The following is a 53,769-nucleotide window of genomic DNA, read 5'->3' as shown; positions in this document are numbered from 1 at the left end:
CGGTTTGTACTGGACGGACGCAGGAAATCTCTAAGAATTTTTGGACGGTCGAGAATCCGCAGCGAATTGGAGACTTGCTGCGGCGAGTCTTCCGCCAAAAAGTCCTCCAGATCCAGCCATCCCTCGCCAATACTTATAATAACGGCGCCAAAGTTATTCAGGAGAGGTGCAAAACCTCGCAAAATGTGGGAAAATAGGGGTAGTTGTCGCTGGAGCCCATGTCACGATGGACGCCAGCGACTGCAAGACCAGGAAATGTCATCGGCTACTTGCATCAGCCGGAAGACATGCATCATCTATCATTAGGCAATGCTGATGATGTGAAGGACCAGGGCCGCGATCGCGAATGCGATACTGATTACGGTAAACCAAGCTTCGATGTCCATAGTAGTGGATATCCCTTTCTCGTTCATGGATCTGCGACAGCGACGCCCCGGGATTAGGCCCCCGGATGTAGCTTTTGCAGATCCTTTTGCCTGGCGAATTTGGGTTGCCAGACCTCACCACTCGGTTTCGCTCTTCCTTTCTCCCGCTTATAGAATAGTCATTGTTGATTTCGAGCGGAAGCGCACAGGTTTGCCAGGATCAATCATCCTAGATCTCCCGATACTTTATGTTAAGAAGATTCAGCTAAGGCGCACTAAAGCGGAGGAGCATCCATGCGGGATAATTCTTTTGTTTGTGCAATATACATGATCGTGTCAGGCGGATGAACAACTATGCAAACAAGCCTTGCCGGCGATCGCCGGCAAGGCTTGTTTGTTTGGGCGCAACTTAAAACTCAATCGTCACCAGCACGCGCCACGGCCCGCAGCGCCGCCTCCGCAAAGGCGTCCTCGTGCTCCGACATTTCCAAGGTCGGCTTGTTCCAGGAAAGGATCTTCGCTTCGCCAAATTCCACGACCACCAGCGCTGTCGCAGTCATATCCGTGGCGCGGCGACGCGGGGCGTTTTCGTCCTCCACTGCCGGCTTGAAGCCCACGGTGAAGACCCGCATCTCGTCATCCGCCTTCGCTTTCTTCAATAGATCGATGAACTTCTGCGGAATCTGACCATTCACCGCGTCCACTGGAGCCGCCGTGATGGTGTACTTTTCCGCGATCTCGTTTGCGTCCATAACTCCTCCCGCCGTGTCCGTAACTCCTGCCTTCTCCGTAGCCTCTAAGGTTGCACTGCTCATTTGATGTTCCTTTCTATTAATCGATCAATATATTCTCATCGGTGGAGACGCGCCCCATATTTTCATACAATCAAGCTGGCCCAGCTGAGCCCAGGGGGAGAACGGTCCCAAAAATTCCATACAAGCACATAGTCTTCCGTTCGCTTCTGCCATACAAGCACTCAGTTTTCATTTGCTCCAGCCATACAAGCATTAACTAAGCACGGGCGCCGTCGGCCGCGCGGGATATCCCTGCGCGACGTTTTGCGCCAACCTCGGAACACGGAAGGGCGCGGCGCGCTGCACGATCAGCGTGACGCCTTTCCCGTTGCGCTGCACCTTTGCCTCCACCATGACGGACTGCGACAATAAGAACACGCTCGTGTATTTGTCGATCGCCTGCCCAAACGTGATCAATTGCAGGATCTCTGTCTCGTCCTCCAGGGAAGAGAACAGGACCGGCTTGCCCGAGCGCGTCGGCGGCCGGTGGGGACGGATGTTGATCCCAGCGACGCGCACGATCGATCCGTCCAGCGCCTGCTGCGCCTCCATCGCCGTGATGAAGCCGCGTGCGCGAAGCTGATCCCGGAAATGGCTCATCACATGGCACTCCGCCGTCACGCCCGTCAGTCGCCATGTCCACAGAAATCGCTCCCAGGCGCTGAAGTCATCAATGTTGCTGCACGGGGTGGAGAGAGCCGCCGCCTCGCCGAGCGCCAGCTCCCGCTGAACGCCGCCGGTCGACCGGTAGGACATCGCCGTACAGATTGTCTGATCGAGCGCCCAGAGCAGTCCGCGCCGCTCTGGGTGGAGCGAATCGAATGCGCCGGCAAGAATGAGGTTTTCCAGCGCGTCGCGGCGCAGCGGCAGGCGCGCGCAGAAATCGAGAAGGGACGCGAACGGCCTGGAGGCGCGCACCTCGAGTACGGCGGCGATATCCTCGGCGCGAAGATCCGCGAGGAGGCGAAATCCCAGGCGAAGGGCATCGTCCGTCTGTGCATGGCATTTGTCGCCGCTCTCGTTGATATCCAGCGGCAGGATCTGGACACCGCGACGCCGCGCCTCCGCCGCCAGGCTGTTGGCGCTGTAGAAGCCCATCGGCTGCTCGGACATCAGGCCGGCGTAGAACGGGGCAGGATGGTGGACCGAGAGATAGGCGGTCCGGTATCCCGTCAAGGCGAAGCTGGCGGCGTGTCCCTCGATAAACCCATATCCGGCCCAGCCGGCGATTTGCTGCCAGATCATAAAGGCCGTCTTAGGGCGAAGATCCGGCCAGCGGCGCCGTGCGCGCTCAATGAACTCCATTCCCGCCTGGTCCAGCGTGCCTTCTTTGGTGTGCCTCGTAAGCGCCTTGCGCATGGCGTCCGCTTCGCCTTCGCTGCACCCGGTCATGGCTTGGAACACGTCGTTGACTTGCTCCTGAAAAACAACGCACCCGTAGGTTTTGGCGAGGGAGATCTCCAGCGCCGGGTGGAGGACGTCGACACGCGCGTAGCCGTTTCTTGCCGCCACGAATCGATTGACCACGTTGCCGCGCACCGGCCCCGGTCGGATCAGCGCCACCGACGCCACCAGGTCCTCAAAATGCGTCGGCTGAAGCGTTACCGCCAGGCTCATCTGCGCCGCCGATTCAAACTGGAATGCGCCGATCGCCTTGCCCGACTGGATCATATTGTAGGTCGCGTCATCGTCCATTGGGATCCGGTCGTAGGCAAAGTCTGGATGCGACCTGGCGAGTTCGTCTTCGGCGTCCGCGACGGCGGAGAGCATGCGCAGGGCGAGGATGTCGAACTTGATCGCGCCGACGGTCTCCGCGTCGTCTTTATCCAGCGTCCAGATCTGCGTGATCCCGCGCGCCGACGGCGAGAGCGGCGCGATGGTGGCCAGCGGCACGCGGCTGATGACGACGCCTGAAGAATGGCTGCCCATGTGCCTGGGAAAGCCGGCGATCTGCGCGCACAAGTAGAACAGCGCCTGGAACTGATCACGCAGCGCCTTGTGCGGCCGCAGCTCCGCATAACCGTCGAATGCGGCGCCGATTTCGCCGGCGTGGACGAAGTGGCTGATATGCCTAGCCAGGAACGTCAGGGCGTCCGCCGGCAGCGCCAGGGCCTTGCCGATATCCCGGATGGCCGACCTTGCCCAGTAGGTGTGGAATGTGCAGACGACGGCGACATTCGGCTCGCCGTACGTGCGCACCACATGCTCGAAGACTTCGTCGCGGCGTGAGCTGGGAAAATCCATATCGATATCTGGTGTCTTCCCAGGCACGAGGAAACGGGCAAATGGGAGATTGCGCGCGATCACATCGACGTCGGTCAGATCCAGGCAATAAGCGACGCAGCAGTCCGCGGCGGATCCGCGCCCCGTCGCCCGGATTCCCTGCGCCCGGGCCCAGCGCACGACGTCGCGCACCATCAGGAAATAGTCGGCGTATCCCAGCGTCGTGATGACCGAAAGCTCATGCTCCAGCCGTCCGCGAAGCCCCGCCGGCGCGCTCCGGTACCGACGCCGCGCGCCGTCGTACGCCAGGCGCCGAAGCTCCAGGGCCGCGTCGCCGCCCGCGAACTTCGGCGTGATATCCTCGCCCGCCGGCAGAACGTCTTCGCAGCGATCGCTGATCCGTACGGTATTCGCCAAAGCATCGGGACGCCAACCGAAGAGCTGCTGCATTTCGAAGGCGCTTTTGAGATAGCGCTGATTGTTGAACGGCCGATCCGGATGCACCTCACGAACCGTGACGCCGGCGCGCACGCAGCGCAGTAGATCGTGGGCGACGAAACCGTAGGGCGCGGCGTAATGGACGTTGTTGGTGGCCACCGCCGGCGCGCCAATCGAATCCGCCAGCATGGCGAGCTCGCGCGCGACGCGCTCCGAACCGGGCGTCAGATCGTCCTGCAGCTCGATATAAAACGCGCCGGGGAACCAGACGGCGAGCCGCTCGGCCATCACTTTGGCGGCGGAGTACTCGTGGCGCAGCACATGCCAGGCGATGCGCCCTCGAATGCATCCGGAGAGGCAGATCAGGCCTGCGGCAAGCGGCGACAGATGCGACCAGCGCAGGCGCGGCGTCAGGCGGCCGCCGTCGGCATAGGAGAGCGTCAGCAGGCGGCAGAGGTTCGCGTAGCCGGCGCGCGTCTCAGCGAGGAGCGTCAAGTGCGTGCCGTCTTCCATGGTCACCTCGGCGCCCAGGATCGGCTTCACGCTGTACTGGCGGCAGCAGTGGGTGAACTTGACGGCGGCCGAGACGTGGTCATGATCGGTCATCGCGATCGCGGGCATGCCCATCGCGGCCGCCGCGCGGACCAGATCCTCAATACGGCTCGCGCCATCCAGGAAGCTGTATTCGGTGTGTACGTGCAGATGTGAGAACATATCGTGTGAGTTACAGTAAAATCCATCGTGAAATTCGACCGTCTATGAAAAGCCGTTCATCTGTATCAATCGGCCATGCTGTCGATTAGTCGGCCATGGCCTGAAGCGTCCAGTCTCCGTCCGCCTCGTGCAGTTCGGCAAGCGCGCCGGCGGCGGTCAGCACCCGCCAGACCTCGCGCTCCGACGTCGCCGCGCCCGCCGCCTGCGTCTCCCGCCAGTGGTTCTGGACGCACGCGACCACATGTCGCGTCTTTTTGCCAGCGAACGCCGCCGGCGTTCCGTCCTGGAGGCGCACCTGGACAGCCTCGCGGGTTTTGTGCCCCAGCGGATAGGCGCGCAGCGCGCGCTGCGTCGCCTCGTACATCGCCTCGGCGGTCGTCACCGAGCCGCCGCCCCATCGCTCCCGAATATAGATCAGCGCCGCCGCCGTCTTGCGCTCACGCTCCGCCGGCATTGCGCCGCCGTTCTCATCCAGCAGAGAAAGCTGAAGACCAGATCCGGAGCCGAGTTCACCTGCGACGAGCCGAAGTCCCAGGACGCCACGCTCTGGCCGGGTGCGCTCTAGGAGCCTGAGCGCGCCGCGGTGAATCGCCGCCGCGTCCGACGCCGGCAGGACCAGGCGCTCCCAGTGGCTGGCCACGCCGCGCGCGTGCGCCACCTGGAGCGAAAGCGTGCGGCAATATTCGTGCCGCGACTGGATGCGCACGGCGATCTTTTCCGAAAGGCGCAGGAGCGCCGCGTCGATCAGCGGAAGATACTGCGTCTCGTCCTCGAACGCCGTCTGCGCCTCCTCCGTACGCTCCGGCCAAGCGGCGCGGACGCGGTCCCCGTCTCGTCCGTGCGCGAGAGCGGCCAGGCGGCCGCCGGCGAGGCGAAGATCCTTCGGCAGCCGCCCCGCGTGCCCCGCCGCCTGGCCGAGCGTGCGGATCCCGAGCTTCTCCAGGCGCGCACGCGCTTTCGCATCCACGCCAGGAACATTGGCGACCGGGACGGAGCCCAGAAACTCCAGTTCGCCGCCGGGGGGAACGGTCATTACTTCCCCAGGACGCGCGCGAAGGGCGGCGCGGCGGGCGGTGAACTTGGACGCGCCGATCCCAGCGAGGACGGGCGCGCCTATGGCATCCGACATGGCGGACGCGAATGAGGGGACGCTGTTAAGAACAAATGTTCTGTCGGCAAGCAAAAAAAAGATCTCGGGCGAAATCGGCTCGACGGTGGAGGATTCGGCGGCGGCGATGTCCCAGAGAACGCGGGCGCGCCCCTGGTAGGCGGTAAGGTCGTAGGGAAGGATTAAGAGGGCCGGGCAGAAAGCGCGGGCGGCGGAAAGAGTCTGTCCAGGGCGAACGCCATGCGCGGCGGCGAGTTCTGAAGGCGCAAAGACGGCGCCGTCATCCGTGACGAGGGCGAAGGGAACGCCGGCGAGATCTGGGCGGCGCGCCTGCTCACAAGCGACGCTCAGCGCGGGAATGGAAAAGCAAACAACCATAGCAGATCCTCCGTGGCTATGTATCAGTTGTCTACATTATAGCCGGATGTCTACCAGGAGTCAAACATAAGTTTGCCCCCTGCCGAAATATTTATTTGCTCTGTCGCCGCGCTTACAATACGCCGAATCTCAAAATCAATGGCCGATGCGGACCGATCAAACATGTTGGGCGCCATGTGCCAGCCGCCGGAGAAACGGCTGCGCATCCCTTCGTCCAGGCCGTAATCCTGGGATGAAAAACTATCCGAAATCGGCATGCGGATCCGCTCAGGGCGGCTTTTAACTAGTATTCCCCGTGGCTTGCCACGGACCTGCCAGGCTCTAACTTTGCGTTCGTGTTCGGCTTACTCGAAAGTTCTGCCATACTTGACGCATGGTTGTCAAGAAGGGCTCGCATTGCGCGTACGAGATCCACTATCACATCGTGTTTCCTGTGAAATACCGGAAGGCGTTGATCCGTCCTGAAATCGAAGTCGCGCTCGTTGAGATCGCGTCAGACATTCAGGAACGCTACTTTATTGAGTTCGAGCAGATGGGCGCGGACCTGGACCACATTCATCTTCTCTGCTCCGCTCATCCGAAAATGAGTATTGGCAGTATCGTTGGTAAGTTCAAAAGTCTCACGGCGCGGCAGCTATTTAAGCGGTTCCCCAAACTGAAGGAAGAGCTCTGGGGTGGTGAGTTCTGGTCCGATGGTTATTATGTGGCGACGGTTGGTGAGCGCAATAATTGGGAAACCGTCGCCAAGTATGTCAAGAACCAAGGGAACGAGTCCGCGAAAAGCCTTCGCCGTTTTGTCCAGCCTACGCTGCCAGGCCTTTAACTGGCCTTGCGATGATGATACCGAGAAGTGGGCCTGAGACTAGCGTTCCGATTCGTGCTGCTCAGACCAAGAGGCAGTTGCCTCGGGTGACAGTCCTTATCTTTAGATACCCCGTCGGCTTGCCACGGGAAGTTTCATTTCCTGGGCGTTTCCTGAGTATTTAGGGCGCGGCTTCGAACTTGATTTTACTGCATAAACGCCTGTGCGAGCATTCTGGCGCGACTGGAATTAATCCCTGGTATTTCGCACCATTTTTCGGGGTTTAATTCGGGGGAATCAATTCTCGAACACGTGTTCGCGCTTACACCCTGAGAAATACTTTCACGATTACTACAGAGAACGTAGGTTCTCGGTAGTAATAATAATATTCCATGATATAATAGAAAAAGAATTCATTGTCGTCTCCATTTTCGGGGGCCATTCTCAATTGAATGATTGTTCCCTTCTAGCCTGCCCTTATAGATCCCAAGCAGCCAAACACCATGAACCCAGAGCAGCCAATCATCATTTTGCAAAACGACGTCGCGCAGCCGCCGTCCCGGGTCCTGCGCGACGCGCACATCGAGAGCCTCGCCGACGCGCGCGCGCAGGCGGCGGATGACGAGCCGCCTGGCGAAGAGGCGCTGATCCGCCTGGCGCAGTCCGCCGGCGAGCTCGCCCGGCCGGGTCCGCCGCCGCCGCTGTCCGAGCATCCCGCCGCGGTGTACCTGGCGAGCCTGGCGCCCGGATCGCGGCCGACGATGCGCCAGGCGCTGGCGACGATCGCCGAGATCCTCAGCAATGGCCAGTGCGATATCATGACGCTTGACTGGGCGGCGCTTCGCTACAAACATACGGCGGCGCTGCGCGCGGTCCTCATGGAAAAGTATTCGCCGGCGACGGTGAAGAAAATGCTCGCGGCGCTGAAGCGCGTTCTGCATGAGTGCTGGCGGCTGGGGCAAATCTCCGAAGAGGCCCGGGCGCGCGCCAGCGATGTGCGCGTCAAGGTTCCGGACACGGCGCCGCGCGGCCGCGAGATTTATGAGGGCGAGATCCGGGCGATGTTTGGATCCTGCAAAAAGGATGTGACCATCCGGGGGCGCCGCGACGCGGCGCTGCTGGCAGTGCTGGATGGCTGCGGCATCCGCCGCGAGGAAGCGGCGGATTTGTGCGTGCGCGACTATGACCCGGAAACCGGCCAGATCACTGTTCGCGCGGGAAAAGGAAACAAGTACCGCATCGTCTACTCGCCGGACGGGACGGTGGCCGCAATGGACGCCTGGCTGCCGAAGCTCGCCGCCGCCGGCGCGGCGCATTCGGATCCGCTGGCGCCGCTCTTCCCGGCGATCAACAAAGGCGGACGGGTTCGGCTGAAGAACATGACGGCCGGCGCCATCTACCTCATCATCCAGGCCCGGGCGCAAAAGGCCAACGTCAAGGAAATCACCACGCACGATTTCCGGCGCCACTTCGTGGGCGAATCCCTGGACGCCGGCGAGGATATCGCCACCGTCCAAAGAGCCTGCGGCCACACGGATCCGAAGACTACGGCGAAGTACGATCGCCGCGGGAACCGAACGCTGCGTCGCCTGGCCGGGAAGCTCCACGTGCCGTACGAGGGGTAGCCTTTATTCTTTCGGCTCTTCCAATTCAGCTTCCGAAAATGCGATACCGATGGACAAGAAGAAAGCGGATGCCACCGCGAAGAGGAACATCTGGGCGTTGATGATCAGTGTCGACGCCGGCTCCAATAAGATCATCATCGAGAGTACGATGATGCTGGGTATGAATGCGGTAATCAAGACGATTGCGGCCATGAGCGACATTCGTTCAGGGACAGTGACCTTCCGTCGTCCGAGGATCGCAACAAACTTAGTGATCACAATCCCGGACATGATGACCGAGCAGACGGACCATTCGGGAAGTGCGATGATCTCATGCCACGATCGACCTTTAAGATAATAGATCAGCATAAACATCAGCGCCGCAACAACGATGAACATGTACTCGATCACGACTGTTGTGCGGGCTCGTTCGAGAACTGTGGCTTCTTCTGTGACTTTTGGCGGCGTGGACATCTCGGGCGCCACGTTTTCCGTAGAAACCTTTTGTTCGGTTGCTGCAAGAACGTTCCGGTCGATCTGATCCGTCATCATTCGTTCTCCGAGGCCTTACTTCTCTTAGCAATGACTTTGACAACAAAATCGCCGATCGGCTCATCCTTATAAATCATCTCAGGCATCTCGATCTTAAAGCCACGGCCAATGCGGTGCGCGACCTGCACGAGAGCAAGAGCGCCGGCGCAGCCGTGGTAGCCATAGTTTTCCCGGTCACGCGTATGAAGCTGCTCATAGCATTTGCGAACCAGCGCTCCCATCTCGGCGTCGGAGAGTTCATCATACAGTTTAACGACTGCCATTGGTTTCAGGCTCCTCCTGAGGATCACATCTGTCATGATCAGCGCTCCATCCGCACGATCGATGGATTGACTTCCATGTTCCATGCGGCGGCTTTGCGCTCTTCCGCTTCCTGCACTGGCGCCGCCAGTGCATTGACCTGGATCCGTGCGCCGGGGACAGGGCTTATGCCAAGAACGCCACACACTTCGCATCGGAAGTGGCGCGAATGAACGCTTTTCCAGATCCCATATTCCGAAGATGGCCGATGCTTGGACGGTTCTTTGTAAAGATAAACCCAGGTGTGCTCGTGGTTCTCCGTCAGGAGGCGGAACTGTTCGGCGCGGTCCGTTAGGAGATCCGCCCACTCTCCATCCGTCAAATCGTATGTGGCCTGGATATTAGCGATGGCCTGGAAGAGCGCATCGCCGGCGACATCAAGTTTATTGCTGCGTGTTCTTTGTGACATTCTAGGATCTCCTCATCAGCTACGATGATAGCTGACCACCGTCTTGTGTATTGTCTCCTGCTTCGAATCCGAAACTGTCCTGGATGAGACCCTTCACCTCGGAACGCTCCTCGGCGCTGCCTGCCGGAACCATCACGCCGCGATCACGAAGAATTGCGCCGACCGTCGTATTGAAGTAGGCCCCAGGCTTCGGAACGGATAGGGAGTTGTTCTTCAACTTCGCCTTCAACTGGGCGGCGGCAGCGTTCCAGCAGTCGAGTTCGCCAGCCGCATCCGCAATTTGGTACAGCTGATCAAATCGTTTCGTGCTCTTCGCGTCTCCTGTCAGATCCACGATCGAGCGGACCGCTTCCGCTCTTTCCAGGGAAGGAGAATACTTCAAACCATCCTTCTTCCCAACGTTTAACGTTGAAGTTTTTCTCTTTAGATTCTTCTCTTGACTCTGAATCTGATTCTTATTAGATGCAATTGCCGAATCGTCAACTCCCGAATCCCCATTCGGGGAAGTCCCGGGCGCCGCTTTGGTCGATTCCCGAATTCCCCTTTGGTCAATTCGGGAATTACCCTCTGACGCCCTCTTCGTCACCTTGGTCGGCGACTGCTGCTCCGCCAGCTGGGCGAGCGCTGGGAGGAACACTTCCCAGTTCACGCGGACGTGTTTGACGGTTTCTCCTTCAAAACGATAGACGCGCGTGACGATCAAGCCTTTATCCTCGCCTTCCGATTCCACGGTTAAAAACTCTGCCTCCAAGGCGGCGCTTGCCCGGTCGAACTGTTTCGGCGTGATCCGGCACTCTTTCCACCATTCGCTACGCTTCTTTGCCAGCCACTCAAACCCGTCTCTCTGTACGTTAAGACGAGAGTTGCCGTCCGAATACGGGATGTGATAAAAGACGATCTGACTGAGGAGCACGCCGGCGACGAGATCGCCGGCTAGATCCACGTAACAACGCTTCACGTCGATGGTGTCGCGGGACGCAGCCTCCCATGCTAAGAACTCTCGGCGATCCATCAAAAGCCCTCCAGTTTCAAGTGCTCTTCGATCAGCACCAGCGCGATCTGCCGAATGCTTCCCCCACCGTGTTCCAGAAGATATCGCTTCAGCCGCATGGACAGATCCGGAGACATCTCAATCGTACTCTTCACCCCGCCGATCAGCGTCTCGCGGCTGGCCATGCCCGCGCGCACCCGCTCTCGGTAAGCATCGAGCTCAGAGACGGCGCCGGACGGCGTACGCGCCGGCGCTGGCTGCGGGGACGGAGCAGTTACCGGTAGGTCGGGCGCCGACTGAACTGTCGAAGGAATAGGCTCGGGCGCAGCTGCTGCTTCCTGACCAGGCGAACCATCCTCGTCATTCCGGAATTGACCTTTAGGTAATTCACTACGGGAGTCAGTACGTGCGGACTCCCTTGCTTCCTGCCGTGCTTGCGTCTTTACGGCCTTCCTTCCTCCCTTGCCTGCGTACTTCCGTCCTTGCTGAACTACGGGCTTGTTTACGTCAGTAGTTACGGGCTTGCTGCCTTCCTTAGCTCCTTCCGTGCTTGCGTCCTCCCGTACGTCCGTAAGTGCTTCCGTAGATACGGGATTCCGTAAATCCGTATCTACGGAGGGTGACTGATGTTCATGCGGGAGTCCGGCTGTTCGGCGCGTGCTGTTCTTTTGAATGACGCGAGAGAGCAGATCGTCCTCCGGAGGCGCGGCGGGAGGTAGGATGGAGCCCTGGGGGATGAGCGACTTACGCTGCGACATCGTCGAGGACCTCCTGGGCCAGCGCAACATAATCTTTGGCGGCCGGGTCTTTCGGGCGGTGCAGGGTAATGGGCGAGCTGGCCGCCTGCGCCTCGCCGACGCGGACTGAGCGCCGAATAACGGTTTTGAACAGATCGTTCTGGAAGGCGCTCTTCAGCTCCGCCTGGACATCCACGGACAGGTTCGTGTTGTCGCTGCGGTTGGCCAGCGCCCGGACGCGCCCGAGGGACGGGTTGACCGTGCGCACCTCCTCGATCGTATCCATCAGGCGCCCGACGCCGCGCAGGCTAAAGACGCCCATTTCAACAGGGACGATGATCTCGGTTGCGGCCGTAAGCGCGTTCAGCGTCAGAAGTCCAAGCGCCGGCGGACAGTCGATCAAAACGAAGTCATACTGGGGCAGCATGGGCTCCAGGACCTGGCGCAGTCGCATTTCGCGGGCGACGACGCCGGCGAGCTGGTGATCGGCCGCCGCGAGGTCCAAACTGCTCCCGATCAGCGAGAGCGTGGGATACCCCAGGATGGGCGTCAGGATCGCCTGTGTGATCGGAACGCGCTCGATCAGGACATTGTAGAGGGTCACCGCCAAGGTATCGGGGTCAGAGCCGAGCGCCTGGGTCAAATTCCCCTGGGCGTCGCAGTCGACCGCCAGAACGCGAAGGCCCTGCGCAGCGAGCGCGGAGGCAAGGTTCGCGGCCGTCGTCGTCTTGCCGACCCCGCCTTTTTGATTGGTCAGCGCGATCACGCGGCAGGGGCCAACCGGAGGCGTATTCGCCTTGGCGCCCTCCGGAGCGAAGGCCCGTTCGAGATCAGAAATACGGACGAGCTTTTTCACTCCCTTGGTGACGAAGGGAAGGCTTCCGTTGTCAATGCGTCTGCGGACGGTCCGCTCAGCGACCTTCGCGTGCTGAGCGGCCTCCATTATCGTAAGTAGCGCCATTTATACCCCCGTGTCAGACTTGCCGGACAAACTGGACAGATTTGACACTAGTATAACTGCTGAGTCGAATTGAGTCAATGGGAAGAGAGTTTTTTCTGAGGGTGAGAAAAATAGACAAATAAAAACGCCCTCTGGAACGTTCCAGAAGGCGTTTTTATTTGTCCATTGGCGCACGAGGCACACGCCGAAATATGGGCGGATTGATGAACGGGTTTAACAGGTGAATGCGTCGTTGCGTCTCTTCCACTTCCAGGTCAGACAGATCTCCTGAGAGTATCATTTGCCTGAGGATATTAATTTCTTCTGAAATATCCCACTGTCTGCGTCGGTGGAAGCGCAATTCTGGCCGGTTCAGTCGAATCTTCCATATCGTGTACCGCGCTGCCGCAGTCAGTGCGTTCAGCGCTCCAGACTTCGCCATATAGTCCATATGCTTGTCGAAATCTTCCACGCATGGATCAATAAAGCGGAAGCCTTTCGCGCTCTGCCACGGCTTTGGCCAATGGTGCCACTTTTTGTTGTTGCATTCATGGCATGTCCAGTAACAGTTGTTGTACTCGGTCTTTTTGGTCGGGTCGATTGCCTGGGGGCAAAAATGGTCGATTTCGCCGTTCGCGTGGCCACCAAACTGGTCTTCAAGCCTCAAGCAGTAAGCACATCGATATTTGAAGTCTTTCCGAAGAGGTTCTTTATATTTGTTGTAGTCGGTTTCCGGCGCGACGTTGCTGCGCGTGAAAATCATCTTCTGAAACGCTCTCCCGTCGCTTAGCGATTCGCTCTTTTTCGCTCGGCGACAGAGCGTTCCAGCTGTATTCGATAGGAGTGAATGTCCTGATAAAGCTGGTCGACAGAAGCGCGAGAGGCAGTGACGGCAGGGGAGGAGGCGTCGTGGGCATCCATGGCGTGTTCAACTTCGGCCAGCCGACGCTCTTCGCGTCGACTGATCGTTCCACCTAGAAGTTTGTCGGTGAGAACATCGTATTCAATACGCATCTCGTCCGGATAGGAAGTGGTAGCCACGGAATTCCCTTCAGGGGTGAGAAATTCAGACGTAACTTCGTTACTGTCCATGACAGTATATCGGCTTAATGTTGATTTGTCATTAGGTGTGGAAGAATAGTTTTCTTCGAATGAGGCCAGCGGACAATTGGAAACACTACCGTTTGATGTTCTGTGGTCCCCTTGCTGAGCTGAAACAGTTCCCGCAACACCGGACAGAATAGCACCTGTTATCATGGCGTATGCAACTGATGTGCTGACAATTCGACTGAGACGCCCCCGGATTTTAACGGATTGAGCGTCACCAGTTGTTGCCTTTCGTTCACTTGCTTCCGATTGAGGCTTGTCCACCTTTTTCAAGCTGGTTGCCTTGGTGTCGGTCGCCACCGGAAGCTTCTTCGCTTCATCATTGTAGCCAGTCTTGTTTGATCGTGATGCGCCCGTAAGTTTATAATTAGTAGAATAAGAGTTGGAGCCTGCGCCGGTCACGCCGCTTCCTTCCATGCCGTATGGGTGCTCTGGGCCGCCTCTAGTCGACGACGCTTGTGTCGGTATTGATCTCGGCTCCGCCAAACTCTTGAAATCTCGTGCGTTCGGTCTTGATCGCCGGATTGTCTGAGGACATCGTTTTGTAGGGGGACGTCTGCCCAGGCAAGATGGGGTTGAAGTCGATCAACGCGCTGTCGGTCTTTACAACGTTATTGTTTTTATCATAGTATGTCGTGACCGCCTCAACGCTTTTGAGACTCTCGCCAGACGTGTTTTTGACCTCGCCGCTGACAATACAATACGTATACTCCTTGGTGAAGTTCTCGGAAAGCTTCTTCAGCTTGGGCGTCGTATCGACCGGCGCCGGAGCTGCCGGAGGTGAATACTGAGCTGGCTCCGAAGTTTGTCCAGCCGTTTGACTGGGACTGGCGGGATCACGCGATGAGTTCCAGCTCCCGTATGCCCACAACAAGGCGACGATCACTCCCGCGACGACCACGGCGGAACTGCCTGATTTCGGCTTCTGATCCGGCGCGGCCCAGTTCGTTTGAGGAGGAGCGATCTTCGAGGGCTTGCCAAATTTCTTGCATCGTGGGCAGTCGAGATCTGTGTCGCTCATCTTGTAGCCGCAATCTGGACAGTTCAATTCAGTCTCCTGTGCTTTTGATGTCAGGTCCGCTGCTGGCCTGAAAAGATCAGCATCAGCGTACCAATCACCGCAGCCACGCCGCTGGCGATCATTCTAGTCTGTCGGTCCGCCATCAGTCCGATGTTATTGACCCGTCCACTCTTGAACTGATCGCCAAGGGCCTCAATGCCAGGAACCGCCACGCTCGTGTCGAAGACGAACATGAAGTAGCACAGACCCGCGATACCCGCAACGAGGAGCAATCCACCCACCAGCCTCGTTCCGCTCATTGGACGATCCCAGACGCTCTGCGCCGGCGGCGTCCAGGGATCTACGGTGACGCCAAATGGCTGTGGGCGCTGCGCGGCAGCGGCCCCATCCGCGCAGTGAATACAAACAGCCTGATCTGGGCCCCGCAGTAGACCGCATTTATGACACTTCGCAACAGGTGACGCCGTCGGCGCGGCGGTCTCCACGGACGGTGCGACGGGGACTACTTTGTACTTCTCACAACGCGGGCAGTCCAGATCCGTCTCCGCCATTTTGTAGCCGCAGGTCGGGCAATTCATCCTTGATTCCTACTTGTTCCAACGCTTCCGTCTCTCACGCATCTGCTTTGCCACGTACCCAGCCACGACCATCTCCATCGCCTTCTGAAGCTTGGCGCGCTGTTCGTCGGTGTACTCGTCATCCGCTGGATCCGAGCAGACGAGCCGAAGATGATCTGTCATCGCGATCGCCGACGGTTCGAGCAGCTCCGCTCCGCCGGCGTTCTCGTTATTTCGTTTTCGGTTTAGCGGAAGCAATCACTGCATTGTCCGCAACTAGGTCGACTTCCGCAATATTGACGTTTATGCCAAATGTCCGAAGCATGGTGTCGCGAGGATCGTCAAAGGTCGGATCATCATGACGCTCATCGATCCGGGAGTTCCCATATCCCGGGAATTGCACTCCCACGAAAACTCGCGCGTCATCTATGATTGCCTTTGCCTTCTCACGATCGATCGCTGCCTTCATGGCAATTCTAGATCCGCGAGAATCGACGATACCGGAGAAGTCTCGGTCGTTCATCACATTGAAGACATATTCGTATATTTTCGTGCGCCGCACGTTTACGCTCGCGCCTTGTGAATTGGTGCCGTCGTAATTGTCGCGCTTGAATACGGTGAGCGGGCAGATGGGGATAGCTTTCGGAGGCGATTTCTCCTTGGCCATGTCGGAAAGGGCATCGCCTGCGAAGACTGTCAATATGCCGCTCTTCATATCATAGTCGTACTGATCTTTCGGTTTTGCATTCTTCAATCGGACGAGTTCGAAAAAGTAGACGTGGTCGGTGGGCAGCTCTTTGAGGATCCGCTCTTGGTGCTCTGTCTCCGTTTCAAGAGGATCCTTTTTGGCTTTGATCTTCCCGTTGAAGAACTTCTCAAAGAAGGCCTGTGGCTCCTCAACTTCAAAAGGCAAGTCTGTCACAGCCTGATTGTCTTGTACCGGGGCAGTGATTGTGGCCGGATCGATTACTGCCGGAGTATTCGCAAAAGATGGGGTCGCCAAAGCCGCGAACGCATCCTATAAATCTCCATTCATCCAGTGGCTGTCGTATTTCTCAAAACCATTCGGCCTTGATGGCCAGTCCAGCGTCCTCCGGACAACGATCGGCGGCATGTGAGCCGCCAGCGACGGCGGCTGCTCCCAAGTCTCGCCAGTATCGAACGTATCGATCGAGTCCCGGGCCGCGAGGCGATCCATGCCCAGACGCACAATTCCGGAGGCAATCATATCTTCCAGCATGTGGCTGGTCGGAGCAGGCAAGCATCGCTCAACTGAACGCTGCCCCACGATGTGCGGAAGATCGGCGTAGCCGCCGGCGAGCTGGGGATCATCCGCTAAAATCTTGTGAGCTGTGTATTCAAACAACTCGTGACATAGGAAGGCGCAGCGTCGCCATTCCGGAACGTCGCCATTGTAGACAACGATCCATTTGCCCCAGAGATCGTGATAGCGAATCTCGGCAGTGAAGCCTTCAAAGCAGTACTGACGCGGAAGGCGTCTTGCTTCTATCTCCTCGGCATCGTACAAACGCACCCAGCCCATTTCAAAACGGGGGATCTCGCTCGTATGACGCGACAGGTATTGAAGGCACCGTAAGAAAAGGTGCTCGACAGCATCGTCGAGGTCGGTCATTTCTTCGGGCCCTTCTTGTCCTCGCGTTTCTGCTTTTCTCTCACCTGCTCAGCCCACCAGCCCGCAACGACCATATCCATGCCCTTACGTAGCTTTTCAAGTTGTTCTTCTGTGTATTCTTGCTCCCCGCTAAAACCACCGACGCGGCGCAGGTAATCATTCGCGGCCACGGCAGCCGGATCTATCAAACCTGCGATGGCGTGCCCTGCTTCCAGGAATGAATCGTGCTCTGGACGAACGACATAACCTTCAGGAACGATCCTGGCGCGCGTCCACGCTTCGGAAGGATCGTCTATAATTTCGAGTTCAACGAGGCCATCAACGATCCGTTTGATGGTTATTTCTTTTCTCGGAGCGTTACGATTCAAGATATCAGAGAAATTCGGATAAGCCATCCGGATATGATGTGCGAAATCCACCAACTGCATTCCAGACCCCTCGATCTTCAACCGCAGCCACTCACCAAAATGTGGAGGTGTTCCTTCGTTTACCATATCAAAATAATTCGGTCTTTCTAACGTGAGCACTTTTACCTCCATTCTACTAAGGTTAGACATACATGTCAACGAATGGTTGCGTGTATATCTTGACATATACGTCCATTGGCGATATAATCGACCAGGGGTATGTATGGCAGACAAGTCTCTTGGCGCTATTCTTCATGAGAAACAAGACCAGCTTGGTTTGGAGACTGCGGAGGTTGCCGAGGCAGTCGATCTCACGCGTCGCCACTACCATCGTCTTCTTTCAGACGATTCCTTCAACGGGAAGCCTTATGCACATGGATTGAAGCTGTTGAACGCGAAGCGGATAGGTGTCGTTTTGTCAATGTCGCTCGACGAAATCGCTCATGCTGTAGAACACACAGAAAGCAAGAAACCATAAGGAAATATTTTTTTGTTCGCGCTGTATATGTCTTGACATATATGTCCAACTATGATACTATGTATTCAGTTGAGCACAGACACTACCGGAGCAAAAAATGTCAGCCGCACGTTCCATCCGCCGCCATATCGAGGTCAACAACGAAGTCGCCGCCTACGAGCGGCAGACGCGAGAGATCGAAGCCAGCTTCCGCGCGGCGCTGCTGATGGAACAAGCGCAGCAAATCGCCGCAGGCTACGCGATCGTTCCCGAGGACGATCATATGCTCCTGGTGAACCGCACGGAGCAGGATGATTGGGCGATGGTCTACCGGGTTCCTGGAACGACCGATGTCGATCGTGACCGGACGATGATCAGTCACCGAACGCCGTTCCTGGCGCGCGCCTTCGAAATCGTGATTGAGGCCCGCGTCGAGGCGAACCGAAAAGAGCGCGAAGCGGCGCACACGGCCCATCTGCGGAAGGCGGCGGCGTAATGGATAACGCTTTGATGGAAACGGCCTTGGGCGGAGGGGATATTCCCGGCACTCGCGGCGAGTTCGTCGCCGCCACGGAGCGTGCGCTGGGAATGCGGATGCCGGGCAACGTGGCGGAGTTCGACGAGCATCTCCTCGCCCTGGGCCTGATGGCGTTTCATGGCGGCCTGAGCGAAGACGACGCCATCGCCGAGCGGGAGGCGCTCGATCTGAAGGTCCGCGACTATCTCAGCGACCAGATGACGCCAGGCGAGGAAGAGGAAGCCCCTCATTTCCGGTTCCTCGGACGCAGCATCGCCGACATGGACAGGTCGGTTGATTTTACAGATAAGTTGGTTGATTTTGCGGAGATAGGGTGGGAGTACGCGATCGCCGCATAGTGCGGTGGTCTTGAGGTGGAGACAAAACAAAACGCCCCAGTCAAGCGCTGCTGCAAACAGCTCCCGGGGCGTTAAGGATTAACGACAATGACTATACCCCAAAATGACAATTGCAATACAGTTTCTAGTGAAAAGCGTGCTTTTGACCCCAATCGGCACTTGATTACCGTTCAGGGCGGCCGAAAGTACTTACCAGTCTCCGCCCGTGTCCTGTGGTTCCGCGCCGAGCATCCGGACTGGACGATCGAGACCAACCCTCTCACGATCGACAATGACAAGCAGTTCGCCATCTTCCAGGCGAAGATCTTCGACGCCGATGGTCGCCTCATGGCGATGGGCACGAAGAAGGAAGACATTAAGGGCTTCGGCGACTATATTGAAAAGGCTGAGACCGGCGCCGTCGGCCGCGCGCTCGCACTCTGCGGCTACGGCACACAGTTCGCGCCGGAACTGGACGAAGTCGCCGGCGGACGCCTGGCCGATGCCCCCGGCAATGGTCGCGGCCAGCGTCCCAATCAATCGGGTCAGCGCGGCGGCGGCCACCCCGCCGCGCGTCCATCATCGGAATTCCCCCGCCCCCGCGCCGAGGCTCCCGCGTCTTCCGAACCCGCCGACGAGCAGGCCCTCCCGACGACCTGCTCCAGCTGCCCGAAGCCCATCAACAAATCTCAGTGCGAGCTTTCCATTCGCAACTACGGCGCGGCGCTCTGCCCCGCCTGCCAGAAGGATGGCCGGGACCGCGCCATCACGCCGACGCAGTCGTTCCGGACCGCCGGCGCTGCCTCCGTCCGGGAAGGAGCAGGTTCATGATCACCGACAAAATGATCCGCAACGTCATCAGTAATCTAGGGGAGTGGAGGTCCAAGCGCGCCATTGCCGAGCAGATGATGCTCATCAAAAAAGGCTCTATCTCCGAATGCGTGTCCGCGTATGAGGGTGAAATGGGCGCACTCCTCACGGTCCATCATCTGACCGAAGCAAAGCGCGTCCAGGACGAGGCCGCCGAGCGCGCCGCCGAAGCCGCGAACGCCGATCAGCCCGCCATTTCCATTGAGCCCATCCATCCAACCGCCCCGGTTCAGACGCCGGACGAGGCCGATCAGTCTCTGGTCGCGTATCTCTGGCCGTGCGCCGGCGGATACCCAATTTATCATTCCCCAGGAAAGGGTGGCCGCCATGCCCAGAACTGACGCTTCCTTTGGCTTCTCCATCGACTTCCGGCGCGGCGCCGACCATCTGTCCGTTAGCCTGGAGTGCGCCTGCGTCGATGACGCGGCCGACGTGGCCGTGCGCACCGCCGACTATGCCCGGATGGTGTTCGCGCTGCCACCTGCGCCGATCGGTTCTGAGCAGCCAGTGACGACCGCTCAGGACGATGACTGGCAGGCGCCCGCCTCTGGCGACAATAACGTGCAGACGGTCACCCCTGACGACGGTAACGCGGACGCCACTATGGACAGCGATACCGAAAACTCGGACGTGCGCATTATCATCGAACCTGCCATTGCGATAGAGGAACCGGAGACGACGGAAGCGCCGCTGGAAGACGCAGCGGACGCCGCCTCTGAGATCGTGACAGTGCCTGCCTCCGCTCATCCGCAGAGCGCGCCCGCTTCATCCTTGCAGTGGCTCGGAGACACCCCGCCTCTCTGCGCCAAATGCAGACGTCCCAAGACGGCGAATAGAACCGAGACCCGGATGATCTGCATTCCGTGCCTGTCGGAGAGCGGCGTGAAAGCCCACGTGAAGAAGACGCCGACCACGCGTGAGGCTTTCACCAAGCCTGCCCGTCCGGTTGCTGCGAAGCTGGCCCCAGTGGCGACGACGAAGCCGGTCGCCGAGCCAGCACAGCCAACTGTTGCGCAACCGAAGCCAGCCGCGGATCCGCCGCGCGCCAAACCTGGAAAGATTGACGGCGCGGTGCGCACGGCGGCGCAGGATGCCCGCGATGAGGTGCGGCGCGAGCCTCTGGACAGCAAACTGGCGCTTGCGCGCCTGGAGGCGCTGATTTCCGACGACAAGTTTCTGCGTGAGGCGCGCGCCGTCGCTGAAAGCCCTTCCGCCGTGAAGTCTAAACGGATCGAGTTCGCGCTCGCCGAGCGTCGCGGTTACATTGGATTTACTCCCAGTGTCCCCGAAGGCAAGACCTGCATCGCGTTTGCCGTGGTCGACCAAGGCTACTGGCATCTGTGCGTACCGGGATGTGATGAGACACGGATTGTAGGAGCCGCCTAATTATGGTCACGAAAGCAAATAGCCTGCCGTCAGATAACCTCAGTCCTCATGCTGATGCCGTTCGATCTCACGTGGTGTTCATCTGTACCATGGATCAGCCTGGACAGAAGTCCAGGGCCGGTCAGCGACGGATTGAATTCACCAGTGGCGTGTCCCTATCCTGCTGCCTGGTGTGCGTCGGCGCGGCCGCCGCCTTCGGCATGGGCGGAGAGGGCGTTTGCTACTGGTTCTCGACGGGATTCCTTGTGCTCGGGTTTGCCTGCGCGCTGGCGCCGCTCTGCCGCCGGAGCTGCGGGATGCATCTCCAGATCTGGCGTGAGGAACAGATCTCGTTCGTGTTGTCTCCGGAGATTTCCGCCCAGGATGCACCGCCGACGCCGCCACATCAGCCGGAAGTCCCCGCAGTCAAATCGTTCCGCTGCGCCACCCGCCCGGGCCGCAGCAGCTCGACCAAGCATAACCACCCGTCGAAGGGAGATTGGCGCTAATGTTTACGGACACTGATACTCGCGTTCCGACCTTCGGACACCTGACCCTGCGCGAGGGCGATAGCGCTGAGAACGCTCCTCAAAACGATGCAGACGACTTTAAGAACGATGCTGACGAGCGGGAAGCGGGTGGCATTTCCGATAAGCTGCGCGTTCTCGCGAACGGTATGCAGGCCGCCATCGATGTGAAACTTGTGCCTCGGCTGGCCAACACGAACAAGCGCGCCCAGGAAGCGGAGCAGGCGGAAAGCGATGCACGCCGGATGCAGCGTGTGCAGTCGGTCTGCCGCTATCTGGCCGACGCCCACGACGCGGGAACGATCCCAGCGGTCGTCTCGCGGATCAAGACCAAGCTCGTCATTGAGACGATCCTCGCCCACAAGTACTTCCCTGGCGGGCGAGGCCATGAAATGGAGCAGGGGCGACTTGCCGCCTGCGGCATTACGGACGCCGGCGCATTCACCCAGGCGAAGACAATTCTGGAAGAGGCGGCGCAGGGCGCCGGGACCGAAACGGAGGACGCACTGAAGCTGCGCAAACTGATGCGCTCCCTGATCGGCAACAGGATCCCGGGCTACTTCCCGACGCCGGGCGATGTCGGGCGCATCGTGGTGGAGATGGCCAATATCAAGACAGGGATGAAAACGCTGGAGCCGGAGGCGGGAAGCGGGCATATCGCGGACATGATTCGCGAGATGCATCCGGACGCCCCGCTTTCCGTGGTCGAGATCAACCATTCTCTGCGCGAGATCCTGCTGGCGAAAGGTCATAACCTTGTCGCGGACGACTTCCTGGAGTGGGACGGGGGCGGCCATCTCTATGACCGAATCGTCATGAACCCGCCATTCGAGCGCGGTGCGGATACAGTGCATGTGCGCCACGCCTACGATCTTCTTGCGCCTGGCGGCGTTCTGGTCGCGATTGTGAGCGCCGCAGTCTTCTTTCGCAGCGATCGACAGATCGAATCCTTTCGGGGCTGGCTGCGCGATCTGGAGCACAACGTGACCGCCCTTCCGCACGGCGCGTTCAAGGAAAGCGATCGCTCCACGGCGGTCGAGACGCGAGTGATCGTGCTGGAAAAGCCCGCTGATGACGGCTTGTCCGCCACACATAAGGATGCAACGCCTGTTGATGCTGCCGACGATATCGATACCGGTGACGAGCAAGGCTCTGCGACCCACGATATTTATTCATCAATCAATGATCTCGGCCTCCCTGTGGCTACGGGGCCCGTTGCCGGCCGTATCACTCGTGATCTTCCCTTGGGCTTGATCCAGGACAATCGCTTCCAGCCGCGAGAATTGTTCAATCCGTCCGCCCTTGCCTCCCTGGCGACAAGCATGCAGGAGATCGGGCAAATCCAGCCGATCCTGGTCAGACCCGCCGCAGGCGGTAAATTCGAACTCGTCGCCGGAGATCGCCGTTTCCGCGCAGCTCATCTGGCCGGGTTAAAGACAATCCGAGCCGAAATCGACGAAACCATCACGGATGTCCAGCATGCGCACATTTCGCTCAGCGAGAATGACGAGCGCGAACCGCTCAGCCCGATCGAACGTGCGCGCGGCTACGCCTTCCTGGTCGATTTGGATCAGACCCAGGATCAGATCGCAAAGGACTATAGCATTTCGCAGACCACGGTCAGTCAGACGATCAAGCTGCTCGAACTTCCCGAACCCGTCCAGCAGATCCTGCGCGAAAACCATCTCAGCGCCACCCACGGCTTCAAGCTCCTGAAACTGCTCAAGTTCCAGGGAACGGAGGCCTCGCTGATCCGTTTCGCACAGGATGCCGTCGCCGCGCATTGGTCGGTGTCGAAGCTGGACCAGGTCCTGTCCGACCATATCGCGGATCTTCAGCGCGCGGCGGACAGCCCATACTTCAACGCTACACAACCGGAAATCCCAGTTACGTACGCGGAGCCGGGGCCGCTGCGCGCCGCCGACGCCAGCGCGCCGACTCCGGCGGTCGTCGCCACGTCCAAGCCTCTTTCTGATTTCACGCCGATTGATGCAGACAAGGAGAACACCTATGGTAATCGTGACGAGCACACTCCGGGCGCAGTGGCGGCCAGCGGCGCTTCCGCCGTGCCGACCGCTTCAAATGCAGACGCCAATCCCGACGCCGCCGAGCATGACGCGCGGCCAGATGAACTTCCGGCGAGCGCTGCATCGCTCGCCGCGCCCACGGTGCTAACGGTTCAAGACCTCAACTCACTTCCGATCGCGGCCCCCGCGATCGGTCGTTTTGATCCAATCATAGCGTCTCCCGAATGCCGCACGACGCAACACGAGTACGTGCAGGATCTCCAGCGGCAAGCGGCGCGCCCGACCCTGGAGGTTCCGATCAGCCAGGGCAGCGACGATCTGCTCTTCGAAATGGGGCTGACGCCGGACGAAGCGATCGCCGAGCTGCACGAATACCGCCTGTCGCTGGCTGCGAAGAAAGCGCTGCGCGCGCTGACCGACGCCTACAATGAAAACCATTCGGAGACGGTCACGCCGTCTGAGCGCCTGTCCTCAATTGTGGTGGTCCGCGCGAGCCATTCCGAGGAGAACAATTGATGTCTCCTGGAACGAAGCCAGCAAAGAAACCATTCATCTGCGCGGACCTCTTTTGCGGCGCCGGCGGAACGAGCACCGGGCTGCTGCGCGCGGCCGCCGCCCTTGGCTTCGCGGTGCAGCTCCTCGCCATCAATCACTGGCCAGTGGCGATCGACACGCACACGGCGAACCATCCGGACGTGACGCACATCTGCGAGACGATCGATGGGGCGGATCCGCGCGCCATCGTTCCTGGCGGCATCCTGGATCTGCTCGTCGCGTCTCCCGAATGTACTCACTTCTCTTCGGCAAGGGGCGGCAAGCCAAAAAGCGCGCAGAAGCGCGCCAGCGCCTGGCATATCCTTCGCTGGGCGGACGCGCTTTATATTCGGCACATCTTGATTGAGAACGTTCCCGAGTTCAAAACGTGGGGCCCGCTGCATCCGTGTACCTGCGGCGAAGTGGAAGGCGCTGAGCACGTGAAGGCTTGTAAGATCGGTCAGCCAATTAAGGAAGAGGCCGGCAAATACTACCGAAACTTCGTGCGCAACCTGGAAGAGCTCGGATACACCGTTGAGGACCGAGTCCTGACTTGCTACGAATACGGCGATCCCACGAGCCGTAAGCGCCTGTTCATTCAGGCTCGGCGCGGCGGCGCGCCCGCCTGGCCGGAGCCGACACATGCGCCGGCGTCGGAACTTGCGAATCGTCCGGCCCTGAAAGCGTGGCGCGTCGCCCGCGACATCATTGACTGGGATCTGAAGGGCACTTCCATTTACGACCGTCCTCGCTATGGGAAGAAGCCGCTGGTCGCCGCGACGATGGCGCGGATCCATGCCGGCGTCTACAAGTTTGCTGGTCTTCCCTTCCTTGTCCCAAACTTCGGCGAACGCGAAGGACAGGAGCCGAGAACGCATTCAATCCACCGTCCGTTGCCTGCTGTCACCAGCCACGGCGCGGGAGCGCTCTGCGAGCCGTTCTTGGTCGTCTTGCAGAACGGTCGCGACGGCTACAGCCTGGATAAGCCGTTCCCGACCGTCATGACGCGGACGCAGTTTGGCGTGGCTGTTCTGCAGCCGTTCCTGACGTCCAGCGGCGGCCCCGGCGGGCAGATCGGTCCCTTTTCCATCGATGGCCCGGTCGGGACGATTCTGACCAAGGATTTCCGCGCTCTGGTTGAGCCCTACATCGCGCCGATCACGCACCAGGGTTCGGCAAACCGCTGTCGCAGTGTGGATAGGCCGCTCGTCACCGTCACAACCGCGAAGCGCGGCGAGCTGGCGCTCCTACAGCCATACATGATCGTGAGCCGCAATAACGCAAGCGCCCATTCGCTGGATGAGCCGATCCGGGCGCTGACGACGGGAAACATCATGGGCGTCGCCGAGCCGCAGCTCGTCGCCGGTGAGCTCGATCCCTACCTCATCAAATATTACGAGGGAAGTGACGCCGTTTCTGTGGATAAGCCGCTTCCGGCGGTGACTTCAAATTACGAGCACCTGGCCCTGGTCCGCCCGTTCCTGACGAAATATCACGGCTCGCACCCTGGCCGCAATGATGGGGATGATCGCGTGCTGTCTGTCGGTGCGCCGCTGCCCACGCTCGACACGTCCAATCGTCTCGGGATCGCGGAGCCATTCCTCGTCAATTACAACGGCACCGGCGGCGCTCATTCCGTGGATCAGCCTCTGCTGTCAGCCACGGGGAGCGATCGCTTCGCCCTTGTCGCGCCTGAGTACGTCCACCTGGTCGACAAAGGCGATGTCGTTGGATACCTGGACATTCTTTACCGGATGCTTCAGCCGCACGAACTCGCCGGCGGCCAAGGTTTCCCTAAAAGCTACATCTTCACCGGAACGCGAGAGCATAAGGTGAAGCAGATCGGAAACGCCGTGCCCGTGCATACAGCGGAGGCGCTTTGCACGGGCATTTTCAAGACGATGATAGGGGTGGCGATTTGACACTCAAAGCCCCGTTCCCCTGGTTTGGTGGAAAAAGCCGTGTTGCCTCTGAGGTATGGGCGCGCTTTGGCGATGTCCCGAATTACGTCGAACCCTTCTTCGGTTCCGGCGCGGTGCTACTTGGGCGGCCGCACGAAAAGTTGCGGACAGAGACGGTGAACGATAAGGACTGCTACCTGGCCAACCTCTGGCGCGCTCTACAGGCGGATCCGGACGGCGTTGCATCATACGCCCGCAATCCCGTCAACGAAGCCGATCTGCACGCGCGGCATCTCTGGCTGGTCAATCAAGGCGCGGAGCGGATTGCTCTTACTGTCCGTGATCCTGACTTCTATGATGTGAAGGTGGCGGGCTGGTGGGTGTGGGGCATTTGCTTGTGGATCGGCGGCGACTGGTGCAGCGGCAAAGGACCACTCAAGCAAGATGTTGATGCTGCGGACGGGGTGTACTACAAGCGCCCACATCTCGCTGGAGAGCGCGGAATTTACAACCGTAAGCCCTACTTGGATACGGGCGGACGCGGTGTCACGAGGCGCAAACCATCCCTCTGGAACGGTGGACGCGGTGTCAATCGATCAAAGCCACACCTGACTGCCAAGGCTGGCGTGATCAAGCAGCGTCCACATCTCACTACGCCCGGCGGGGTTCAGCGCCGCCGTCCTTACCTCGCCGACGATATGCATGGGTTGCTGGCCAGTCGCGGTGATGACCTGGAGGCCTACCTCGGCGCTCTCTCGCAACGCCTGCGGAAAGTTCGTGTCTGCTGCGGAGATTGGTCGCGCGTCGTCACTCCGTCCGTGACAACGGAGAACGGATTAACGGGTGTGTTCCTGGATCCACCCTACGCGTTTTCGACGGGGCGCGACCCCGGCATCTACAACGAAGATAGTGAAGATCTGAGCGTCAAGGTGCGAGAGTGGGCGATCGCCCATGGGCAGAGCGCGATGCTCCGCATCGCGCTCTGCGGATACGACGGCGAACACGACATGCCGAGCGATTGGGAGTGCATGCCCTGGAAGGCGCACGGCGGATATGCTAACCGAACGGGTGCGCCGGGCCGCGAACGATCGGGCCTCGAGCGAATCTGGTTCAGTCCGCACTGCTTGAGGCCAGCTCCGCGCCACTACCAGATCGCGTTCGACCTGGAGGACCACAAATGAGCCAGCTGGACCTATTCGCGCCGCTTCCCGAGATGCCGCCCATGCCGCCGCCGGCGCCCAAGCCCGTCGGCGAGATCGTGGAAGGCTGGATCAAGAACTGGCCCGCCTACCACAAGAAGGGTGGCCCGATCGCAACCCTTGAGGTGACGCCGCGCGACGGCTTTACCTACGAGGCGACCATCTTCGAGATCAAACCGGGGTACCGCATCGCCGCCTGGCCGTCGGGGATCAAGCACGTAGAGTGCCCGGACGGGGAGGCGCTCTGCTTCTATCTAGCCGCCAAGCAGAACATCGTGCGGGTTGTGACGAGGGCGACGTCCGGAGGCGGCAAATGAGAGGTCGTCGCAAAGACATTGACGTAATGGCGTACGGCGCGCAGAACGCACAGGCCGTCCGTGACGCTCTCATCGCAAAAGTTGATGCGCGGCTTCTGGACGATCCCACGGACGCCGAGCGCCACCGAGAGGAAGATGTCCAGTCCGACACGATCGCGGATCTGACGGCGCGCGGCTATACGATCTTGCAGACTTCGGTTCGGTACAGGCTGATGGAATGCCCGGAATGCCACGAGATGATCCGCTGGACCGGCGACACGGGGCAGACGCCGGGAATTCCGGATCTGCTGGTCCGCAATCCCACCTGGCCTGTCGGCGCGTGGCTCGGACTGGAAATGAAGGGCAAGAAGACGCCGGTGAGCGATGCTCAGAAAACTTTGAACAAGGCCAGCGCTATTGTGATTGCGAAGACGTCGGGCCAAGCCCTGGCCTTCGTCCTCATGGCCGATACTACTTTCGGGGTGAGGAGTGAGGATGCGGAGGAAACGCGGTGAAGCGCCAATCGTCACCTTCCGAAGAAATCGTCAACTGGACCGAGCGCTACCTGTCTCGCACGCGCGACGAACACCTGCTGCTCTGGCCATGGATCGATTTCAAGCATCAGCCGGCCTGCACGATCGGAAAGACGCCTGGCGCGAAAGGCGCGGTCGTTTCCGGAACCGTGACGCCGGCGGCGTGGACGCGGCAGCTCCTGCGTCTCTGGGCCCGCACGGTCGACGCCTACATTCGCAGCGACTATGACCCGAAGTCGCTGGACGGAAAGATTATCGTTCTGAACTGCGTCAACGCGGAGAAGCTGCTCTGGGCGTACCGCGAACTGGCGGATCCGCAAATGAAGAAGACACCGGCGGCGAGCTAGCCGGCTAAGGAAAAGGAAATCGTTTATGGGTGAGATCACGGAAATCGGATGGACGGCGCGCCATCAGCATGATGGGACGGTTCTTAAGGGCGCGACCTTCAACCCATGGCATGGGTGTGTTGAGGTTAGTCCGGCGTGCGCCCACTGTTATGCTCGTGAGCTCGGGGCGCGTTTCGGCACGGCTTGGGGCCGGAATGAACCGCGCAAGTTCTTCCCCGACAAACACTGGAACCATCTTCAACGATGGGACAAAGCGATGCGCGCCAAGGGCTATATCAAGAACATCTTCGTGGCGTCGATGTCGGATCTGTTCGAAGACAACGACTACGCCGACCCAGAGACCGGACAGACGCTGGACTCCGAGCGTGGCCGCTTCTTCCAGATCGTGGAGCAGACACCGAACCTGATGTACCTGCTTCTGACCAAGCGGCCGGAGAACATGACGCGCATGGCTCCGGCGCACTGGGCGGACGCGTGGCCGCCGAATGTGGCGGCGATGACGACAGCGGAGAACCAGAAATATTACGATCTGCGCATGCTCCATCTTCTCGCTGTTCCCGCAGCCGTGCGCGGCGTGAGCATGGAGCCGCTGCTTGGGCCGGTCGATTTGGGGTTCGGCGACTGGATCCGCCTGCCAGTGGGTGTGCGCAGCGATATCCCATTCAACGCGGCGTACGCGCCAGCTGGAGTCTACCGCGCTCAGCGTAATCCGTATGGCGCACTCAGCGTCGTGGTCACCAACGGAAAGCTGCTGGGAGTGACACCGGACGAGTATGAGGTGGTCAGTAATGCGGATTGGTTCATCACGGGCGGCGAAAGCGGCCCAAACGCGCGCGTCAGCCACCCGCACTGGTTCGCTGGCATTCGCGACCAGTGCGAAGCCGCCGGCGCGTCCTTCTTCCATAAACAAAATGGTGAGTGGAAGCCGATCAGCGAGATGCCGGAGAGCGAGTACGAGACCTACTACAAGCCATGGCCAGCCGCGCTCCTGCGTCAGTACAGCGAGAGCTACCTCCGAGAGTTCGCGAGTAGGGAGTACAAGGTCCCCGTCGGCGTCGTGGACTATCACGGCAAATTCTATTCGATTGACGGTCCGCTCACGGGAGCGTTCGAAGTGATCGACGGTCACGTCGGGATGCAGATGTATCGCACTGGAAAGCACGAGGCGGGGAGGCTGATCGGCGGGCGCGAATGGAACGGGATGCCGGCGGCGCTCGGCGGAGACCTTCCGCAAACCGCGCTGACAACCGCCTGAAACAGCAGTGCGCATTCTGTACCATGCTGTATGAAACCCAGGAAACGGGGTGAGGCGCGCCGGGCGGGGGCGCTCCCCCTGTCGATGGGGAGCGCGGCGACGGAGGCAGTTTTTGGTGGAGCGCCGGCGTGAATGGCGTTCAGAGTCAGGAGGCTGTTATTGGCGGACGAACATAAAGACGTTGGGCGGCGCTATTTTCGGGGCAAACTCGGAAGCTCCTGGCATGTGGCGGACGAGGACGGGAAGCCGCTGTGCGCGACGAAGGCGAGCGCTGGGACATTCAAAACGGAGCTCAGTTTTGTCGACCGCGCGTCTGTCTGCCGGCGGTGTCAGCACCGGGTGAACGCCACGCCGCATGTTCCGCGCCCGTCGATCACGATGGCGGCGCCGCACGCGGTTTACCTCACAAAGCCGCGTAAGACCTCGGCGGATTTGGCGACGACGGAGCAGCAGATGTACCTGGCGCGCTATGGCTACGCGACTCCGATGATGGCGGCCGGAATGACGGTGAGCGAGGCGTCGGCGCTGATCGACAGCCGGCCGGGTGGGGGATAGGGCGCATGACGACGCAGATCTACACGATGGGCTACGAGGGGCGGAAGCCGGCAGAGCTGCTCCGCGTTGCCGAGCAGCTGGACGCGACCATCGTCGACATCCGCCTGCGGGCGACATCGGCGCATCCGCAGTGGCGGGAGGGCGCTCTGCGGGAGCTGCTCGGCGATCACTACGCGCGCTGCGCCCAGCTCGGCAACACGCGTTACCGGGAGCCGGCCGGCGCGGACGGCCCGCGCCCCATCGAGATTGCGGACTTCGACGCCGGCGCGGCGTACGTGCTTGAGAACTCCTGTCCGGTGATCCTGATGTGCAGTTGCCGGCAATTGACCACGTGTCACCGGCTGAGCGTCGTGCAGCTACTTTGGGAGCGGCATCGGGTTGAATGCCGGGAGCTAGATTGGGATGAGACGGGCGGCGCGCCGAAATCCGTCGGCATTTACTGGCTGGAGAAATGGCAGGACATGCAGAAGATGAAAGCCAGCTCTGGAGAAGAGATCTCATGAAAACCAAACGATTAGCGCGCGCTGCGGACGGCGTCCTTCAGGACAAAGACCCACAAGTCTTCCCGTGGGACGGGCGCGAGACATTCGTGTTCGAGACCATCCCGAAACTCATGGGGTTGCGGCCGGAGCGGGCGCTTGACTTCTACCAATACGCCGCATATTTTGCCGGTCTGCCGGACCAGATGCACCAGGAGTTCCTGGAGGAGGAAGCGCTCCGCTTTGTGGACGCGGTCGCCGCGCTGGCGCCGCAGATGCCGCACTTCGAGGCCGGGGACAAGATCCGCCCGGGCCTCGTCCGCGAATATCTCAGCCGATATCACACGATTGAATACCGCTGTAACCAGCAGGGCGGATTCGATTGGTATCTTGCGGAGGAGAGCCGCGGCGTGATCGGGAGCGAAAACGAACGGCAATGGTTGACGCTGGCCCTGGAGGCGGCGGAAATCCATATGCGGCGCAACGGCGATGCGCGAGGGCTAAAGCCATGATGATAGCCGCGATCAAAGAGAGAGCGCTCCCGCTCAATTATCGCAATGTCCGCTCCTTCCTGAACGGCCGGACGCAGATGCGCTTTCCGCTGGATCCGCAGCCCAAGCTTAGCCGATCGCTTCCCTCCGATGAGGGAAGCGTGATGGCTTTCACGGACCCTGAGCGGCCATGGATCCAGCAGCACCTCGGGCGCAAGAACGTGATCGAGATGTGTCCTTATGGCCAGTCCGGTGATCGCCTGTGGGTACGCGAGACGTTGTGGATCAGCGAGTGCGGCGAATACTTTGCCCGCCCTGTCCTCAACTGGTCGAGCCCGAACTACGATGTTCTGACACGAGATTGCTCGAAGGTTTGGTATGGGCTCCGCTATCAAGCAACAGGCTTTGATGATCCTAAATTGGATTTCGCAGAGTTCGAACACATGACAACGGGCTGGTCTAACAGAGGCCACAGAAGAAAGCGGACAGGTGAGTGGGTTGAGGCGTTCGACCTCAGTTTCGCCGACGTTGATACGCAGGAGAAAATCCAGCCTTTCAAGGGCAATGTTGTGCGAAAAGCTTACCAGGCAGAGTTTCGCAAAAAGTTCTCCAGTATGCCCCGCGCGGCGTCTCGCCTCCTTCTGGAGATCGTCTCGATTGACGTACAGCCGCTCCAACAGATCGAGACAAGTGTGAGCGACTGTCTCGCCGAAGGCGTCACTGCTGAAGTTCAGGATCCGAACGACCCGTTCGGCACGATCTATCGCGTTCCGTTTGATCCCAGCGGCAAAGGCCATCGCACTGCGTGGTGTCCCTTTCAGCGCTGGTGGGATATGGATCACGCGAAGCATCCCGAAGTTCTGTGGGACTGCAACCCGTGGGTGTATGCGCTGGAACTGCGGAGCGTGGAGGCGTGACCGACGAGCAGAAACAGGCGGTCCGCGTCCTCAGCGAGTGTCGCGCCTGGAATCCGTGGCATCGGACGCGCATCGACAACTGGGCGACGACGCTGATCGCCGATCCGGACGCCTGGATACCGTCGTACGAAGTCCGCGCGCTCCTCCGGATGCTGCATACCTACCGCCGACAGCATCATCTTTGCCGCTGCGAGATCTGCTTTGGCACTTTGATCGGCAAGCTGCAGGAGCCGACGCAGTTTTCACTTTTCGAGACGAATGAGCGGTGACGGCGGCCGCGTGGCCGCATCGAAAGGAATCGAGAAACATGGACCTAGCTTTTACCAAAGAACAGATCGCCGAAGGGCTTTCGTAATACCAGCAAGCGCTGGGCAACATCGCCAAAGCAAAGGCGCACAGTGAGGACTTCCTCGTGGCCAGCGACGCGGCCGACGCCGCACAGGACCGCCAATACAAGGCGATCCAGGCGCGATCCATCGCCTTCGAGATCTACCTGGAAAAGGGAAAGGAATATGTGGGGGCGTTTCTGGAGACGGAGCGGGAACTGCGCGGATCCAGCGAGGATCTGCACCTGGCGATTTTGGCGATCCGCAAGCTGACCCGTGAGGGATGTGTGAACTCGCTGGCGATCAGCGCGCAGCAGAAAGCGGAACTCGAAGCGCAGATCGCCCTCCTGAACTCCCTCGTTCCTGTTCCGGACAGCTTGGCGCCCGATCGGCGCAACCATCTGAATTGAAGGACTGGAGAAGGCCGATGATCAGCGAGACCGCGATATCAAGACTGCCTAAGGATGAGCCAATCCTGATGATCGAATGGAGCCAGGAACCCGGCGATGTGTTGATCGCGGACTACTTCCTGTGTTTGCCGATACGTGAAGGCGACGTCCGTAGCGAAGGCGAGCATTTCTCGGACGGCGTTCTACGGATCGTCATGGGCTCCACACGTTGTACAGGCCCCATCAGCAAATACGTTCACGAGGGCGAAGTTTCAGCGCCGTACCGAGACGGCCGTCACATTGAGTGGGACGCTCTGCGGCTGAACCTGCGCGCCTTCGCCGTCTTTGGTGATGACGTGACGCGGATCCTGCCGGCGGAAGACGCTTGGAGCCCACCTGCCGGCGAGGCGGAATATGCCCTGCGCCTGACGGGAACGCAGGCGCGCGTGATGGACCGCGCGCTCGAACTATACGCGGCGGTCCACCGGAGCCACCTAGGGCAACTGGAGCAGTCGCTCCAGCGAACGCTTTGGGAGGCGGAGAAGATCTGCGGGGACCTGACGCCGGAAGAGACGGCGATCTGGAACACGCGTGGCCGTGACATGAATGTGTTCCGATCTCTGCTGCAAGGGCTCCAACAGCTCATCCCGTCCAGTTATACCGTGCCTGAACTCCAGGAAGAGGCGCTACGCGCGAGCGACATGCGCCAGTCGTTTCGCCATCAATTCTGGCAAGAGCATCCGCTGCGCGTCGGGGACTGGACACAGGTCATCCCAGAAGGCGATCAGCCAGCCATCGCAGTTCAGCTCGTACGAAAGGATCAGACATGACCGCTGCTTTAGACTTCGAACCGCTCTGCGCCATGAGCGATGACTCCGTCATTATCGGCGCATTCGTCCAGGGCCATATCTGCGAGAACCATTTCCGAGAGGCGTTACGTGATGAGCTGGCCAAGCCCATCGGCGGCTTCGATTATATGGACGAGGAGGAGCGGGCGACCGTGCTGTCGGCGCCGGTGAAGCATCAATACTTTCACGAAATCAACGACGAGGCCAGCGATACAACGGTTTACTACCCGGTATCCGCAGGCGATCATTCGGCCTATCCGGTGACGGTGACGTGGTGGGAGAGCCAGGAATGAAGCGCTATGAGTGAGTATGCCGAAATAGCCGCACTTTACTCTGACGGCGGTGTGATCAGCAAGAACCCATCCCCGATCGGTGGGACATGGGCCTGGTGCCAGGTAGATGCGAGTGGCGAGCGTCTCCTTCACGCGAGCGGCGTTGTGCGTCCATTCATGAGTGATGGCCAGGGTGGTCGTCTGCCAGTCACAAACAACAATACAGAGATGATCGCGCTGACGCGCGGACTCCTCTCACTTCCAGAGGGCTGGAGCGGCACAGTCTATTGCGACAGCAAATGCGCGCTGGGCTGGACGTTCTGGGGCTACAAGCATGAGAATGTGCCGACGCCACTGATCGAGAAGGCGCGCGCCGCCGTCGCCCGGCTAGGCAAAGTCGAAACCGTGCTGCTCGACGGTCACCCGACTGCGGCGCAGATCGCCGCTGGGACGGGCAAGCGTGGTCAACCCGTCAGCATCCACAACAAGTTCTGCGACGAGGAGTGCACGAAGGCGGGCGCGCCCTACAAGGTGCCCATGGCGGCAAAGGCTAGCCCCAGCCGGGAACGAGTTCGAGAGACGGTAATGGGATGAACGAGGAGAAACAAGCAATGACAACTGGTGCGATCGCGGAGACGCCGATCTTTAACGACCCGATTCCCGGGCTTACCGAAGGCCGCGTCGTTCATTACGTGCTAGACAAGGGTCCAAGCGCAGGGCAGATCCGCCCAGCCTTCGTCGTCCGCGTCTGGAACCGGACTTCGACCGATAAGGCAAGTCGCGGCTGCGTACAGCTGCAAGTGTTCACAGACGCTCCGAACGATCAACTTGAAAACGTGGTGCACCGATCCTCCGTGCTCTACGACGACGGACCGGAGCCGGCGCTGGGAACGTGGCGCTGGCCGGCGCGCGCATAGCGGACGCCGGCACTTAAGGAGTGACGGGAAATGCCGACACAATATCGGATTACTCCGATGGACGCTTTGAAGGATGGCGATGAGTTCGTGCGAATCGCGAATTACCCCGTCCTTCTGAAAGACATTCCAGGAAAGCGCGAGGGCGACCAGTTTACGCCGGACTACTCAGGCCGGCGTATCCCCGTTCATCACATGGAGATGCAAGAGGGCGGATGGCTCAAGGAGATCGCGGCGCCATACATCTTAGATGACGAGGAGGAGCCGTGAGCCAGATGGACCTTTTCGCGGAGCCGGACCCAGCCCCGCCCGCGTCAGCGGCAGGGTTAGCCGCGCCGCTGACGATCGACGCCTGGACGAAGACGCCGCGCTCAATTCGCGGCGCGGCGCCGCTCCCGACGCTCCTGCGGATCTGCGGCGACGATCATGAGTACGCGGCGGCGCGCTTCGTCCTCGCCGCCGGCTGCGGCCTTGGAGAATGGCCGTCGCGGGACGCTTGCGTACTCGGGCCAGCTGGTGACCGAATGACATTGTACGATGCGGTGGGAGCGCGCCTCGCGACCCGGACAGGGGACTGAAATGGGATTGATTACGGAAACGGATCAGCAGATGGCGGAAGCCGAGCAAAAGATTATTGAATTGCAAGCGCAACTCGCTGACACCCGACGCACACATACGGAAAATCTCAACGATATTTGGCAAATCGTCTATCCCGATCATCCGGACCTCTGGGACTACCCATGGATGGTGATTCGTCATATTCGCGCCTACGTGGAAGAGCGCGACATGATGATCGCCGACCTGGTGGCCATGCTGCGAGAGGAGCGCGCGCTGCGCACGCCGGCACAACCCGGGGAGAGCGTAATCCGCCGCGTCGCCTGCCTTCTGCTAAGAGCGCATGGCCACACGAACAGCGAAATCCTCTTGATGCACGACGAGGACCGCGCCGGATTCGAAGCCGACGCTGAGCGGCTCCTCTACAACCATGTGGTCCTCACGCGCGCTGAGCATAACGAACTGCTGCGATATGCGCGGACGAAAGAGGGACGCGCCAGGCGAGTGGCGGAGATGGCCGACGCGATGCTGGCCATCAATGCGGGAGAGGCGCTGGAGACGGCGCTGACATCCACGCAAGCGGTGGACTGCACCGGGAAGACGAGCGGAGAGAAAAGTGATCAAGTCAGCTCCTAAGCGTGCTATGCGCAATCTGACGGAGGCGACGATTCGGTTGATCGAGATCCATCACGATACCAGCTGGCCGGCGCCGAACTGGCGGTGGGCCGTCGCCGCGAAGCCGCCGGGGCATAAACAGTTTCGCGGCGTGGCGTCTGGATTTGAGGCGACGCCGGAGACTGCCCTGAAGATTGCCCAAAACGTGAAGCGGCTCGAAGAACTGGAAGAGGAAGCAGCAAAACCGTGATCCGTAATCCTTCGAACAAACCCGGTTATATCCCGGCAATCTCGCTCTGGGAGCCCTGGGCAATCCTGATGGCGCTGGAAGAGAAGCGCAACGAAACGCGCGGCTGGGGGACCGCCTACCGAGGCCCAGTGATCATCCATGCCAGCCAGCAGTTCACGCCGGAGCAGCGCGAGATCTGCTGGGATCAACCCTTTCGCGAGGTCTTTCTCGCCACGATCTTCGCGGATGTGGATTGGTCGCTGCTGGGCGGTCTCAGCGCGCCCGCCTACGACAAGATGCTGCGCGAACGGATGATCTGCCGGGCGCTGCTCTGCGAGGTCAATATCGTCGACTGCCGGCAGACGATTTCCAAAGCGGCCGCCCGGCATCGCTACGGCGAGTACGAGACGGCGTTCGGCGACTACAATCCGGGGCGCTATGCGATCGTGACGGAGTTCGTGCGGCGGTTCGAAGAGCCAATTGAGTACAGCGGCCAACAGGGCTGGTTCAGTGTGCCGGAGGAGCTGGTGCGATGAGCGGCAATCATGGGACGACGGGAGTTCTCTTCCCGCCGTCCCGGTCGGGCTATGTACGGGCATCCAAGCACTGGTACACCGGGCGGGACGGAAATCAGGAGTGTTATGCGATCCGCAGTCGCCACTATAGCGCCGTCAAAAACCGTCGCCCACGTCAGCGTCAGTTTGTTGGGCCCGGCGCGCGCATCGTGCTGATCGCCGGCAATGGAACGGCGATCTTCATCTGGCGCAAAGAAGACTTTCGGCAGGATGGTCAGATCGGCGTCAACTGCGTCGCGTTTCGCAATGAGGGAGGAGTACTCAGTTCCTCGCTGATCACGGAGGCGGACGAAGTGGCGTGGCGACGCTGGCCAGGCGAGAGACATTTTACATTCGTGAATGCGTCGGCTGTCCGGCCCAAGGAGCATCCTGGACGGTGTTTTCTCATGGCTGGCTGGACGCAGTGCGGCGTCAGCAAAGCCGGATTATTGATTTTCGAACGATTAATGTGAATCGATTTATTCTTGTGAACGGAAGCGAATGAACACGGACGATCAGCCAGAACAAGGGCGCAAAAATCGGCGCACGGAAATCCCGAACATCGTCTACGAGATGCGGCTCGACCCGTTCGCGTTTGCCCTCTATTCCCACGTCGTGAAAACAGCTGGCGAGGACGGCGTCTGCTACAAGAGCACGGAGACGCTCGCCGAAGAAGCGGTCATGAGCGCGGGGAAAGTCAGCGCGAGCAAGAAGATCCTCTTTGCGCCTCGTGAGGAGCTGGGCGGGAAGTCGCTGCTTGTCTGCGAGAAGAAGGCTGGACGCCACGGAGGCAGCCCCAAACACCATATGCGCGTCGTCGACGTCTGGCCAGATAACAAGATCTTCTGGGACGAGATCGCGGAGCGGCGCACGGCAGGCGCGAAAGTCTCAGGTTCACAATGTGAACCTGGCAATGAAGACGACGAACATCTGAATGCGCAAACGCCCGCGCCACCCTCACAGGATGAACGTGAGAGCGTCCCACGTTCACAATATGAACCTGCAGGTTCACCACATGAACGTGCAGGTTCATATTGTGAACGTGCAGGTTCACCACATGAACGAATCAAGACTCCTGGGATTAAGACTCCGGGAATCAAAGAAGATTCAGAACGTGCGTCTTCCGGCGAGGCGCCGCGCGGGGCTGGCGCCCGGGTTTCGTCTCAGGGAGGTGCTGGGGGAGCTGAGCCGGATGACGACGATCCTGTCGTCCAGGCATGGCCTCATCTGCGATCGTCGCGGGGTGGTCCTCAGCAAGGTCCCCCGGTGCCGGCTATCCCCCCAGGCGAGCCGGGGTATTCGCCGCCGGCGCCGCTGACGAGGCGCGAGGAGTTCAAGGCGCGCTATCCGCTCACGACCTCGCCCCAGGCCGTGGACGCTGCATGGGCCGAGGCGTCTCCCACGGAAGCGGACTGGGACAAAATCGAAGCCGCCCTGGCGCCGCTGGCGGCGCGGCCTGTCCAGGCTCGTGAGCGCAGCACGCTCACGACGCCTCAGAAGTGGCTGCGGGAACGACGCTGGGAGTGGACGGCACCTTTCCAATCACTGGAAATCTATCGGCGCGACCATGATCCAAAAGCTGGCCGCGATCGGGATCCGAAGGCGAGGGATGGGCCGGGGCGAGGCGCGTATAATCAGCCGCGCGGCGTAGGATGGGGCAAGAAAGGGGGAGCAGATGGAGCAGGCAAACAGGGAGAAGCAGACTCGTCCGGCGCATGGAAGTCAGCCCACAAGCAGGCACACGAAATCTGAGCAGCACACAAAATTTGAAACCGCCGGTGGCGCGCTGCTCGATCAAATCGGGCAGTGGATCCAGGAAAGCGGCGTGAAGCCGATCCTTGGCCGAGATAATGCTGCGCGGCCGGAAGATAAACCCTTCGAGGAAACTTGCCCAGCTGGCCTTATGCGCCGATTGGAGGAAGCGCGCCAGCGTAAACCCGAAGGGCCGCCGACACCGGAAGAATTGCGGCGCCGCGCGGAGGCTCGCGAGCACGGCGTCCGCCGTGACGGACGGACGGCCGGCATTCCCGAGCGGATGCTAACGGCAAACTTCAGCACAGCGGAGACTGGGCTGCCGCTGATTCTCCGTAAACCAGATGCGGATTGCCAGTGGAACTGGCGCGCCTACCAGCTCTGTTTCCAGATCGCGGATCAGTGGCAGAGGGACTGGAACGTTCGCTTCAACGGCCTGGTGCTGGCGTCGCCGGGGAAGGGGCCGGGAAAGACCTATTTCATGTACGCTCTGGTGATGGCGCTGATCCGCGAAAAACGCGCGAAGTGCCGGGTCGTCAAGACCGTCGAACTGCTCGACAAGTACCGGGAAAGCTATCGGAACGGAGGCGGCTGCGCCCAATCATCTTTCCAGATCTTCACGGAATTTGCGACGGCGGATGTGCTGCTCCTGGATGATCTGGGCGCCGAGTCGATCCGCTCCGACGAAAACGGCGGCTGGGCCAGAGAGCAGTTTTTCAAGCTCATGGATTATCGCTATGAGCGACGACTGACGACGCTTGCGACAACCAACCTGACGAAGGATCAGCTGCGGGCGCACTACGGCGAGAGAACAGTTTCCCGCCTGCTCGGGCTCTGCGCATACGTGGTTATGGACGGCCCGGACTACCGGCAGACGGAGTTCGACGCCAACGACGAGAACGTTGATCCATTTTCAGTACAGGAGTGAGGTGAATATCTTGCTGACGGAAGAGTGCCCAGGCTGCGGATACGACGTTCCTTTGCTCGTGCAGATCGCGGGCCTCGGGCGTCGCTGCCGCAACTGCGCCTCGCTGCAAGCGCATCGATTGCTCGCCGACGGCGCTGCTGAGCGCGCCCGGGCAGGGCACATCTACCAGATGGCGATCAATCTTCAGGCAGATGGTCAGAGCCTTCAAGCGCTGGTGATGGACGAGGCTCAGTGGGAGCCACGGACGCAGAAGGGAGAATGCAACGATGGTAGCATCAAGTAACAGAGTGGCCGAGGCGGACAGGTCAATTGAACTCGGCGCCGAGTTCAGCGCGGACCGCAGATATCGCTACTCGCTCTGGCGAATGTGGGGGGCGGAGGCGCCGTTGATGTTCGTGGGTCTCAATCCATCGACCGCTGACGAAAACGAGGATGACAACACGATCCGCAAATGCCGGGGCTTCGCGCGGCGCCTGGGGTATGGCGGGTTGATAATGGTCAACCTCTTCGCATACCGAGCGACGGATCCACGCGAGATGAAGCGCGCGGCCGATCCGATCGGCGCGGAGAACGACGAGAAGCTGATCGCTGCGGCTGGCCGCGCCGGCGGCATCATTGCGGCCTGGGGCGCACACGGCGAGCACATGGAGCGGTGCTATGCTGTCCACTCGCTTCTGACGTCGAACGGCTTTCGCCTTCAGTACCTGGCTCTCACCAAAGACGGGCAGCCGCGCCACCCACTGTATTTGCCGGGGCATTTGGAGCCCAAGGAGTTCTGATGTTATCGACCGGGTTTGGACAACCACACACGCCGGAGCAAATTGAAGAGGCCGCGCGGACCGGCGAGCTGCCTGCGCCTCCGCCGCATGTCGAACGCGAAGATGTCTTTACGGCTCATTACCTGTATATCGTGTATCGACGGACGCGCGACGGGATGGCGGACGTTCGTCCGTCGCTGGGCGAGCTTCAGATGTCGGGGCTGACGCGGATCACGTGCCGGCGGTACCGGAAGCATCTCGAAGAGACGATGGGGCGTCCGACACCGGTCAACGTAGACGCGGTGTTGCCTTATCCTCTGCCGTACCGCAGCGCGGAAGACGTTTTCCGAGAACATTACATCTATCATAACAATCGGCGGACCAGCGGCCGGATGTTCGTCACCCGTCCAACCGTCGAAGAGCTGGCGGAGACGAGTAATATCCCGGAGCGTACCTGCGAGGAGTATCGCGAGCGCCTGGAAGCGGAGATGGAGACGCTGAAGGCGGCTTAAAAGCCGCCTACTATGCTCAAAATGTGGGGAGTCCACATTTTGAGCATACCAATTAAGCGTTCACTATAGACAACGGATGTTCGCTATGCGATAATTTAATCACTCCAGCATTGAGGACGGCCCTTCACCACCTGGAAGGCTCGCCGTTCCTGGAGTAATATGTGACGATTGGGGCGGTCGTACTTTTCACAGGGTCGCCGCTCCGAATTTGATCCGGTTGCAGACAGGACTGTCTCCCGCGCTTCGCTGAACCGAACAAACAACGAAGGCCGCTCCAGCGGCGAACCCTGGGGAGATCGATCCCCACGAGAGAGGCGCAACAGATTAGCGCTTGTTACGATTGATTTTTCAGAATTATTGATCGATGAATAATTGATCTTCCTGCCTTCTCACCAACGGATCGCGTGATCCCAGATCCACAGGCGGGGGCGTTCCAATCCGGAAGCCCTCGCTAAACACTCCGATATCATTCATAAGCCGTCGCTAGATCTCGACGTTAAAGATCGGATGCTGCTGGACGCACTCACGGTTACCCGCCGTAAGTGCATCTTATTTTTTGCCTGATTTTTGTCTCCGCCCTTCTTCTTCCTCAAGCGAGGCCCTCATGACTGCTACTCAATTCGTAATCTACTACCCCAATGCGACGGCGGCGGGGATGGCGCTTTTGCTCAAGATGCCCATCGATCGCGCCCGCAAGGAACTGCGGGCCGCGCGCGCCTGGAACGCAGCCCCGCTGAGCCGCCGGTTCGAAGGGACGCGTAAAATCGCGGCGCTGGAAGTAGGAATGGGATATCAGACCGTTTCCACCTCGCGCGGTATCGAAAAAGCATACCGACCGTATACTCAGGCGGAGATCGATCGCAACGCCAATCTCGTTAAGCGCGAGATCCCGATGATCAAGCTCCAGATCTCCGATCACCACGCGGTCATTGACGGCACTGAAGATGTGATTGTTGAGCCTTGTGTGCTTGGCAAGCAGCTTCCAGACCCTGACCGACTCCCCTTCAAGTGCGCTCACGACGGCATTATGGGCGAGATGATCCAGAACTCCCGCGTCGCCCAGCGATCGGCGGCGGCATGATGCCTGCTTACCTCCCATCTCTCATTTTGCTGATCTTATTTGCGGCGTCGATTGTCTGGGCGATCTGGCCCGGGGGCGGCGACCCGCCTGCCGCCGTCTGAGCGCCGGAGTCTCCCATGCCCCGAGTGACCCAGAAATTGTGGGAAGAGCTGGTGGCGCGGGAGATCTCGCCGGCCACGGCCGCTGGCCGGCTGGGATGCAGCGAAGTGTACGCGGCGTCGGAGATGGATCGTGTTCGAAAGATCGTCCGTGAGCGCGCGGCGCGCGCCGAAGCGGACCGCCAGCTGAAGACGACCTGGAACTACAGAGGATAGGGGCAGACATGCGGACACGTTCAATCAGTTCGATGCAAGCGGCGATTGTCCAGCTGGCGATCGCGGGAGCCGCCGCGCAGGCCTTCGTTCGCGACGGAGAGCGGGCATCCATTCGCGCCTCCATGCCTATTACCTATTATGTTCCCTACCGCGCGCCGGCGACGCCGATCCTGAGGCGCCGTCAGCGACGTCCATCCCGGGCAGAGCAGACAGCGCCGGCGACGTGGACGGGCATCGTCACGAACCTCGCGGCGCGAAACAAGCGGATCCGTCGGCAGGCGAGGAACCTGGCGCACCAGGCGCGAGGCGGATATGCAAATCGGTGAACCCGTCGTAATTCGCGGCGTGGTCACCGGGATGTGGCTCAGCAAACCGGACACGGTTCCGAGCTTTCGAGCAGCTAGCGCGCCGGAAACCTTGATGATCCGAGTTCGGACCCCTTCTGGAATGATCATCGATACCCCGCAAGCAAATATGACAGCCGCTCCGCTGATACCCGCTGCCGACCAGACTCCCATCACGGCGCCTCGCAAAAGACCTCGCCGGCGTCCCTACAACATTGACGCGTAGTTCAGCGGTCGTAGATCAATCATTTACCTGGCATCCGAGGCACGCGTGAGGCGGTAGCTCTCGGATCGCAAGCCGTTACCCGCTCCCGCTGAAGATACAGCGCGTACCGGGCCAGATCCGCTTCTCTCATGTAGATCGGTGTCTCTAATGCCGGCAACACAAAGACAAATCGAGCGCGCAATCCTTCAGCGGCCGATGCCGCCGGATCATCTTCAGCATAGCCGCATGCACGTCGGCTTCAAGCCAGACGACGATCTGCTCGAATGGGTGAAGCGCGCGATCCTGAGTGAAGCCGGTCCGCTCTTCAATCCCGCGCACAAGCATCTGCGAGACGCGTCGCTCGCGTTTCTGTGGACCAACGCGCCGAACTCGCGCGGTGGCCACGCCGTCGCCGGTATGACCGAGAAGCCGATCAGCCAGGGCAATAAATGGGCGAAGGCCCGCCATGACCTTCAGATGGATCAATGGTTCGGCCGCAACATCGAATACCTCATCACGCTGGACGCCGTGTACGCCGCCGAGAATCCGGACATCAATTTCTGCGCTCTGATCGACCACGAGCTATACCATATCGCCCACAAGCGGGATAAAGACGGCGGCCTCGCGTTCAACAAGGAAACGGGCAATCCGGTCCTGACGCTCGTGGGCCATGACGTTGAGGAGTTTGTTGGCGTCGTTGAGCGCTACGGCCCAGGCGCCGCCGCCGGCGCGACCGCTGAGCTCGTGCGGGTCGCGAACCTGCCGCCGCTGATCGGCGCGGCTCAGATCAAAGCGGCGTGCGGTAACTGCCTGCGTCTCGTTTAGGGGCTGAATGACTATGGCTGAACCACCCAAGCGGGGGCGTCCTCGTAAAACCGCCAGTGCCGTCGCGGTGAAAGTACCTGCTAAGTCGGCTCCGAAAAGTAAAGCGGCCGCGAATCCGGCGCCGGAAGCAATCGCCGCTCCGAAGCCGTCGCGCGCCCTGCCAAACGAGATCCTTCTTTATATCATCGAGCGCCTCGCCCAGTGGGCGGGGCCTTCCGAGATCCAGAAAGAGATCGCCGAGCTTTGGGACGGCCGTGACGTGGCCAAGTCCACCATCAACCGCTACAACCCCCACACTGCGCAAGGCGACAAAGAGCTTCCTGACGATCTGAAAGCCTTGTTCGCCGAGCGCCGGCGGCTTTTCGTCGAACGCGTCGACGATATCCCGATCGCCCATCAGGCGGTTCGCCTTCGAGAGCTTCAAAGCGTTGTGGATCAGTCCAAAGAGGCGGGCAACAAAGGCATGCTGATGCAGGCGATCGAGCAGGCGGCGAAAGAACGCGGCGGCATGTTCACCAATCGCCGGGAACTGACGGGCAAAGACGGCGGGCCGGTTTCGTTTGTCAATGAAACGCCGCCTCCCGAGCTTGCCGTTCTCAGCGATGAGGAATTAGCCGCTCTTGAAAGCATCAACGCCAAAATCTTCCACGGCGGCGACGCAGAGCCAGGCGCCGCCGAGTAAGCCGCTCGCCGTCGACCACGCCGGCAAATCCGTGACGATCTGGACGCCGGCCCAGCTTGCCGCTGAGCGACGGCGTCGCAACATTATTGCTTCCCGTGCTCACCTGCGTGATTTTGTCCAACACTCCTGGCATATCATCGAGCCGGGAATGCCGCTGATCAATAACTGGCACGTGGACTGCATCTGCGACCACCTGGAAGCAGTCACTCTCGGACATATCCGCGATCTGTTGATCAACATCCCCCCAGGCCACATGAAATCGCTGCTCGTCAGCGTCTTCTGGCCCGCATGGGAATGGCTCCAGAATCCGATGGAGCGCAGCCTCTTCTCCTCGTACGCGGTAGACCTCGCTATCCGCGACAGTGTCCGCTGCCGCGACCTCATCACCTCGGACTGGTACCGTGACTGGTTCGCGCCCGCCTGGGAGATGAAGGGCGACCAGAACGTAAAGTCCTGGTTCCAGAACAGCGAGACGGGCTTCCGCTTTTCGATGTCCGTCGGCGGCCGCGCAACGGGCTTTCGCGGAAACAAGATTGTCGTCGACGACCCCCTGAACGCCAAGGAGATGCACTCAAAAGCCGCGCGCGACGAGGCAATCTTCTGGTGGGACAAGGTGATGCCCACGCGTATCAACGATCCGCGCGGCGGCAAGCGCGTCGTGATCATGCAGCGACTCCATGAGGAAGACCTCTCCGGCCATATCCTGGCCAAAGGAGGCTTCGAGCACCTTTGCCTGCCGTCCGAGTTTGAACCGGAGAGGCGATCGCGCACATTCGTCGTGATCGACAGCGACCGCTCCGAGTTCTGGGTGGATCCGAGGCAGGAGTACGGCGAACTGCTCTTTGGCGAGATGTTCACCAAGGAGGTTCTCGCCAAGCTCAAGAAAGATTTAGGGGAGACGGACTTTGCCGGGCAGCATCAGCAAAGCCCAAGGCCCGCCGCCGGCATCATCTTCAAAAAGCACTGGTGGCGCTTCTGGGTGCCGCAGGGCATGCTCGGCAAGTATCCGCCCGTCACCACCGTACTCGAAGACGGCAAATTCTACGACTGCCCCGTCGTAGAATTGCCTGAGAAGTTCGACCAGCAAATCCAGTCGTGGGATATGTCCTTCAAGGACAGCATCGGCTCCGACTTTGTTGCGGGACAGGTATGGGCGCAGCTCTTGGCGGACGCCTTCCTTCTTGACCAGGTCCTGGAGCGACTGGACTTTACGAAGACCATCGCCGCTGTCCGCGCGATGACGGAGAAATGGCCGCTCGCGCTGACCAAGCTCGTGGAAGATAAGGCGAACGGCCCCGCAGTTATCTCCTCGCTCCAGAAGGAACTCGCTGGGATTATTGCCGTCGAGCCGGATGGCAATAAAGTTGTACGCGCTCATGCCGTGACGCCGATGATCGAGAGCGGCAACGTCTACCTGCCGCATCCGCTGATCGCTCCCTGGGTCAACGCGCTTCTCAGCAGCCTGACCGGCTTCCCCAACGCCGCGCACGATGACGATGTCGACGCGCTGACGCAAGCGCTGCGCCGATTCGCCTTCGCCGTCAGCAGCTGGGCGCAGAACAGCGACCTGCTGGAATGGCTGCGCGAGCAGAATGGGACGTGAGCCCCATCACAGAATGGATCATCATGCGTTTCCCATGGTCAAAACAAGAAACGGCGGCGACGGATGCGCCGCCGCCCATTGATGTCGAGGCCATCGCGCGATCGGCTGCGAACGCGGCCGCGCGGGAAGTGATGGCCACCGCCGCCGACACGCTGGTCCCGCAGATCGTGGAGCGGGTAACCGAGCACGCGAACTCCGAGGCGGCAAAGACGCTGTCGGAGGGCATCGAGCGCGCAATGACGAGCGCTCTTTCGCCGCTGATGGCTCCGCAGCCTGGCGTCGGCGGCGGTCCTACGGGCGTCTACGCCTACGACAACCCTATTTGGTATTCGACGCCTCAGGCGCCCCAGCGCCGTCCTGGGTCCAAAGTCACGGTCGACACGCTGCGTCAGCTCGCGGAGTCGTACGATATTCTTCGCTCCTGCATTCAGCACCTGAAGCGCGAAGTGAGATCGGTCCCCATTCAGATCGTGGCGCGGGACGCGAAGCAGGCGGAGCCGCTCGCCGCGAAGATCGCCGAAGCAGAGGAGTTCTTCAAGCGTGAAGGAGGCCTCGGCGGCTTCAACCGGAAGCGATCGCATTTCGAAGGCGCAATCCTGGAGGATTTGATCGTCGTGGGCGCCGGGGCCGTCTTCTTCCATCCGCGCCGCGATGGGATGCTGTTTCAGGCCGTGGAAGTGGACGCGGCGACCATTCGCCCCCGCATGGACGCCTATGGGTGGCCGGGCCCGAACGATCAGATCTGGGAGCAGTGGATCCAGGGCGTTCTCGTCAGCGGGTACACGGCGGCTCAAATGGAGTATGCAGGCCTCGCCGAGAACACGCGAAGTTTCAGCCCATATCCCGCCTCGCCGGTCGAATGGCTCGTGATGACGATCAACGCCGCGCTGCGCGCGGACAACTGGGACTTATCCTTCTTTACGGACGGCAGCTCACCCTCCGACGTCTTCTCCGTGCCGGAAGGCTGGACCGCCGACCAGATCAAGGTCTGGCAGTCGCACTGGGACGGCATGCTCTCGGGGGACACGGCCGCGCGGCGCAAAGCCAAATGGGTGCCGTCCGGATCCGCGAAGGTCGGTAACCCCACGCGCACCGATCAGGACTTCGACGGCTTCAAACTGTGGCTCCTACGCCGCACCTGCGCGATCATGGGAGTTCAGCCGGCTTCGATCGGTTACGCCGGCGAGCAGTACAAGGTCTCCCAGGAAGGCAGCATGGAGTCGACGTCCGCGTTCGGCGCCGGCGTCCTCCTGGAGTGGCGCAAAGAACTCTACGACGACGTTCTGGAGCGGCTAGGGTTCAAGGAACTCGAAGTCAAGAACATCAACAGTCGAGAGGAAAAGGCGCAGGAGCGCGCCGAGCGGAACAAGGTTCTGGTCGGCGTCCCGCAAAAGACGATCAATGAAGCGCGCAAAGAGGAAGGGCTCGATCCCGTCGTCGGCGGTGACGAGATCCTGGTTCCAAACACCTTTATCACGCTCTCGGCCGCCATCAAGCCACCTCCGGAGACGACCGACGCCGGCGGCGACGCCCCGCCCGGCATCGCGGATGCTCTGGCGCTGGACGCAGAATCGCAAAAGGTTACGACCGAAAAAGACACTTCCGAAGACAAAGGTACTTCAAAAGGCAATGAATAATACGTCAGACCAATAAGACGTCACAGGTTATTCATCCATCAATAATTCGATACAGCAGCCGCTCCCATTTCGGAGGCGGCTGCTTTGATTCCGGCTTCGCGCACCGCGCTCCGGACCGACCGGCGCAAAGCGCGCAGGAGACACTTTTATGACGTTCGTCAAAGGCAAGCCGACTTTTCTCTACTATCCGATCACCCGCGTTGATGAAGCGGAGCGCATCGTCGAAGGTTACGCCTTCGTCAATGAAGTTGTCGACGGCGAAGGCGGGGTGCGCCTGAAGCGCTCGGCGATGATCGATGCGACCGCCGACTACATGAACTGGGGCGCGCTGCGCGAGATGCATGGCTCCAACGCCGCCGGCACGATGGTGTCCGTCGTATGGGACGAGCGCGGCGCCTTTGTCCGCGCCAAAGTCGTCGATGATGCGGCCTGGAAAAAGGTGACCGAAGGGGTTTATAAAGGTTTCTCGGTCGGCGTCGCGCCAAAGGTCATGCGCGGACTTGATGTGGAGAAGTGTCTCTGGGGTGAAACGAGCCTGGTGGACCGTCCGAAAGACACCGATGCTAAGTTCCTGTGCTTCCGCGCGGAGACGATGACGGACGAGATCGAGATTGATCAGTTGGACGAAGCCACGGTCATCGCGATTAAAGCCGCCGAAGCGGGGGACGAGACCCAGACCAGCGAGCCCCACACTAGCGAGACTCAAATTGAGGAAGTTCCGACCGAGGAAATTCAGCCCACCGTTGGCGACGAACCTCCCGCGGCTTCCACGACGGAGGAAAACGAGGCGTCAGATCTTCAGCGCGCTGAAGATCTGGTCGTTACCGAGGTTCTAGTCGTGGAAGCTGTCGCCCCCGCGTCCTTCTCGGCCCGCATGAGCCAGGACGCCATGTGGGAGTACGGTTACGAGGCCTCCGATGCGCTCTTCAGTGCGCTACTGGATATCGCTTACACGGATTTGCCCAACAAGGAGGATCTTGCGCGGGCGTCAATCGAGCAATTCACCAATTACATCGTCCCCATGGTCGCAGGAAGCTCGCTCCCGAAAGAACGCCGGGCCGTCACTTCGGAAGTTGTCACCGGGGCAATTGATCCGGCCCTGACCCGGGGCCAAGGGGGCGAGAACCCGGAAACTGCGCGGATCGCCCGCGTGGAAGGCGATTTGGAGGCCGATCGCAGTCGATCGAACGCCGCCTTCAATCGTTTGGACGGCGTGGACAGTACTCTGAGCCGCCTCCAAGGCGAATTCCTTGGGCTTGAGGGGACTGTGACCACAGTCAAAACCGATCTCACCGGCATCCTGGAGCGCATCGCCAATCTCGAAAAAGCTCCGATGCCGTTGATTGCGCCGATGCGCGGCGGCGCGCATAACGGCGGCGAACGATCGTTCACCGCAAATACCGATCCTGATGCGCCTCAAAACGGCGTGACGAAAGAACTGCTGCAACGCCGCATGGAGCAACTTAAGGATCTGGTTAACGAGCCCGACGCCGCCAAACGTGAGGCCGGCGCCGTCGAGATGCAGCAGATCAAAATGGCGCTCCAGCGGCTCGGCTAACTTCTCTTCACCTTCGCTTCACTCACATCCCTTTCGCACCCACCGCCCAGGTCAATATTGACCTGGGCCTTCTTATGAGTTCGGTGATCACGCCGGACGGAGACTATTCAATGAACGTACGAATGGAAGGCCACCTTCCCGAACTCGGTCTTCAGGCCGGCTTTTTCTCTCCGAACCAGTACAACAGTTTCACGCCTGGTCAGTCCATTCCCATCATCACGCGCGGGCTGGATCAGTCGCTGATGTCCACGGAGCAGTTCGAAACGATGGGCAAGCTCCAGCGCGGCGAGTTCACCGGCGATGTCAACAGCGTCCTGGTCCAGCTGGGCATGAACATGCAGCAGCTGCAGCGCGCGATCCTCTCCAGCAACAGCGCCTTCCCGGTGCGCGAGAACCTGGAAGATGAGGCCAAGATCCTCATCCCGATCGAGACGCCGATCCGCAACATGCTGCCTCGCCGCGTTGGATCGGGCCTCGCTTCGCAGTGGCGCCAGCTGATCAGCCTCGGCGGCGGCTACGCAGCCGCGACGACCACCACGCAGGCCATCGTGGCCAGCGCTGCGCAGTCGATCGCCGTCGCAAGCTCTTCGGGCTTCGCGGTCGGAAAATACATCTACCTCGACAGCGGCGCCACGCAGGAATACCTGCCGATCACCGCGATCGCAGATGGCACCCACATCACCATCAACCCCGCCAGCAACCACGCCAACGGGACTGCGGTCGCTCTGGCGGATATGCAGACCGGCTCCACCGGAATCGGTAACCTGCGCACGTTCTTCGCCGAGAACGGCGCTCCGGCCGAGCACACCAGCCAGTACGTCAATCAGCTCGCATCCTACAAGCTGATGGGCACCTTCGGCCAGGTCTCGGGCTTCGCGAATGCCGCCGGCGCGAACTTCCAGAACCAACTCGCTCAGGAGAAGGCCAACGCCCTCCGGAACCTGATGCTGAACGAGGAAAACGCGCTCCTAAACGGCGACGCTTCCTCCGTGGCCGCGCCCTGGGGCGACGGCGCCAATCCGCTGGCCTTCAGCGGCCTGAACAACCTGGTGACCACCGCGAACGGCACGCCCGCGGACCAGATCCAGACGGCCGTCGGCGCGCTGACCACGGCGCACATCGACAACCAGCTGCGCCGCCTCTGGTTCCAGGGCGCCCAGACCCCGTACATGATCATGTCGGCGCAGGAAAGCCTGTCCCTGGTTCACTTGGCCGAAGGAAACGGATCGATCATCCGCGTCCAGGCGACCAGCAACGGCGAGACCGTCCTCGGCGTCAAGGTGACCGGATACGTTCACCCGATCACCGGCGAACTCATTCCAGTCCACGTCGCGCGCTTTCAGGCGTCGGGCTCGATCCTCTTCGGATCTCAGCGACTGCCCGACGGTTCGCCCTCGGCGGACGTCGAGGTTCTGCCGCAGGTGCAGCTCCCGCAGCTTGCTCCGAACGAGAACATCCAGGGCTACTGCGTCCAGGAGATCGCGCCGACCACAAACGCGCCGCAGATGTACCCGTTCATCTGCACCGTGTTCGAGGTGCTGCGCATGAAGAGCGCCAAGCACTTCGCCAAGAGTACCGGCGTCAGCGCCGTCTAAGCCTCCCGGGCGTCTTAAAAAGCGCCCTTGGTTCCTTCGCCTGGCTCACACGTATCACATGTTCCGTGAGCCAGGCCTTACTCGTCGCTCCCTGGATCACAGGCGGAGCCGGAGAATTTCGTCATTATGTATAGCAAAGGCATGTTTCACTCGAAAGTCGGCTTGAACACCGACGAGCGCGTCTCCGGCAAAGTCCGTGAGTTCATTGGGGACGGCTCGCCGCATCTGCTCGTTGCCGGACTGCTGGCAGTCCTTTCCGTGCGGATTGGGACCACGAACATCCCAATCGAGCGCGACTACAGTTTCCCGCACAACGCGGATCCGCTCTTCAACAAGAAAGTGGAGATCACGCTGCCGCAAGTCGCGCTGATCCCCGCCGAAGAGGCCGAAGGGACCGCGATCCTCATGCGCTCCGTCCACTCCAACGACGGCATCTGGCAGCCCGGAGTCAAGATCTATGTCGGCGGCGAGTGGGAAGATGAGGCGTCTGCCAGCGAGCATCCAAACGATGTTTCACTGGTCAGCGTCACGAAAACAGCTTCGCAGCCTACCCCGACTGGCCCAGCGGCGGCGCCCGCGAATACGCCAACGAACGGCGGCAAGGCCGGCGGGAATAAGGTCGTCGACGAAATCCTGAAAGCTTCGATTGAAGAAATTCGCAAACAGGCGAATGAGCAGGGTATCGAAGGCGCGGAAACTCTCGAAGCGAGGCCCCTCGCCGTGGCCCTTGCACGCGCGGCTGGCTACAGAGTCGCCGATTAACAAAACCTCAACTTAACAAAACCTGAATCGCCTGCGCCATTATTGATCAATCAATAATGGCGCGGGTGGCCTCTTAGATTATACGTGCGAGGAATCTCCATGCCATACGATGCTCACCCGACCGGCGGCGACTTGAAAAAATTTTGGGATGGAACGGGCATCGTGTGTGACTGGGCAGAGACGCCCTTCAACCGGATCGATCTGGACGACAAGATCAAAGACGCGGTCGCCTTGATGGAAAGCGGAACGGGTCGCAAGTTCATCGCGCAGCTCGGCACGCGCACCTACGATCCGCCCCGTGGCCCGCGCGGCTTCCTCAGCCTGGGACAGGACCTTTGCAGCGATCCCGATCTTGAGAGCTCTATCCTTATCACTGCCGCCGGCGCGCAGCTGACGCTGGGTCAAACGTGCTTTCTGGGTCCCGAGAATTCGGATAACGATGGGCTTCCGTGGAGCCTGCTGGAGATCTCGATGCTGGGCACGCCTGCTTACTCGGCTCGGCGCAGCGTCAGCATCACCGGCTACTGGGGCTACAGCGCCAGGATGCCGGACGACGTTTGGAGCGCCGAACTTGCGATGGCGGCGCTCGCGATGGCCCCGCAGGTGGAACTTGCGCTTACGAACGGTGTGGCGAAGATTGAGGACGTTGTGTACGCCTCCGGTTCGTTTACGCCGCTCAGCACGCAGATCGCGCTCTGGCGCCAGAAGTTTGATGCGGTCGTCGCGAATAAGAAGAAGGTTGTTATCTGATGGAGAAACAGCTGTACGCTCTGCAAATTCCAGTAAGCGACTACTTTAGCCTGTTGAAGGCCCTCGCCGATCCGGACAGGAAGGTGACCGTTCCGGAGAGTGTCGCCGAGGTTGAGTTCCTGGACGCGAGCACGATCTTCCTGAATGGGAAGCTGGAACTGATGGTGCGTGTCCTCGCACCGATGGACTGGGACTGCGTGCTTTCGATTGTGGAAACGGATAGATGGCGACCGGTCGCCTCCAGCGACACGCTTGCGGTGGATCCCAACGAATGAACGGGTGACGTTAGCTAATTCGATGCGAGTGATGTTCGGCTGGTCGATGAAGGGAGAATATGGGATGTGCAGTCGCCGTGCGCAGAATTTGGCGCGTCAAAAGGCTCACCTGATAGAGAGCGACGGTAACTCCGTATTTCATGAAAACGGCGAGTCTATCAAACTGCCCACCGGTGAAAAAGTCAAAGCTACCAAGAAGGACGACCTAAGGACGCTGTCCCGCTACATTGCGACGGACGGTCTGGACCAGGCCGATGACCGCCCGGTCGTGTTCGAGTTCGCCGGAGTCGTTTACGATACGAAAACGCTCGTACGCCAAGATATCTTTGTTCAGAGCGGCGTCGTCTGGCGCATCGATAGCGTGCATCCTCAGGAGCGCCAGGACATCTGTACCCTGTACGCCACGGTCTGCCATCGGAAGTAGCGAGTTGCCCTACGAAGGCACTTGAAGCGAGTTTGCCCCATGAACGAGTTTGAGATGGAGATCGTGGGCGTGGATGAACTCGTTTCTGGACTTAGCCGGCTGGGGGAGGGGCTTAGCCGGCCCGCTCCCGCATTAAACCGCATGGCCAATTATTACGCGGACCGCACCAAGGAGCGAATGACCCGGGGCGGCGATCCGCGTTATCCCGACATTCTTCCGGCGTCCCGCAAGAAGCGTAAGGTCAGCAAAACCACGCCGGCGCTCTGGGATAGCGGGGGACTGATCGAATCGGCCACGGCCACCCGGCCCGGCGTCGCCGATTCCCTCTATTCGATGACGCCGGACGGATTTACCGAGGGCACCGCCCGGCCCGGGGCCATGCGTCATCAAAAGGGCTTCAAAAAGCGCGACGCCAAAGGCCGCCGTTATAATGAGCCCGCACGCCCATTCCTCGTCATCACAAAGTCCGACGAAGGGGCCATGGCGCAGATCTCCGCCGCTTATGTGGATGATCTGACGAAGGCGCTCCGCTAGACCCCACTATTCCATTCGCGAGACATCATCACTCCATACAGAAATTTAGGCCCAGCCTCCCATGACCATCAACGACGTCGTCACCTCATCGGATAAACAAGCGCGGCTGATCGAATTGCTGCGCGCGGATCCATCGTTCACCGCCGCCTTCAGCGGCAAGGAGATCTTGAAGACGGATCCGGACGGGGTGACCCGGGGCGAGCAATATAACATCACGCTGGAAATCGCAGGATCGGGCCTCGGTGATGGGAGTCTGGGCGGGAGCGGCGTGGGAACAGACTGTCCGTTCTCCCAGCTCGTCTTGATGGTGTACGTCATTTCCGAGAGCGGCGCCGACGCCGACCGGAAACAGCAATGCGTCAGGGCGACCGAGCAGATCCTGGCGATCATGCGCAAATACCAAGCGCACAGTCGTCAAGGGAAGCAGATCTGGTACAGCATGGAAATGCCGCTACGGCAAGGTGGGCTCTCGACCACATACCACTGGCGAAAAGAAGAGGGAATTTATCTCTCGGTCACGCCCATCAACCTCTACTCGCGCGCCACGATCCTTTCGTAACCCGCGCTCTACACGCCTCATTTGGAGATTTACGAATATGAATATCGGAGACCAGATTATTTACGCGCGCGAGGATAGCGGCGCCGACTTTCCAGTCCTCGGTCTATTTTTGGCCCCAGGCGAGCCGCTGACCGTCGGTGAGGACCTGAGCGAGCAGCTCGCCGATCGCTTTGTCGAAGAAGGCGTCTGCCGTCCTTATACAGCAGAGCCTTCTGTGCCGGAAGCGGCTTCGCGCGAAGCCGATCCGCCCCCGGCCGCCGTGAAGCCTGGTAAGGCCGGCG

At 60.2% G+C, this 53,769-nt stretch carries 72 protein-coding genes; 54 read left to right on the top strand and 18 right to left on the bottom strand.

The genetic code is table 11. The annotated features are described in order from the left end of the window. Positions 1–781: 781 nt before the first annotated feature. From ABIZ35_RS25890 to ABIZ35_RS25875, 4 genes are all read right to left on the bottom strand, one after another. Positions 782–1,180, bottom strand: a complete 399-nt coding sequence (locus tag ABIZ35_RS25890; protein ID WP_348222831.1) for a hypothetical protein — start codon at positions 1,178–1,180, stop codon at positions 782–784. Between the two features lie 192 nt (positions 1,181–1,372). Further along, positions 1,373–4,534, bottom strand: coding sequence for a DNA polymerase III subunit alpha (locus tag ABIZ35_RS25885; RefSeq protein WP_348222830.1), 3,162 nt, complete (start codon positions 4,532–4,534; stop codon positions 1,373–1,375). Between the two features lie 85 nt (positions 4,535–4,619). After that, positions 4,620–6,020, bottom strand: a complete 1,401-nt coding sequence (locus ABIZ35_RS25880) for a hypothetical protein (protein WP_348222829.1) — start codon at positions 6,018–6,020, stop codon at positions 4,620–4,622. A gap of 50 nt (positions 6,021–6,070) precedes the next feature. Next, on the bottom strand, positions 6,071–6,277 hold the full coding sequence (locus ABIZ35_RS25875; protein WP_348222828.1) for a hypothetical protein: 207 nt from the start codon (positions 6,275–6,277) through the stop codon (positions 6,071–6,073). 116 nt (positions 6,278–6,393) lie between these two features. Here ABIZ35_RS25875 and tnpA point away from each other — a divergent pair, with 116 nt between their 5' ends. Both tnpA and ABIZ35_RS25865 read left to right on the top strand, forming a co-directional pair. Continuing rightward, positions 6,394–6,843, top strand: coding sequence for an IS200/IS605 family transposase (tnpA, locus tag ABIZ35_RS25870; RefSeq protein WP_348222827.1), 450 nt, complete (start codon positions 6,394–6,396; stop codon positions 6,841–6,843). A gap of 482 nt (positions 6,844–7,325) precedes the next feature. Further along, on the top strand, positions 7,326–8,447 hold the full coding sequence (locus ABIZ35_RS25865) for a site-specific integrase (RefSeq protein WP_348222826.1): 1,122 nt from the start codon (positions 7,326–7,328) through the stop codon (positions 8,445–8,447). 3 nt (positions 8,448–8,450) lie between these two features. On the opposite strand, the gene ABIZ35_RS25860 is transcribed toward ABIZ35_RS25865, so the two are convergent. From ABIZ35_RS25860 to ABIZ35_RS25795, 14 genes are all read right to left on the bottom strand, one after another. Continuing rightward, positions 8,451–8,978, bottom strand: coding sequence for a hypothetical protein (locus ABIZ35_RS25860; RefSeq protein ID WP_348222825.1), 528 nt, complete (start codon positions 8,976–8,978; stop codon positions 8,451–8,453). Beyond that, positions 8,975–9,241, bottom strand: coding sequence for a hypothetical protein (locus tag ABIZ35_RS25855; protein ID WP_348222824.1), 267 nt, complete (start codon positions 9,239–9,241; stop codon positions 8,975–8,977). Before ABIZ35_RS25855 ends, ABIZ35_RS25860 begins: the two co-directional genes overlap by 4 nt. 38 nt (positions 9,242–9,279) lie before the next feature. Then, a complete protein-coding gene (locus ABIZ35_RS25850; RefSeq protein WP_348222823.1) occupies positions 9,280–9,687 on the bottom strand; it encodes a hypothetical protein in 408 nt (135 codons plus the stop codon). A 19-nt stretch (positions 9,688–9,706) separates the two neighbouring features. Next, positions 9,707–10,699, bottom strand: a complete 993-nt coding sequence (locus ABIZ35_RS25845) for a hypothetical protein (protein ID WP_348222822.1) — start codon at positions 10,697–10,699, stop codon at positions 9,707–9,709. Further along, on the bottom strand, positions 10,699–11,436 hold the full coding sequence (locus ABIZ35_RS25840; protein WP_348222821.1) for a hypothetical protein: 738 nt from the start codon (positions 11,434–11,436) through the stop codon (positions 10,699–10,701). Before ABIZ35_RS25840 ends, ABIZ35_RS25845 begins: the two co-directional genes overlap by 1 nt. Further along, positions 11,423–12,376 carry an AAA family ATPase gene (locus ABIZ35_RS25835; RefSeq protein WP_348222820.1) on the bottom strand — a complete coding sequence of 318 codons (954 nt, stop codon included), beginning with the start codon at positions 12,374–12,376 and terminating at the stop codon, positions 11,423–11,425. The genes ABIZ35_RS25840 and ABIZ35_RS25835 overlap by 14 nt, the downstream gene beginning before the upstream one ends. Before the next feature lie 154 nt (positions 12,377–12,530). Next, on the bottom strand, positions 12,531–13,118 hold the full coding sequence (locus tag ABIZ35_RS25830; protein WP_348222819.1) for a hypothetical protein: 588 nt from the start codon (positions 13,116–13,118) through the stop codon (positions 12,531–12,533). A 23-nt stretch (positions 13,119–13,141) separates the two neighbouring features. Beyond that, positions 13,142–13,864, bottom strand: a complete 723-nt coding sequence (locus tag ABIZ35_RS25825) for a hypothetical protein (protein WP_348222818.1) — start codon at positions 13,862–13,864, stop codon at positions 13,142–13,144. 40 nt (positions 13,865–13,904) lie between these two features. Then, the gene (locus tag ABIZ35_RS25820; protein ID WP_348222817.1) at positions 13,905–14,510 is read right to left on the bottom strand and encodes an FxLYD domain-containing protein; all 606 of its coding nucleotides are present in this window, start codon (positions 14,508–14,510) and stop codon (positions 13,905–13,907) included. A gap of 23 nt (positions 14,511–14,533) precedes the next feature. After that, positions 14,534–15,061, bottom strand: coding sequence for a hypothetical protein (locus ABIZ35_RS25815; protein ID WP_348222816.1), 528 nt, complete (start codon positions 15,059–15,061; stop codon positions 14,534–14,536). A gap of 9 nt (positions 15,062–15,070) precedes the next feature. After that, positions 15,071–15,223, bottom strand: coding sequence for a hypothetical protein (locus tag ABIZ35_RS25810; RefSeq protein WP_348222815.1), 153 nt, complete (start codon positions 15,221–15,223; stop codon positions 15,071–15,073). Between the two features lie 46 nt (positions 15,224–15,269). Continuing rightward, positions 15,270–16,043 carry a hypothetical protein gene (locus tag ABIZ35_RS25805; protein WP_348222814.1) on the bottom strand — a complete coding sequence of 258 codons (774 nt, stop codon included), beginning with the start codon at positions 16,041–16,043 and terminating at the stop codon, positions 15,270–15,272. Between the two features lie 15 nt (positions 16,044–16,058). Then, complete coding sequence (locus ABIZ35_RS25800; protein WP_348222813.1) at positions 16,059–16,673, bottom strand: hypothetical protein; 615 nt, start codon at positions 16,671–16,673, stop codon at positions 16,059–16,061. After that, on the bottom strand, positions 16,670–17,200 hold the full coding sequence (locus ABIZ35_RS25795; RefSeq protein ID WP_348222812.1) for a hypothetical protein: 531 nt from the start codon (positions 17,198–17,200) through the stop codon (positions 16,670–16,672). The genes ABIZ35_RS25800 and ABIZ35_RS25795 overlap by 4 nt, the downstream gene beginning before the upstream one ends. Before the next feature lie 103 nt (positions 17,201–17,303). On the opposite strand from ABIZ35_RS25795, the gene ABIZ35_RS25790 reads away from it, so the two are divergent. The 52 genes from ABIZ35_RS25790 to ABIZ35_RS25535 all read left to right on the top strand — a co-directional run. Continuing rightward, on the top strand, positions 17,304–17,558 hold the full coding sequence (locus tag ABIZ35_RS25790; protein WP_348222811.1) for a hypothetical protein: 255 nt from the start codon (positions 17,304–17,306) through the stop codon (positions 17,556–17,558). A 97-nt stretch (positions 17,559–17,655) separates the two neighbouring features. Further along, positions 17,656–18,033 (top strand): hypothetical protein, encoded by a 378-nt coding sequence (locus ABIZ35_RS25785; RefSeq protein WP_348222810.1) that lies wholly within the window; start codon positions 17,656–17,658, stop codon positions 18,031–18,033. Further along, entirely contained in the window at positions 18,033–18,413 is a 381-nt protein-coding gene (locus ABIZ35_RS25780) for a hypothetical protein (protein WP_348222809.1), read from the top strand. Before ABIZ35_RS25785 ends, ABIZ35_RS25780 begins: the two co-directional genes overlap by 1 nt. Positions 18,414–18,500: 87 nt before the next feature. Continuing rightward, positions 18,501–19,223, top strand: coding sequence for a hypothetical protein (locus tag ABIZ35_RS25775; RefSeq protein ID WP_348222808.1), 723 nt, complete (start codon positions 18,501–18,503; stop codon positions 19,221–19,223). Then, entirely contained in the window at positions 19,220–19,603 is a 384-nt protein-coding gene (locus ABIZ35_RS25770) for a hypothetical protein (protein ID WP_348222807.1), read from the top strand. The genes ABIZ35_RS25775 and ABIZ35_RS25770 overlap by 4 nt, the downstream gene beginning before the upstream one ends. Continuing rightward, positions 19,590–20,648 carry a hypothetical protein gene (locus tag ABIZ35_RS25765; protein ID WP_348222806.1) on the top strand — a complete coding sequence of 353 codons (1,059 nt, stop codon included), beginning with the start codon at positions 19,590–19,592 and terminating at the stop codon, positions 20,646–20,648. The genes ABIZ35_RS25770 and ABIZ35_RS25765 overlap by 14 nt, the downstream gene beginning before the upstream one ends. A 2-nt stretch (positions 20,649–20,650) precedes the next feature. After that, positions 20,651–21,136: a hypothetical protein gene (locus tag ABIZ35_RS25760; protein ID WP_348222805.1), complete on the top strand. Its 486-nt coding sequence runs from the start codon at positions 20,651–20,653 to the stop codon at positions 21,134–21,136. Next, positions 21,136–23,697, top strand: coding sequence for a ParB/RepB/Spo0J family partition protein (locus ABIZ35_RS25755; RefSeq protein ID WP_348222804.1), 2,562 nt, complete (start codon positions 21,136–21,138; stop codon positions 23,695–23,697). Before ABIZ35_RS25760 ends, ABIZ35_RS25755 begins: the two co-directional genes overlap by 1 nt. Further along, complete coding sequence (locus tag ABIZ35_RS25750; RefSeq protein ID WP_348222803.1) at positions 23,697–25,637, top strand: DNA cytosine methyltransferase; 1,941 nt, start codon at positions 23,697–23,699, stop codon at positions 25,635–25,637. The genes ABIZ35_RS25755 and ABIZ35_RS25750 overlap by 1 nt, the downstream gene beginning before the upstream one ends. Next, positions 25,634–26,797: a DNA adenine methylase gene (locus tag ABIZ35_RS25745; protein ID WP_348222802.1), complete on the top strand. Its 1,164-nt coding sequence runs from the start codon at positions 25,634–25,636 to the stop codon at positions 26,795–26,797. Before ABIZ35_RS25750 ends, ABIZ35_RS25745 begins: the two co-directional genes overlap by 4 nt. After that, on the top strand, positions 26,794–27,132 hold the full coding sequence (locus ABIZ35_RS25740; RefSeq protein ID WP_348222801.1) for a hypothetical protein: 339 nt from the start codon (positions 26,794–26,796) through the stop codon (positions 27,130–27,132). The genes ABIZ35_RS25745 and ABIZ35_RS25740 overlap by 4 nt, the downstream gene beginning before the upstream one ends. Continuing rightward, complete coding sequence (locus ABIZ35_RS25735; RefSeq protein WP_348222800.1) at positions 27,129–27,626, top strand: hypothetical protein; 498 nt, start codon at positions 27,129–27,131, stop codon at positions 27,624–27,626. Before ABIZ35_RS25740 ends, ABIZ35_RS25735 begins: the two co-directional genes overlap by 4 nt. Then, positions 27,623–27,991, top strand: a complete 369-nt coding sequence (locus ABIZ35_RS25730) for a hypothetical protein (RefSeq protein ID WP_348222799.1) — start codon at positions 27,623–27,625, stop codon at positions 27,989–27,991. Before ABIZ35_RS25735 ends, ABIZ35_RS25730 begins: the two co-directional genes overlap by 4 nt. A gap of 25 nt (positions 27,992–28,016) precedes the next feature. Then, positions 28,017–29,246: a DUF5131 family protein gene (locus ABIZ35_RS25725; RefSeq protein ID WP_348222798.1), complete on the top strand. Its 1,230-nt coding sequence runs from the start codon at positions 28,017–28,019 to the stop codon at positions 29,244–29,246. Between the two features lie 159 nt (positions 29,247–29,405). Beyond that, on the top strand, positions 29,406–29,801 hold the full coding sequence (locus ABIZ35_RS25720; RefSeq protein WP_348222797.1) for a hypothetical protein: 396 nt from the start codon (positions 29,406–29,408) through the stop codon (positions 29,799–29,801). A gap of 5 nt (positions 29,802–29,806) precedes the next feature. Further along, positions 29,807–30,304, top strand: coding sequence for a hypothetical protein (locus ABIZ35_RS25715; RefSeq protein ID WP_348222796.1), 498 nt, complete (start codon positions 29,807–29,809; stop codon positions 30,302–30,304). Beyond that, positions 30,301–30,792 (top strand): hypothetical protein, encoded by a 492-nt coding sequence (locus tag ABIZ35_RS25710; protein WP_348222795.1) that lies wholly within the window; start codon positions 30,301–30,303, stop codon positions 30,790–30,792. Before ABIZ35_RS25715 ends, ABIZ35_RS25710 begins: the two co-directional genes overlap by 4 nt. After that, a complete protein-coding gene (locus ABIZ35_RS25705; RefSeq protein ID WP_348222794.1) occupies positions 30,789–31,688 on the top strand; it encodes a hypothetical protein in 900 nt (299 codons plus the stop codon). Before ABIZ35_RS25710 ends, ABIZ35_RS25705 begins: the two co-directional genes overlap by 4 nt. After that, positions 31,685–31,957, top strand: coding sequence for a hypothetical protein (locus ABIZ35_RS25700; RefSeq protein ID WP_348222793.1), 273 nt, complete (start codon positions 31,685–31,687; stop codon positions 31,955–31,957). The genes ABIZ35_RS25705 and ABIZ35_RS25700 overlap by 4 nt, the downstream gene beginning before the upstream one ends. 143 nt (positions 31,958–32,100) lie before the next feature. Then, the gene (locus ABIZ35_RS25695) at positions 32,101–32,424 is read left to right on the top strand and encodes a hypothetical protein (RefSeq protein WP_348222792.1); all 324 of its coding nucleotides are present in this window, start codon (positions 32,101–32,103) and stop codon (positions 32,422–32,424) included. Positions 32,425–32,441: 17 nt separating this feature from the next. Further along, a complete protein-coding gene (locus tag ABIZ35_RS25690; RefSeq protein ID WP_348222791.1) occupies positions 32,442–33,233 on the top strand; it encodes a hypothetical protein in 792 nt (263 codons plus the stop codon). After that, positions 33,230–33,544 (top strand): hypothetical protein, encoded by a 315-nt coding sequence (locus tag ABIZ35_RS25685; protein WP_348222790.1) that lies wholly within the window; start codon positions 33,230–33,232, stop codon positions 33,542–33,544. The genes ABIZ35_RS25690 and ABIZ35_RS25685 overlap by 4 nt, the downstream gene beginning before the upstream one ends. 6 nt (positions 33,545–33,550) lie before the next feature. Continuing rightward, positions 33,551–34,117, top strand: coding sequence for a hypothetical protein (locus ABIZ35_RS25680; RefSeq protein ID WP_348222789.1), 567 nt, complete (start codon positions 33,551–33,553; stop codon positions 34,115–34,117). Between the two features lie 17 nt (positions 34,118–34,134). Then, the gene (locus ABIZ35_RS25675) at positions 34,135–34,440 is read left to right on the top strand and encodes a hypothetical protein (protein WP_348222788.1); all 306 of its coding nucleotides are present in this window, start codon (positions 34,135–34,137) and stop codon (positions 34,438–34,440) included. 30 nt (positions 34,441–34,470) lie between these two features. Continuing rightward, on the top strand, positions 34,471–34,707 hold the full coding sequence (locus tag ABIZ35_RS25670) for a hypothetical protein (RefSeq protein WP_348222787.1): 237 nt from the start codon (positions 34,471–34,473) through the stop codon (positions 34,705–34,707). Next, positions 34,704–35,015, top strand: coding sequence for a hypothetical protein (locus ABIZ35_RS25665; protein ID WP_348222786.1), 312 nt, complete (start codon positions 34,704–34,706; stop codon positions 35,013–35,015). The genes ABIZ35_RS25670 and ABIZ35_RS25665 overlap by 4 nt, the downstream gene beginning before the upstream one ends. Position 35,016: 1 nt before the next feature. Then, positions 35,017–35,628, top strand: coding sequence for a hypothetical protein (locus ABIZ35_RS25660; protein ID WP_348222785.1), 612 nt, complete (start codon positions 35,017–35,019; stop codon positions 35,626–35,628). Then, a complete protein-coding gene (locus ABIZ35_RS25655; protein WP_348222784.1) occupies positions 35,609–35,857 on the top strand; it encodes a hypothetical protein in 249 nt (82 codons plus the stop codon). The genes ABIZ35_RS25660 and ABIZ35_RS25655 overlap by 20 nt, the downstream gene beginning before the upstream one ends. Further along, positions 35,854–36,372, top strand: a complete 519-nt coding sequence (locus tag ABIZ35_RS25650) for a hypothetical protein (protein WP_348222783.1) — start codon at positions 35,854–35,856, stop codon at positions 36,370–36,372. Before ABIZ35_RS25655 ends, ABIZ35_RS25650 begins: the two co-directional genes overlap by 4 nt. Then, positions 36,369–36,863, top strand: coding sequence for a hypothetical protein (locus ABIZ35_RS25645; protein ID WP_348222782.1), 495 nt, complete (start codon positions 36,369–36,371; stop codon positions 36,861–36,863). The genes ABIZ35_RS25650 and ABIZ35_RS25645 overlap by 4 nt, the downstream gene beginning before the upstream one ends. Positions 36,864–36,891: 28 nt before the next feature. Then, positions 36,892–38,142: a hypothetical protein gene (locus ABIZ35_RS25640; RefSeq protein ID WP_348222781.1), complete on the top strand. Its 1,251-nt coding sequence runs from the start codon at positions 36,892–36,894 to the stop codon at positions 38,140–38,142. After that, complete coding sequence (locus ABIZ35_RS25635) at positions 38,066–39,070, top strand: ATP-binding protein (RefSeq protein ID WP_348222780.1); 1,005 nt, start codon at positions 38,066–38,068, stop codon at positions 39,068–39,070. Before ABIZ35_RS25640 ends, ABIZ35_RS25635 begins: the two co-directional genes overlap by 77 nt. 1 nt (position 39,071) lies before the next feature. Next, entirely contained in the window at positions 39,072–39,353 is a 282-nt protein-coding gene (locus ABIZ35_RS25630) for a hypothetical protein (protein ID WP_348222779.1), read from the top strand. Continuing rightward, entirely contained in the window at positions 39,337–39,849 is a 513-nt protein-coding gene (locus ABIZ35_RS25625) for a DUF1643 domain-containing protein (protein WP_348222778.1), read from the top strand. The genes ABIZ35_RS25630 and ABIZ35_RS25625 overlap by 17 nt, the downstream gene beginning before the upstream one ends. Further along, positions 39,849–40,340 carry a hypothetical protein gene (locus ABIZ35_RS25620; protein WP_348222777.1) on the top strand — a complete coding sequence of 164 codons (492 nt, stop codon included), beginning with the start codon at positions 39,849–39,851 and terminating at the stop codon, positions 40,338–40,340. Before ABIZ35_RS25625 ends, ABIZ35_RS25620 begins: the two co-directional genes overlap by 1 nt. Positions 40,341–40,944: 604 nt before the next feature. Continuing rightward, positions 40,945–41,421 carry a hypothetical protein gene (locus ABIZ35_RS25615; RefSeq protein WP_348222776.1) on the top strand — a complete coding sequence of 159 codons (477 nt, stop codon included), beginning with the start codon at positions 40,945–40,947 and terminating at the stop codon, positions 41,419–41,421. A 116-nt stretch (positions 41,422–41,537) separates the two neighbouring features. Then, positions 41,538–41,735: a hypothetical protein gene (locus ABIZ35_RS25610; RefSeq protein WP_348222775.1), complete on the top strand. Its 198-nt coding sequence runs from the start codon at positions 41,538–41,540 to the stop codon at positions 41,733–41,735. A gap of 8 nt (positions 41,736–41,743) precedes the next feature. Then, complete coding sequence (locus ABIZ35_RS25605) at positions 41,744–42,061, top strand: hypothetical protein (protein WP_348222774.1); 318 nt, start codon at positions 41,744–41,746, stop codon at positions 42,059–42,061. Continuing rightward, positions 42,048–42,305 (top strand): hypothetical protein, encoded by a 258-nt coding sequence (locus tag ABIZ35_RS25600; RefSeq protein WP_348222773.1) that lies wholly within the window; start codon positions 42,048–42,050, stop codon positions 42,303–42,305. The genes ABIZ35_RS25605 and ABIZ35_RS25600 overlap by 14 nt, the downstream gene beginning before the upstream one ends. 147 nt (positions 42,306–42,452) lie before the next feature. After that, positions 42,453–43,109 carry a putative metallopeptidase gene (locus ABIZ35_RS25595; protein WP_348222772.1) on the top strand — a complete coding sequence of 219 codons (657 nt, stop codon included), beginning with the start codon at positions 42,453–42,455 and terminating at the stop codon, positions 43,107–43,109. 13 nt (positions 43,110–43,122) lie between these two features. Next, the gene (locus ABIZ35_RS25590; protein WP_348222771.1) at positions 43,123–43,791 is read left to right on the top strand and encodes a DUF2280 domain-containing protein; all 669 of its coding nucleotides are present in this window, start codon (positions 43,123–43,125) and stop codon (positions 43,789–43,791) included. Further along, a complete protein-coding gene (terL, locus tag ABIZ35_RS25585) occupies positions 43,730–45,394 on the top strand; it encodes a phage terminase large subunit (RefSeq protein WP_348222770.1) in 1,665 nt (554 codons plus the stop codon). The genes ABIZ35_RS25590 and terL overlap by 62 nt, the downstream gene beginning before the upstream one ends. Next, the gene (locus ABIZ35_RS25580; protein WP_348222769.1) at positions 45,391–47,031 is read left to right on the top strand and encodes a hypothetical protein; all 1,641 of its coding nucleotides are present in this window, start codon (positions 45,391–45,393) and stop codon (positions 47,029–47,031) included. The genes terL and ABIZ35_RS25580 overlap by 4 nt, the downstream gene beginning before the upstream one ends. A gap of 148 nt (positions 47,032–47,179) precedes the next feature. Beyond that, positions 47,180–48,589: a hypothetical protein gene (locus tag ABIZ35_RS25575; protein ID WP_348222768.1), complete on the top strand. Its 1,410-nt coding sequence runs from the start codon at positions 47,180–47,182 to the stop codon at positions 48,587–48,589. Between the two features lie 110 nt (positions 48,590–48,699). Then, complete coding sequence (locus tag ABIZ35_RS25570) at positions 48,700–50,184, top strand: DUF5309 family protein (RefSeq protein ID WP_348222767.1); 1,485 nt, start codon at positions 48,700–48,702, stop codon at positions 50,182–50,184. Positions 50,185–50,310: 126 nt separating this feature from the next. Continuing rightward, positions 50,311–50,946: a hypothetical protein gene (locus tag ABIZ35_RS25565; protein WP_348222766.1), complete on the top strand. Its 636-nt coding sequence runs from the start codon at positions 50,311–50,313 to the stop codon at positions 50,944–50,946. A 99-nt stretch (positions 50,947–51,045) separates the two neighbouring features. Then, positions 51,046–51,696, top strand: coding sequence for a hypothetical protein (locus tag ABIZ35_RS25560; protein ID WP_348222765.1), 651 nt, complete (start codon positions 51,046–51,048; stop codon positions 51,694–51,696). Then, positions 51,696–51,971 carry a hypothetical protein gene (locus ABIZ35_RS25555; RefSeq protein WP_348222764.1) on the top strand — a complete coding sequence of 92 codons (276 nt, stop codon included), beginning with the start codon at positions 51,696–51,698 and terminating at the stop codon, positions 51,969–51,971. The genes ABIZ35_RS25560 and ABIZ35_RS25555 overlap by 1 nt, the downstream gene beginning before the upstream one ends. Before the next feature lie 64 nt (positions 51,972–52,035). Next, on the top strand, positions 52,036–52,395 hold the full coding sequence (locus ABIZ35_RS25550) for a hypothetical protein (protein WP_348222763.1): 360 nt from the start codon (positions 52,036–52,038) through the stop codon (positions 52,393–52,395). Between the two features lie 39 nt (positions 52,396–52,434). After that, entirely contained in the window at positions 52,435–52,929 is a 495-nt protein-coding gene (locus ABIZ35_RS25545) for a phage virion morphogenesis protein (protein ID WP_348222762.1), read from the top strand. Between the two features lie 61 nt (positions 52,930–52,990). Further along, entirely contained in the window at positions 52,991–53,488 is a 498-nt protein-coding gene (locus tag ABIZ35_RS25540; RefSeq protein WP_348222761.1) for a hypothetical protein, read from the top strand. Positions 53,489–53,525: 37 nt separating this feature from the next. Further along, a partial coding sequence (locus tag ABIZ35_RS25535; protein ID WP_348222760.1) for a hypothetical protein occupies positions 53,526–53,769 on the top strand: 244 nt, incomplete at its 3' end.

Source organism: Capsulimonas sp. (assembly GCF_039929585.1).
In the GTDB taxonomy this organism is placed as follows: Bacteria; Armatimonadota; Armatimonadia; order Armatimonadales; family Capsulimonadaceae; genus Capsulimonas.
This window is presented reverse-complemented; position numbering and strand designations above follow the sequence as displayed.

What these genes read in the sequence shown, in the direction of transcription:
- ABIZ35_RS25545 (WP_348222762.1), top strand. Translation starts at nt 52,435, where the DNA reads ATGAACGAGTTTGAGATGGAGATCGTGGGCGTGGATGAACTCGTTTCT.
- ABIZ35_RS25890 (WP_348222831.1), bottom strand. Translation starts at nt 1,180, where the DNA reads ATGAGCAGTGCAACCTTAGAGGCTACGGAGAAGGCAGGAGTTACGGAC.
- ABIZ35_RS25750 (WP_348222803.1), top strand. Translation starts at nt 23,697, where the DNA reads ATGTCTCCTGGAACGAAGCCAGCAAAGAAACCATTCATCTGCGCGGAC.
- ABIZ35_RS25710 (WP_348222795.1), top strand. Translation starts at nt 30,301, where the DNA reads ATGAAAACCAAACGATTAGCGCGCGCTGCGGACGGCGTCCTTCAGGAC.
- ABIZ35_RS25755 (WP_348222804.1), top strand. Translation starts at nt 21,136, where the DNA reads ATGTTTACGGACACTGATACTCGCGTTCCGACCTTCGGACACCTGACC.
- ABIZ35_RS25645 (WP_348222782.1), top strand. Translation starts at nt 36,369, where the DNA reads ATGAGCGGCAATCATGGGACGACGGGAGTTCTCTTCCCGCCGTCCCGG.
- ABIZ35_RS25785 (WP_348222810.1), top strand. Translation starts at nt 17,656, where the DNA reads ATGTCAGCCGCACGTTCCATCCGCCGCCATATCGAGGTCAACAACGAA.
- ABIZ35_RS25575 (WP_348222768.1), top strand. Translation starts at nt 47,180, where the DNA reads ATGACGTTCGTCAAAGGCAAGCCGACTTTTCTCTACTATCCGATCACC.
- ABIZ35_RS25810 (WP_348222815.1), bottom strand. Translation starts at nt 15,223, where the DNA reads ATGACAGATCATCTTCGGCTCGTCTGCTCGGATCCAGCGGATGACGAG.
- ABIZ35_RS25725 (WP_348222798.1), top strand. Translation starts at nt 28,017, where the DNA reads ATGGGTGAGATCACGGAAATCGGATGGACGGCGCGCCATCAGCATGAT.
- ABIZ35_RS25860 (WP_348222825.1), bottom strand. Translation starts at nt 8,978, where the DNA reads ATGATGACGGATCAGATCGACCGGAACGTTCTTGCAGCAACCGAACAA.
- ABIZ35_RS25600 (WP_348222773.1), top strand. Translation starts at nt 42,048, where the DNA reads ATGCAAATCGGTGAACCCGTCGTAATTCGCGGCGTGGTCACCGGGATG.
- ABIZ35_RS25880 (WP_348222829.1), bottom strand. Translation starts at nt 6,020, where the DNA reads ATGGTTGTTTGCTTTTCCATTCCCGCGCTGAGCGTCGCTTGTGAGCAG.
- ABIZ35_RS25735 (WP_348222800.1), top strand. Translation starts at nt 27,129, where the DNA reads ATGAGAGGTCGTCGCAAAGACATTGACGTAATGGCGTACGGCGCGCAG.
- ABIZ35_RS25610 (WP_348222775.1), top strand. Translation starts at nt 41,538, where the DNA reads ATGCCCCGAGTGACCCAGAAATTGTGGGAAGAGCTGGTGGCGCGGGAG.
- ABIZ35_RS25625 (WP_348222778.1), top strand. Translation starts at nt 39,337, where the DNA reads ATGGTAGCATCAAGTAACAGAGTGGCCGAGGCGGACAGGTCAATTGAA.
- ABIZ35_RS25770 (WP_348222807.1), top strand. Translation starts at nt 19,220, where the DNA reads ATGATCACCGACAAAATGATCCGCAACGTCATCAGTAATCTAGGGGAG.
- ABIZ35_RS25635 (WP_348222780.1), top strand. Translation starts at nt 38,066, where the DNA reads ATGGAGCAGGCAAACAGGGAGAAGCAGACTCGTCCGGCGCATGGAAGT.
- ABIZ35_RS25590 (WP_348222771.1), top strand. Translation starts at nt 43,123, where the DNA reads ATGGCTGAACCACCCAAGCGGGGGCGTCCTCGTAAAACCGCCAGTGCC.
- ABIZ35_RS25855 (WP_348222824.1), bottom strand. Translation starts at nt 9,241, where the DNA reads ATGGCAGTCGTTAAACTGTATGATGAACTCTCCGACGCCGAGATGGGA.
- ABIZ35_RS25765 (WP_348222806.1), top strand. Translation starts at nt 19,590, where the DNA reads ATGCCCAGAACTGACGCTTCCTTTGGCTTCTCCATCGACTTCCGGCGC.
- ABIZ35_RS25835 (WP_348222820.1), bottom strand. Translation starts at nt 12,376, where the DNA reads ATGGCGCTACTTACGATAATGGAGGCCGCTCAGCACGCGAAGGTCGCT.
- ABIZ35_RS25715 (WP_348222796.1), top strand. Translation starts at nt 29,807, where the DNA reads ATGACGACGCAGATCTACACGATGGGCTACGAGGGGCGGAAGCCGGCA.
- ABIZ35_RS25845 (WP_348222822.1), bottom strand. Translation starts at nt 10,699, where the DNA reads ATGGATCGCCGAGAGTTCTTAGCATGGGAGGCTGCGTCCCGCGACACC.
- ABIZ35_RS25690 (WP_348222791.1), top strand. Translation starts at nt 32,442, where the DNA reads ATGATCAGCGAGACCGCGATATCAAGACTGCCTAAGGATGAGCCAATC.
- ABIZ35_RS25680 (WP_348222789.1), top strand. Translation starts at nt 33,551, where the DNA reads ATGAGTGAGTATGCCGAAATAGCCGCACTTTACTCTGACGGCGGTGTG.
- ABIZ35_RS25775 (WP_348222808.1), top strand. Translation starts at nt 18,501, where the DNA reads ATGACTATACCCCAAAATGACAATTGCAATACAGTTTCTAGTGAAAAG.
- ABIZ35_RS25640 (WP_348222781.1), top strand. Translation starts at nt 36,892, where the DNA reads ATGAACACGGACGATCAGCCAGAACAAGGGCGCAAAAATCGGCGCACG.
- ABIZ35_RS25865 (WP_348222826.1), top strand. Translation starts at nt 7,326, where the DNA reads ATGAACCCAGAGCAGCCAATCATCATTTTGCAAAACGACGTCGCGCAG.
- tnpA (WP_348222827.1), top strand. Translation starts at nt 6,394, where the DNA reads ATGGTTGTCAAGAAGGGCTCGCATTGCGCGTACGAGATCCACTATCAC.
- ABIZ35_RS25815 (WP_348222816.1), bottom strand. Translation starts at nt 15,061, where the DNA reads ATGAATTGCCCGACCTGCGGCTACAAAATGGCGGAGACGGATCTGGAC.
- ABIZ35_RS25760 (WP_348222805.1), top strand. Translation starts at nt 20,651, where the DNA reads ATGGTCACGAAAGCAAATAGCCTGCCGTCAGATAACCTCAGTCCTCAT.
- ABIZ35_RS25560 (WP_348222765.1), top strand. Translation starts at nt 51,046, where the DNA reads ATGCCATACGATGCTCACCCGACCGGCGGCGACTTGAAAAAATTTTGG.
- ABIZ35_RS25705 (WP_348222794.1), top strand. Translation starts at nt 30,789, where the DNA reads ATGATGATAGCCGCGATCAAAGAGAGAGCGCTCCCGCTCAATTATCGC.
- ABIZ35_RS25875 (WP_348222828.1), bottom strand. Translation starts at nt 6,277, where the DNA reads ATGCCGATTTCGGATAGTTTTTCATCCCAGGATTACGGCCTGGACGAA.
- ABIZ35_RS25800 (WP_348222813.1), bottom strand. Translation starts at nt 16,673, where the DNA reads ATGACCGACCTCGACGATGCTGTCGAGCACCTTTTCTTACGGTGCCTT.
- ABIZ35_RS25850 (WP_348222823.1), bottom strand. Translation starts at nt 9,687, where the DNA reads ATGTCACAAAGAACACGCAGCAATAAACTTGATGTCGCCGGCGATGCG.
- ABIZ35_RS25570 (WP_348222767.1), top strand. Translation starts at nt 48,700, where the DNA reads ATGAACGTACGAATGGAAGGCCACCTTCCCGAACTCGGTCTTCAGGCC.
- ABIZ35_RS25670 (WP_348222787.1), top strand. Translation starts at nt 34,471, where the DNA reads ATGCCGACACAATATCGGATTACTCCGATGGACGCTTTGAAGGATGGC.
- ABIZ35_RS25565 (WP_348222766.1), top strand. Translation starts at nt 50,311, where the DNA reads ATGTATAGCAAAGGCATGTTTCACTCGAAAGTCGGCTTGAACACCGAC.
- ABIZ35_RS25615 (WP_348222776.1), top strand. Translation starts at nt 40,945, where the DNA reads ATGACTGCTACTCAATTCGTAATCTACTACCCCAATGCGACGGCGGCG.
- ABIZ35_RS25595 (WP_348222772.1), top strand. Translation starts at nt 42,453, where the DNA reads ATGCCGGCAACACAAAGACAAATCGAGCGCGCAATCCTTCAGCGGCCG.
- ABIZ35_RS25540 (WP_348222761.1), top strand. Translation starts at nt 52,991, where the DNA reads ATGACCATCAACGACGTCGTCACCTCATCGGATAAACAAGCGCGGCTG.
- ABIZ35_RS25660 (WP_348222785.1), top strand. Translation starts at nt 35,017, where the DNA reads ATGGGATTGATTACGGAAACGGATCAGCAGATGGCGGAAGCCGAGCAA.
- ABIZ35_RS25885 (WP_348222830.1), bottom strand. Translation starts at nt 4,534, where the DNA reads ATGTTCTCACATCTGCACGTACACACCGAATACAGCTTCCTGGATGGC.
- ABIZ35_RS25840 (WP_348222821.1), bottom strand. Translation starts at nt 11,436, where the DNA reads ATGTCGCAGCGTAAGTCGCTCATCCCCCAGGGCTCCATCCTACCTCCC.
- ABIZ35_RS25675 (WP_348222788.1), top strand. Translation starts at nt 34,135, where the DNA reads ATGACAACTGGTGCGATCGCGGAGACGCCGATCTTTAACGACCCGATT.
- ABIZ35_RS25550 (WP_348222763.1), top strand. Translation starts at nt 52,036, where the DNA reads ATGTGCAGTCGCCGTGCGCAGAATTTGGCGCGTCAAAAGGCTCACCTG.
- ABIZ35_RS25620 (WP_348222777.1), top strand. Translation starts at nt 39,849, where the DNA reads ATGTTATCGACCGGGTTTGGACAACCACACACGCCGGAGCAAATTGAA.
- ABIZ35_RS25740 (WP_348222801.1), top strand. Translation starts at nt 26,794, where the DNA reads ATGAGCCAGCTGGACCTATTCGCGCCGCTTCCCGAGATGCCGCCCATG.
- ABIZ35_RS25555 (WP_348222764.1), top strand. Translation starts at nt 51,696, where the DNA reads ATGGAGAAACAGCTGTACGCTCTGCAAATTCCAGTAAGCGACTACTTT.
- ABIZ35_RS25780 (WP_348222809.1), top strand. Translation starts at nt 18,033, where the DNA reads ATGGATAACGCTTTGATGGAAACGGCCTTGGGCGGAGGGGATATTCCC.
- ABIZ35_RS25605 (WP_348222774.1), top strand. Translation starts at nt 41,744, where the DNA reads ATGCGGACACGTTCAATCAGTTCGATGCAAGCGGCGATTGTCCAGCTG.
- ABIZ35_RS25790 (WP_348222811.1), top strand. Translation starts at nt 17,304, where the DNA reads ATGGCAGACAAGTCTCTTGGCGCTATTCTTCATGAGAAACAAGACCAG.
- ABIZ35_RS25685 (WP_348222790.1), top strand. Translation starts at nt 33,230, where the DNA reads ATGACCGCTGCTTTAGACTTCGAACCGCTCTGCGCCATGAGCGATGAC.
- ABIZ35_RS25830 (WP_348222819.1), bottom strand. Translation starts at nt 13,118, where the DNA reads ATGATTTTCACGCGCAGCAACGTCGCGCCGGAAACCGACTACAACAAA.